This is a genomic window from Micromonospora sagamiensis (assembly GCF_014680085.1).
Classification (GTDB): domain Bacteria; phylum Actinomycetota; class Actinomycetes; order Mycobacteriales; family Micromonosporaceae; genus Micromonospora; species Micromonospora inyonensis.
This window is the reverse complement of record NZ_AP023438.1, coordinates 403,701-461,371: the sequence shown is the minus strand read 5'-3', so window position 1 is coordinate 461,371 and position 57,671 is coordinate 403,701. Positions and strand designations below refer to the sequence as shown.

General features: G+C 68.9%; 38 protein-coding genes, 1 tRNA gene and 3 pseudogenes (1 of these 42 only partly in view). 29 read left to right on the top strand and 13 right to left on the bottom strand.

Going from position 1 to position 57,671, the window contains the following annotated elements:
* Positions 1 to 60: the start of a fibronectin type III domain-containing protein gene (locus IGA62_RS01705; RefSeq protein WP_145821861.1), read on the bottom strand. Its footprint begins 2,514 nt before the window's first position; the window shows 60 of its 2,574 coding nt (coding positions 1-60); its start codon is at positions 58 to 60; its stop codon lies off the left edge, out of view.
* A gap of 232 nt (positions 61 to 292) precedes the next feature.
* A complete protein-coding gene (locus tag IGA62_RS30530; protein ID WP_244948703.1) occupies positions 293 to 2,551 on the bottom strand; it encodes a fibronectin type III domain-containing protein in 2,259 nt (752 codons plus the stop codon).
* A 264-nt stretch (positions 2,552 to 2,815) separates the two neighbouring features.
* On the opposite strand from IGA62_RS30530, the gene IGA62_RS01695 reads away from it, so the two are divergent.
* Positions 2,816 to 2,899 (top strand) — tRNA-Leu (locus IGA62_RS01695).
* 19 nt (positions 2,900 to 2,918) lie between these two features.
* Here the strand turns inward: IGA62_RS01695 and IGA62_RS01690 are convergent.
* Together IGA62_RS01690 and IGA62_RS01685 are read right to left on the bottom strand one after the other, a co-directional pair.
* Positions 2,919 to 4,316, bottom strand: coding sequence for a recombinase family protein (locus IGA62_RS01690; RefSeq protein ID WP_145816852.1), 1,398 nt, complete (start codon positions 4,314 to 4,316; stop codon positions 2,919 to 2,921).
* Between the two features lie 123 nt (positions 4,317 to 4,439).
* Complete coding sequence (locus IGA62_RS01685) at positions 4,440 to 4,949, bottom strand: hypothetical protein (RefSeq protein ID WP_145816854.1); 510 nt, start codon at positions 4,947 to 4,949, stop codon at positions 4,440 to 4,442.
* Between the two features lie 405 nt (positions 4,950 to 5,354).
* Between IGA62_RS01685 and IGA62_RS01680 the strand changes: the two genes are divergently transcribed.
* The 3 genes and pseudogenes from IGA62_RS01680 to IGA62_RS01675 form a co-directional block, all read left to right on the top strand.
* Positions 5,355 to 16,097 carry a LamG-like jellyroll fold domain-containing protein gene (locus IGA62_RS01680; protein ID WP_190289245.1) on the top strand — a complete coding sequence of 3,581 codons (10,743 nt, stop codon included), beginning with the start codon at positions 5,355 to 5,357 and terminating at the stop codon, positions 16,095 to 16,097.
* Positions 16,098 to 16,586: 489 nt separating this feature from the next.
* Positions 16,587 to 17,114 (top strand): SMI1/KNR4 family protein, encoded by a 528-nt coding sequence (locus IGA62_RS30850; protein WP_377465942.1) that lies wholly within the window; start codon positions 16,587 to 16,589, stop codon positions 17,112 to 17,114.
* Between the two features lie 34 nt (positions 17,115 to 17,148).
* Positions 17,149 to 17,402, top strand: a pseudogene (locus tag IGA62_RS01675) (IS5/IS1182 family transposase); the annotation flags it as partial.
* On the opposite strand, the gene IGA62_RS01670 reads toward IGA62_RS01675, so the two are convergent.
* Positions 17,390 to 18,267, bottom strand: a protein-coding gene (locus tag IGA62_RS01670; RefSeq protein ID WP_377465944.1) for an IS5 family transposase whose coding sequence is annotated in 2 segments (ribosomal slippage) — positions 17,390 to 17,916 and positions 17,916 to 18,267 — 879 coding nt in all. Because the reading frame shifts where the segments join, the coding sequence is not laid out codon by codon here. The pseudogene IGA62_RS01675 and the gene IGA62_RS01670 overlap by 13 nt on opposite strands.
* Before the next feature lie 683 nt (positions 18,268 to 18,950).
* Here IGA62_RS01670 and IGA62_RS01665 point away from each other — a divergent pair.
* The 12 genes and pseudogenes from IGA62_RS01665 (at position 18,951) to IGA62_RS01605 (ending at position 32,399) form a co-directional block, all read left to right on the top strand.
* Positions 18,951 to 19,796, top strand: a complete 846-nt coding sequence (locus IGA62_RS01665; RefSeq protein WP_232624852.1) for a polymorphic toxin-type HINT domain-containing protein — start codon at positions 18,951 to 18,953, stop codon at positions 19,794 to 19,796.
* Positions 19,797 to 19,933: 137 nt separating this feature from the next.
* A complete protein-coding gene (locus IGA62_RS01660; RefSeq protein ID WP_145821862.1) occupies positions 19,934 to 21,172 on the top strand; it encodes an IS701 family transposase in 1,239 nt (412 codons plus the stop codon).
* A gap of 76 nt (positions 21,173 to 21,248) precedes the next feature.
* Positions 21,249 to 21,749, top strand: coding sequence for a DUF4265 domain-containing protein (locus IGA62_RS01655; RefSeq protein ID WP_145816860.1), 501 nt, complete (start codon positions 21,249 to 21,251; stop codon positions 21,747 to 21,749).
* Between the two features lie 171 nt (positions 21,750 to 21,920).
* Positions 21,921 to 22,670, top strand: a complete 750-nt coding sequence (locus tag IGA62_RS01650; protein ID WP_232624851.1) for a polymorphic toxin-type HINT domain-containing protein — start codon at positions 21,921 to 21,923, stop codon at positions 22,668 to 22,670.
* Positions 22,671 to 23,104: 434 nt separating this feature from the next.
* Entirely contained in the window at positions 23,105 to 24,343 is a 1,239-nt protein-coding gene (locus IGA62_RS01645; RefSeq protein WP_186500139.1) for an IS701 family transposase, read from the top strand.
* Between the two features lie 717 nt (positions 24,344 to 25,060).
* Complete coding sequence (locus IGA62_RS01640) at positions 25,061 to 25,672, top strand: DUF416 family protein (protein ID WP_145816864.1); 612 nt, start codon at positions 25,061 to 25,063, stop codon at positions 25,670 to 25,672.
* 7 nt (positions 25,673 to 25,679) lie between these two features.
* Positions 25,680 to 26,296, top strand: a pseudogene (locus IGA62_RS01635) (FtsK/SpoIIIE domain-containing protein); the annotation flags it as partial.
* Positions 26,297 to 26,334: 38 nt separating this feature from the next.
* A complete protein-coding gene (locus tag IGA62_RS30845; RefSeq protein WP_377465060.1) occupies positions 26,335 to 26,829 on the top strand; it encodes a transposase in 495 nt (164 codons plus the stop codon).
* Between the two features lie 752 nt (positions 26,830 to 27,581).
* On the top strand, positions 27,582 to 28,619 hold the full coding sequence (locus tag IGA62_RS29550; protein ID WP_198501191.1) for a CPCC family cysteine-rich protein: 1,038 nt from the start codon (positions 27,582 to 27,584) through the stop codon (positions 28,617 to 28,619).
* A 62-nt stretch (positions 28,620 to 28,681) separates the two neighbouring features.
* Entirely contained in the window at positions 28,682 to 29,338 is a 657-nt protein-coding gene (locus IGA62_RS01615) for an HD domain-containing protein (RefSeq protein WP_232625027.1), read from the top strand.
* A gap of 167 nt (positions 29,339 to 29,505) precedes the next feature.
* Positions 29,506 to 30,549, top strand: coding sequence for an ATP-binding protein (locus IGA62_RS01610; RefSeq protein WP_198501248.1), 1,044 nt, complete (start codon positions 29,506 to 29,508; stop codon positions 30,547 to 30,549).
* A gap of 14 nt (positions 30,550 to 30,563) precedes the next feature.
* The gene (locus IGA62_RS01605) at positions 30,564 to 32,399 is read left to right on the top strand and encodes a vWA domain-containing protein (protein ID WP_145816868.1); all 1,836 of its coding nucleotides are present in this window, start codon (positions 30,564 to 30,566) and stop codon (positions 32,397 to 32,399) included.
* Between the two features lie 71 nt (positions 32,400 to 32,470).
* On the opposite strand, the gene IGA62_RS01600 is transcribed toward IGA62_RS01605, so the two are convergent.
* Both IGA62_RS01600 and IGA62_RS01595 read right to left on the bottom strand, forming a co-directional pair.
* Positions 32,471 to 33,349, bottom strand: a complete 879-nt coding sequence (locus IGA62_RS01600; protein ID WP_145816870.1) for an RNA polymerase sigma-70 factor — start codon at positions 33,347 to 33,349, stop codon at positions 32,471 to 32,473.
* Positions 33,346 to 33,936: a carboxymuconolactone decarboxylase family protein gene (locus IGA62_RS01595; protein ID WP_145816872.1), complete on the bottom strand. Its 591-nt coding sequence runs from the start codon at positions 33,934 to 33,936 to the stop codon at positions 33,346 to 33,348. Before IGA62_RS01595 ends, IGA62_RS01600 begins: the two co-directional genes overlap by 4 nt.
* Positions 33,937 to 34,279: 343 nt before the next feature.
* Between IGA62_RS01595 and IGA62_RS01590 the strand changes: the two genes are divergently transcribed.
* Positions 34,280 to 34,795 carry an NADAR family protein gene (locus IGA62_RS01590; protein WP_232624850.1) on the top strand — a complete coding sequence of 172 codons (516 nt, stop codon included), beginning with the start codon at positions 34,280 to 34,282 and terminating at the stop codon, positions 34,793 to 34,795.
* Between the two features lie 140 nt (positions 34,796 to 34,935).
* Positions 34,936 to 36,273, top strand: a complete 1,338-nt coding sequence (locus tag IGA62_RS01585; RefSeq protein ID WP_232624849.1) for a hypothetical protein — start codon at positions 34,936 to 34,938, stop codon at positions 36,271 to 36,273.
* 261 nt (positions 36,274 to 36,534) lie between these two features.
* Here IGA62_RS01585 and IGA62_RS01580 read toward each other — a convergent pair whose 3' ends face one another.
* The 4 genes from IGA62_RS01580 to IGA62_RS01565 form a co-directional block, all read right to left on the bottom strand.
* Positions 36,535 to 36,963 (bottom strand): hypothetical protein, encoded by a 429-nt coding sequence (locus tag IGA62_RS01580; RefSeq protein ID WP_145816876.1) that lies wholly within the window; start codon positions 36,961 to 36,963, stop codon positions 36,535 to 36,537.
* Positions 36,964 to 37,807: 844 nt separating this feature from the next.
* A complete protein-coding gene (locus tag IGA62_RS01575; RefSeq protein ID WP_145816878.1) occupies positions 37,808 to 38,836 on the bottom strand; it encodes an ABC transporter ATP-binding protein in 1,029 nt (342 codons plus the stop codon).
* On the bottom strand, positions 38,833 to 40,353 hold the full coding sequence (locus IGA62_RS01570) for an ABC transporter permease (protein ID WP_145816880.1): 1,521 nt from the start codon (positions 40,351 to 40,353) through the stop codon (positions 38,833 to 38,835). Before IGA62_RS01570 ends, IGA62_RS01575 begins: the two co-directional genes overlap by 4 nt.
* Positions 40,354 to 40,412: 59 nt before the next feature.
* The gene (locus tag IGA62_RS01565; RefSeq protein ID WP_145816882.1) at positions 40,413 to 41,459 is read right to left on the bottom strand and encodes an iron ABC transporter substrate-binding protein; all 1,047 of its coding nucleotides are present in this window, start codon (positions 41,457 to 41,459) and stop codon (positions 40,413 to 40,415) included.
* 109 nt (positions 41,460 to 41,568) lie between these two features.
* Between IGA62_RS01565 and IGA62_RS01560 the strand changes: the two genes are divergently transcribed.
* On the top strand, positions 41,569 to 44,172 hold the full coding sequence (locus IGA62_RS01560; protein ID WP_145816884.1) for an AMP-binding protein: 2,604 nt from the start codon (positions 41,569 to 41,571) through the stop codon (positions 44,170 to 44,172).
* A 408-nt stretch (positions 44,173 to 44,580) separates the two neighbouring features.
* Here IGA62_RS01560 and IGA62_RS01555 read toward each other — a convergent pair whose 3' ends face one another.
* Complete coding sequence (locus tag IGA62_RS01555; protein ID WP_232624848.1) at positions 44,581 to 45,171, bottom strand: dCMP deaminase; 591 nt, start codon at positions 45,169 to 45,171, stop codon at positions 44,581 to 44,583.
* Positions 45,172 to 45,570: 399 nt separating this feature from the next.
* Between IGA62_RS01555 and kdpF the strand changes: the two genes are divergently transcribed.
* From kdpF to IGA62_RS01525, 6 genes and pseudogenes are all read left to right on the top strand, one after another.
* Positions 45,571 to 45,660 carry a K(+)-transporting ATPase subunit F gene (gene kdpF / locus IGA62_RS01550; RefSeq protein ID WP_088643699.1) on the top strand — a complete coding sequence of 30 codons (90 nt, stop codon included), beginning with the start codon at positions 45,571 to 45,573 and terminating at the stop codon, positions 45,658 to 45,660.
* Entirely contained in the window at positions 45,660 to 47,315 is a 1,656-nt protein-coding gene (kdpA, locus tag IGA62_RS01545) for a potassium-transporting ATPase subunit KdpA (RefSeq protein ID WP_145816886.1), read from the top strand. Before kdpF ends, kdpA begins: the two co-directional genes overlap by 1 nt.
* Before the next feature lie 5 nt (positions 47,316 to 47,320).
* The gene (kdpB, locus tag IGA62_RS01540) at positions 47,321 to 49,528 is read left to right on the top strand and encodes a potassium-transporting ATPase subunit KdpB (protein ID WP_377465057.1); all 2,208 of its coding nucleotides are present in this window, start codon (positions 47,321 to 47,323) and stop codon (positions 49,526 to 49,528) included.
* 1 nt (position 49,529) lies between these two features.
* The gene (locus IGA62_RS01535; protein ID WP_145816888.1) at positions 49,530 to 50,411 is read left to right on the top strand and encodes a potassium-transporting ATPase subunit C; all 882 of its coding nucleotides are present in this window, start codon (positions 49,530 to 49,532) and stop codon (positions 50,409 to 50,411) included.
* Positions 50,412 to 50,545: 134 nt separating this feature from the next.
* Positions 50,546 to 53,098 (top strand): sensor histidine kinase, encoded by a 2,553-nt coding sequence (locus IGA62_RS01530; protein ID WP_145816890.1) that lies wholly within the window; start codon positions 50,546 to 50,548, stop codon positions 53,096 to 53,098.
* A pseudogene (locus IGA62_RS01525) lies at positions 53,095 to 53,509 on the top strand (winged helix-turn-helix domain-containing protein). Before IGA62_RS01530 ends, IGA62_RS01525 begins: the two are co-directional and overlap by 4 nt.
* A 452-nt stretch (positions 53,510 to 53,961) precedes the next feature.
* On the opposite strand, the gene IGA62_RS01520 reads toward IGA62_RS01525, so the two are convergent.
* Entirely contained in the window at positions 53,962 to 54,504 is a 543-nt protein-coding gene (locus tag IGA62_RS01520; RefSeq protein WP_145816892.1) for an EXLDI protein, read from the bottom strand.
* Positions 54,505 to 54,732: 228 nt separating this feature from the next.
* Here IGA62_RS01520 and IGA62_RS01515 point away from each other — a divergent pair, with 228 nt between their 5' ends.
* From IGA62_RS01515 to IGA62_RS01500, 4 genes are read left to right on the top strand one after another with little or no spacing between them, the layout of a single operon-like run.
* On the top strand, positions 54,733 to 55,062 hold the full coding sequence (locus IGA62_RS01515) for a PadR family transcriptional regulator (RefSeq protein ID WP_145816894.1): 330 nt from the start codon (positions 54,733 to 54,735) through the stop codon (positions 55,060 to 55,062).
* A 2-nt stretch (positions 55,063 to 55,064) separates the two neighbouring features.
* Positions 55,065 to 55,436 (top strand): DUF1048 domain-containing protein, encoded by a 372-nt coding sequence (locus IGA62_RS01510; protein WP_145816896.1) that lies wholly within the window; start codon positions 55,065 to 55,067, stop codon positions 55,434 to 55,436.
* On the top strand, positions 55,433 to 56,248 hold the full coding sequence (locus IGA62_RS01505) for an ABC transporter ATP-binding protein (protein WP_145816898.1): 816 nt from the start codon (positions 55,433 to 55,435) through the stop codon (positions 56,246 to 56,248). The genes IGA62_RS01510 and IGA62_RS01505 overlap by 4 nt, the downstream gene beginning before the upstream one ends.
* 10 nt (positions 56,249 to 56,258) lie before the next feature.
* Positions 56,259 to 57,020, top strand: a complete 762-nt coding sequence (locus IGA62_RS01500) for an ABC transporter permease (protein WP_145816900.1) — start codon at positions 56,259 to 56,261, stop codon at positions 57,018 to 57,020.
* Positions 57,021 to 57,671: the final 651 nt, after the last annotated feature.

Here is a 57,671-nt window from a genome sequence, read left to right as displayed (position 1 = left end):
CACGCCCATGGCCGCCAGCAGCGCGGCGACCGTGCCGACGGTGACCAGGCCGCCGCGCATCCGCGAGCGGCGTCTCGTGGTGTCGGATCCGGTGCTGGCGTCGTCGTCGGTGGTGGCCACAGCCGGCTGCCTCCCCCAGGTGATCGGACTCGCCCGCGCATCGGGCCAGGTGGCGCGCCGTTCCCCGGCGGCCCGCCCGTGAGCCGGCTGCCATCATATGGCCGGCGTCGATACCAGGGGAACCCGCACCGTCCGGTCTTGGACACCCTCCGTATGCAGGGACGATGTCCGATCAGCTCGGTGACGGGCCCGGCTCGCGGGTGGTGCAGACCTGGCCGGACGTGGCGTACGACTCGGTCGAGTAGACCGCCAGGACGGTGAAGCAGTAGTCCACCCGGGGGTTCAGACCGTTGACCGTCCAGCTCGTCCGTCCCGGGTCGAGGGTGGCCATCGCACCCAGCTGCAGACCGGCCCGGCCGCCCGCCACCACGAACGGCACCACCCCGCCGGACGGGTCCGTCCAGGACAGCGTGATGCTGGTGATGTCGTCCCGCAGCCGCAGGTCACCCGGGGGTTCGAAGGTCTGGGTCGGGGTGGGCGCAGTGGTCGTCGACGGCACCGCCGGATTGGGCGCCGTCCGGTCCTGCACCACGTTGACCACCAGCAACGCCGCGCCGGCCAGCACCGCCAGGACCACCACCACGGCGACCGCCACCAGCACCACCAGCAGCCGCCGGCCACGGTGTCGGCCCGGCTCCGCCGCCGGGTACGGCGAGGGCAGCGGGTCCGCTGTCGGTGGGGACGGCGGCGGGCCGAAGAACTCACCGGCCGGTTCGCCCGACACCGGGCCAGGTCGGTCGGTCCCCCCGGCCGGCGAGCGCCGGAACGGGTGGAACGGGTACCCGCCCGCCGCTGGGTCCGTGACCGGCGGTGGGGCAGGCGGGGGCGGGAGGGGCACCGGTGGAACGGGCGCCAACGGGACGGTGGCGTCCACCGGCAGGGGATTGCTGACCGTCGGCGCGGGTGGCGCCGGGGCCGGTCCGCCGGTCGGCGCGATGAGGTCCCAGGCGGGAGTGCTCAGCTGCTCGGTGGGAGCGGCGGTCGACGGCCCGCCCGGACGCGGCAGGGCGGGGGGCGCCCCCACCGGCGGCCCGTCGTACGAAGTGCCCGCCGGTGGATGTCCGTGCGGCGGTGCGCCTGTGGTCCGGGGCGGTGCGCCTGTGGTCGATGGCGGTGGCGGTGGGCCGACGGGCGGAACGCTGTGCGCCGGTGGGCCGGGAAGGGGAGCGGCGGGCAGCGGTGCGCCGGGCGGGACGCCGGTGCGCGGGGGCCCACCGGCGGGCGGCGCGCTGACCGGGGACACCAGGTGCGGCGGCCCGCTCGTCGGCGGCTCGCCCGCCGGGTCCAGGTGCGGCGGACCACTGACCGGCGCGTACGGGGCACCGCTCACCGGCGACGCGTACGGTGCACCGCTGGTCGGGAGGTTCGGCGGGCCGCTGACCGGTGAGATCCCCGCCGCCTGCCGTGGTACGGACACCTGCCCGCCGCCCGGCGCCCCGCCCACCGGCCGTGGTACCTCGTCCGACGTACTGATCTGCCGGACCTGCACCGTCGGCTCGTCCCACTCCCGGGCCGGCACGGGCCGGGGCGCTCCGTGCGCCGGCTCCGGCCGTGGTGGGCTGTCGGACGGAACAGCGGGTGCGTGCGGTGACGTCGTCGGGTGGCGCGGTGCCCCACCGGATGCCGGTCCACTGCCCGTCGCCGGGGAAGGGGCAGGTGGTCCGAGCGGAGCGGACGGCGCCACCGGGGGCCCGGTCGGCGCCGGCGGTGCGCTGCGGGGGCGCGGGACGGTCCGGCCGGTGGGATCCCCGGCGGGCGGTACGGGCGGCGCGGTCGGTGGGACGGGGTGCGCGGGAGGCGTGCCGGGCGTCGGCTCTCCCTGGTTCCGGGCAGGGATCGGCGTCGTCGGTAGCTCCGGTGGCCGAGGTGCGGGAAGAGTCGAAGGCGGGGGCGGCCACGCGACGCCGACCGGAGCCGGGACGGCGACGTCGGGTTGGCGGGGGGTGGGAACGGAGGGCAGGGCGACCGTCGGCTCCCCGCGGCCCGGTACCGGCGGAGTGGCCGTGGCCAGGCCCAGGTAGGCGCGCGCCGCGTGGACCGCCGGATGTTCGTCACCGAGTACACCGGGACCGTGGGTGGCGACCCGCTGGTAGTTGCGGCGAGCCTCGTGGCGGTTGCCGAGTTCCTCCGCGACGCAGGCGAGGTCGAACGCGATTGCGACCATCAACGAGTCGGCGTGCCCCCACCGGCGTTCCCCGGCCGCGAACGCCTCCTCCAGGACCCGCCGTGCCCCGGTCGGGTCGTCGGCCTCCCGGTGCAACCGGGCGAGGAGGTGGGCGGTACCCAGCAGGTCCGGGTGGTCCTCGCCCAGTTGTGGACGGGCCGCCTCGACGGTGTCCGCGAGAAGCTGGCGGGCACCGGCGAGGTCGCCCCCGGCGCGCAGGGCGAGCGCCCGGTTCCGGACGGCGGACAGTGGAGACGGCTGGGACACTCCGTCATGCTGCCGGTAGCCGGCCGTGCAACGCCACCCCGGGTGTGCGACGTCCTGTCCGGGATTCTCCGGTCACGTGGGATTCCCGTAGACGATCTCGGCGCTCAAGCTTCTGACCTGGGAAAATGCGTGCGCGGAGGGTCGGGGAGAAGGCGATGTGCATGATCGAGTCCGGCGGTGTAAAGTAATGCCCCGTGCGGCCCGCCGGGCAGCCAGAGGGCGGTCGAAGACCCCTCCGGCAGCCAGGGTAGGCTGGACGAGTAAGTCCGGGTGGCGGAATGGCAGACGCGCTAGCTTGAGGTGCTAGTGCCCGTATAGGGCGTGGGGGTTCAAGTCCCCCCTCGGACACATCATTACCACATGTCGATCATGGTTCGGCGGGCTGACCTGCGCGGACACTCCCTATGATCGGTGCGCAGTGCTCCTGGTAGCAGACGATGGTGATCTTGTTCCTGTGTAGGAGCGCGGCCAGGTCGTATGGGCTCTGGGCGTCGCTGGACAGGCGGGGGTGGCCGGCGAGTGTTTCGATGATGTGGTCTTCCCTGAGGTAGAGAACCTTGCGTCGGCGGTTGGTGGGCCGTTCTGTGCTGGTGTGGCCGTGTCGGCATCGGTAGCCCGGGCGCTGGTTGACCCAGTGGGATTCCATTCTTCGGCCGCATGCCCCGCAGCGCAGTAGGCCGGTGAACAGGTAGTGACGGGTGGTGCCGTCGTGGGTGGTCCGGTGGGAGTGGATGGCCTGGGTGGCGACGAAGTCCTGCTCGCTGATCAGTGCGGTGTGGACCCGTTGCTTGGAGACCACCCACTCTGCGGCGGGGTTCCGTCGGATGGGTTGCCGCTTGTGGCTGCTGCTGTTGTGGTCACTGTGGGCGGGTTGCCGGTTCCACACCTGTCGACCGGTGTAGCGGGGATTGGCGAGGATCGCCGCGACGGTTCGGAGGGTCCAACGGTCACCGCTGCGGTGGGGATTACGTTCGGGGTCGATGCCGGATGGGGAAGGTATGTCGGCGTCGTTGAGACCGCGGGCGATGCTGGCGAGGCTGTGGCCAGCTAGGCGTTGGGTGAACATCCACTGTACGTGTGCGGCGGTCCTCGGGTCGGGTTCGAGGCGCCGGAGCCGGCGACCCCATTGGGCGTGTGCCGGGTTGGGGTGAGAGCCGGCGTCGGCGAGCCGGTAGCCGTAGGGTGGCCTGCCGCCGAGGTAGCGTCCCTGCTCTCGTGTTTGGGCTCGCATCGCGGTGATGACCCGGAATCGGGCGCGCTGCACTTCGCGGTTTGACTGGGCGCCCAGCATCATGATCAGCGCTTGGTGGGTCGGGTTGTGGTGATCGACGGGCCCGTTCGTTTCGGGTAGCCACAGCTGCACGCTGTGCTGTTCGAGCAGGGGTGCCAGGTGCTGCAGTTGGTTGGCGGAGAATGCCCGTTCGTATTCGCCGACCACGATCGCGTCGAATCTGCGGCGCGGGTCGCCGAGCGCGGCCAGTAGTGCGGCGGCCTGTGGGCGCTGCCGCCAGCTGCGGCGGCGGGAGCAGCCGACATCGAAGTACTCGGCGACGATCGTTCCATGACCGGCGACGAGCTCGGTGGCGCAGTCCCGCTGCCAGTGCCGGGAGGTCACTCGGTCTTGGTGCTCGATGGTAGACATCCGGCCGTAGAACGCGAACCGCAGACCATGCCGGCGTTGGGTAGGTGGTGGACCGGCCTGCGGTTGGCTGTTGAGCCATCGCGTCAGGGGATCCTCGAGATCGTTGCTCTGGTTGTCCGACACACCGACATTCCTACGAAGGATCTTCGCGGTCGAGTCGGACGGGGAGTGTGGCGATTGGAATCTACGCGGTCCCGATTCGGAGTGGGCGGGCGCGGGCTCGGCTCGTCCGGATTGGGCGTCGGGTCAGGCCGCCCGGCTCACGAGGTCCCGTACGGCGGTCCGAGTCGCCTCGGTCGAGGCGGCCTCGACCAGGGTCACGTTCGGGTCGCCTGGATCGTGCCCGACCGCGAGGTGGCGCGCTTGCGGAAAGTTCGACCGTCCGCTGGCCATGGCAATAACGGCGACCTCGCCTACGGCGATGAATATTGTGCAGTTCTGGCTGGCCAGGCTGTTGTAGTAGGTGAGGGCGTTCGCCGGGTTCTGCGGCCCGGACACCGCCAGGTGCTGGATCTTGATCCGGGTGTCGCTTGAAGCCTCTCGCATCCCTGCCCAGACGGCGGCGGCTGGCTCGCCGGCTAGTCCTTTGTCGTCAGTGAGGAGGCATGCGGTGGTGTTGCGGTAGCGCCGCTCCCGGACCGGTTCAGTGTCCGACGATGGCCACAGGACCCAGATCGCCACGACGGCCGTGACAGCCACGACGGTCCCGACGCCGACAGCGACGAGCACGCGTTGCCGCCGCAGCCATTCACTCATGACAACCCCCGGTTCGCCTTCGCCTCACGGCTTGTTGTGGCGAGTCGCCAGAGCATAGCCACCTGTCGGCGTAGGAGGAGGTGCGGCCGAGCAATCCCATGACCGGAACCAACTAGTGGGATCGCTGTATGTAATCGGACGTGCTCACTGGCCCTGCCCCACAGTGGCGCCGTGTAGGGCCTTGCCAGTGCGACTCGCGCAATGCAGGCTTCCTTGACTTTGCAGCGCTGGCTACGGGGGAGGACTGCCATGCGCAGTTGGTTGCGGCGTGCCCACAAACGGCAGGCACGATCCAGACCACCGGCCGGACGATCCGCCCTACAGCGCACCGCCACGCGGTCAACCCGTCGGCTCGCTACGGCCCTGATTCTCGCGCTGGCCCTCGGGATCGGCGTACCACCCGGTGTGGTACCGGCGGACCAATCGTCGCCGTCGCTGTCCTGGCTGTGGAGCTGGCTCTCCACCCGGCCATCCTGGGCCTTCAACGACCCGTCGACCCCGGAGCAGGAGCGGGGCCGGGCCCCGCAGCAGGGCCACTACGTCAAGGCTCCCCAAGCGCCGGCCGGTGGCAAGGGCAGGCCGGCAAAGGGTGAACTGAAGCGCTACGAGCCGCACCGGCCGGGGTCGGGGACGGTGAACACCGGCGAGGCCGACACCGGCTTCGACCCCGAGGCCAGCGAACGGATCGCGTCGGCGGCGAGTGAGAAGTCGGACGTCTACCGCAACCCGGACGGCTCCTACACCCGGCGGGTGCACCGCACGCCGATCAACTACCAGGCTACTGACGGCACGTTCAAACCGATCGACAGCACCCTGCGTACCGGTGTCGACGGTCGGCCCCGGGTGGCGGGGAACTCCTTCGATCTGAGCTTCGCCGGCCGGCAGGTACCGCAGGTACCCGTGCCGAGCAGGTCGGCTCAGGCCGACGGCGACCGTTCCGCTTCCGCTGGCGAGGGTGACGTCGACCTCGTAAGGCTCTCCCTTGGCGGTGGTCGGGAACTGGCGTTCACGCTCTCCGGTGCGACCATCGGTACGCCGGTGGTGGACCGTGAGATCGCCCGGTATGCCAACGTCTTCCCGGACGTCGACCTCGAACTGGGCGCGATGGCGGACGGTGTCAAGGAGTTGTTGCTGCTGCGGTCGTCGCAGGCGCCGACGGAGTACCTCTACCCGCTGCGGCTGACCGGTCTGACCGCGCGGGTCGGTGGCGGTGGGGCGGTCGAGTTCGTGAGCGATGACGGCAAGGTCGTCGTGTCGATGCCGGTCGGCTACCTGGAGGACGCGGCGGTGGATGCCACCGGCGCGGGCGCCATGTCGCACGCGATGCGTTACGAGATCCTCGACGTTGAGGGGACGCCGACGCTGAAGATGTCGATCGACGGGACGTGGCTGCGCGACCCGGCCCGCCGGTTCCCGGTGGTCCTGGACCCGACCGCCACCATCGCCACCACCGAAGGCGACACCTATGTGCAGTCCGGCGCGACTGAGCCGGCCCGGTCCTCCGAAGACAACTTCGCGGTCGGCATCAACGACGTAGGTGGCAAAGCCAAGTCGCTGTTGCCGTTCCCGACCTTCGGCACCACCTTCGCGGGCAAGCGGCTCAGCGCCGCCGACCTCAACCTGTTCATGAGCTATCAAGGCGTCGGCGAAGGCTGCGTGGCCCGCCGCTTCGATGTGCACCGGGTCACCTCGAACTGGTGGGCCGCCACCGTCACGTACGGCACCTTCCCGTCGTACTCGGCCTCAATCGGTAACGCCTCGCCGTCGAGCACCGCCGCGTGCAACAACACTCTCAAAACCCGTAACGTCGGGACCTGGGTGTCGGTGCCGCTGAACGCGGCGGCAGTCAACGAGTGGGTGACCGGTGCGAGCAACTACGGCTTGGCGCTGACCGCGTCGGAGACCGACAGCGACGCCTGGAAGCGGTTCACCTCGACGAACCCGAACCTGACCTGTGCCAACAGCGTCTACGGCACGATCCAGTGCGACCCGTTCATCGACGTCACCTACAGCGACAACGTCGTGCCGCAGGTCACGACCCGCTATCCGGCCAACAACTACCCGGTCAGCACGCTCACCCCCGAACTGGCCGCGCAGGGCAACGACCCGGACAACTGGCCGGCCAAGGGGCTGCGCTTCAACTTCCTGATCTACAACGACCAGGGCACACAGATCACCACCTCCGGATGGGTGTCCAGCGGTGTCTGGAAGGTCCCCCCGGGGGTGCTCGCCTGGGGAAAGACCTACCTGTACGCGGTTCAGGTCAACGACTACTCGTCCACCGGGCCACCCGCCCCGGTCACGTACGCGTTTTCGACCCAGGTGCCGCAGCCGGCGGTGACCTCCTCGATGGCCCAGAACGGCGGCAAGGGCTACGAAGCCAGCGTCGGCAACTACACCACCTCGGACAGTGACGCCGAGGTCGCCACGGTCGGTCCCGCCCTGTCGATCACGCGGGACTACAACAGCCTGGACACCCGCGCCGACAGCGCGTTCGGCCGTGGCTGGTCGTCGCTGCTGGACATGCGCGCCCGGGAGGACCGGGACGCCGCCGGGGTGCTGCAGACCGCGACGATCCGCTACCCCGACGGGCAGGAGGTGGCGTTCGGCCGCAACAACGACGGCACCTGGGTGGCACCGTCCGGCCGGTTCTCCGTCTTCAAGGCGATCACCGGCGGCTACTCGCTGACCGACAAGGACGCCACCGGGTACGAGTTCACCCAGTCGGCCGGCGGCGGTGTCTTCCACCTGACGAAGGTCACCGACGCGTCCGGTCGGGCGCTGACCCTGCGCTACGACACCAACGGGCGTGTCGACCAGCTCCGGTCGGTGGCGTCGAACCGTACCCTGACGATCGGTTGGTCCACCCCGGCGGGCGCCGCGCACCCGCATGTCGCAACGGTCACCACCGACCCGGTCACCCCAGGTGCCCCGGGCACCGCGCTGACCTGGTCGTACGAATACGACACGGATCTGCTCGAACGGGTCTGCCCACCGGGCACCAGCACCGAATGCGCCAGCTACGAATACACCGCGACGGCGCAGCACGCCAGCACCGTGCTGAACTCCTCGCCGTACTCGTTCTGGCGACTGAACGAGCCCTCCGGCGCGACGGTCGCGCAGAGCGGTGTGCTGTCCAACGACGGCGGTGACGCCGGTGTCCTGCAGAACGTCGCCCTGGGCGGACCTGCGGCCCACCCGGGATCCACCTCCACCTCCGCCACGTTCAACGGCACCGACTCCCGGGTGAAGCTGCCGGCGAAGGCCATCGCCGACGCCTCGTACCAGTCGCTCAGCATGTGGTTCCGGACCAGCACCCCCACCGGCGTGCTGTTCAGCTACCAGAAGGACGCGGTCGATCCAGGCGCCACCACCACCGGCGGGTACGCTCCGGCGCTCTACGTCGGCTCTGACGGTCGGCTGCGCGGCCAGTTCTGGACCGGCAACGCGGCCTCGACGCTCGCCTCGCCGGCCCCGGTCACCGACGGCCAGTGGCACCACGTCGCGCTGGCCGGCAACGGCGGCAGCCAGCGGCTCTACCTCGACGGCGTCGAGGTCGGCGTGCTCAACGGGGCGATCACCCTGGCCAACCTCGGCGCCACGAACAGCTACATCGGCGCAGGCTTCCTCGGGGGTGCGTGGCCGGCGCAGCCGCACACCACCCCGACCGCCACCTTCTTCAACGGCTCGATCGCCGACGTCGCGTTCTACAACCACGCGCTGACCGGCTCCACCGTCACCTCCCTCTACCAGTCCGGTCATGCCGAAACGCCGGTGATCTCGGAGGTCAGCAGCAACGCCGGCAGGGTCCGCGCACAGGTCGAGTACGACACGGTCAGTGGCCGGGTCAGCAAGGTCACCGACGAGAACGGCGGCGTCTGGCAGATCGCCGCCCCCACCACCTCCGGCTCCAGCCAGGTGTACGTCTCCACCGTCCTCGGCTCCCGTCCGCGCGACTACTACCGGCTCGGCGACATCGACGGTCCGGCGGAGGCGGTCAACAAGGTGGTGGGCAACCGCGCCTACTACAACAACGTCACCTTCAACACCGCGCAGCCGAACACCACCAGCCCGTTCGCGGACACCTTCGGGGCCGGTTTCAACGGCACGACGTCGTTCGTCCGGATGCAGGGCTGGGGCGTGGTGCCGTTCGAGGGGCCGCACACCATCGAGATGTGGTTCAAGGTGCCGGCCAACCACACGCAGAGCGGGGTGCTCTACAGCTACCAGGAGTCAGCCGTCAACGGCGGCACCCCGACCACCGGGGCCTACGTGCCGGCGCTCTACGTCGGTGCCGACGGCTACCTGCGGGGCGCCATGTACACGGGAACCGCCACCCCGATCACCTCGACGACCAAGGTAAACGACGGCAACTGGCACCACGTCGTGCTCTCCGCCGGCTACCAGGACCGGCAGCGGCTCTACCTCGACAACAAACTGGTCGGCACCAAGGTCGGCTCACTCTCGCCCACAATCTCGGAACTGGGCTACATCGGTGCCGGCACCACCCGCAACTGGCCCGGCTCGTCCCGCGACGTCAGCTACTTCACCGGCAACATCGCCGAGTTCGCCTACTACAACGAAGCACTGTCGGAGGCGGCTGTCGACGCCCACTACAAGGCTTCTCGCAGCGCCCTGCCGCCACCGGCCGGGGTCACCGGCCCGGTGCTCACCCCGGTCACCACGGCCACCGTGACCGACCCGACCGGCAAACCGATCAAGCAGATGTTCGACCTGGTCAACGGCAACCGGCTGATCGCACAGACGGACGCGCTGGGCAACACCACCACGTACGGCTTCGACGTCGGCGGGTTCGTCTCGGTGGAGTACGACCCGCTGGGCCGAAAAACCGAGTCCGGTCAGGACGTACGCGGCAACACGATCCGGTCGACCACCTGCCGGCATCACAACAACGAGGTGGGCGACGAGTGCCAGACGTCGTACTACCGGTACTGGCCGGACGCCACCACCGTCAACCTCACCCCGGACGCCCGCAACGACCAGTTGATCGAGATGGTCGACGCCCGGGGAACCAGCGAGACCGATCCCTGGTACCGGACCCGCTTCACCTACGACACGGCCGGCAACCGGACCAGCATGATCTCACCGCCGGTGCCCGACCATCCCAACGGTCGGACCACGACGATGACCTACACGACCGCCACCACAGCGGCCGTCGGCGGGGGAGTCACCCCGCCGGGTCTGCCGCTGACCACCACCTCGCCGCGCGGTTCCCAGCAACGCACCGACTACAACGCGGCCGGCGACGCGGTCCGGGTCACCGACCCGGCCGGGCTGGTCACCGAGTTCGCCTACGACGGGCTGGGCCGGGCGACCACCAAGAAGGTGATCTCGACCGCCTACCCGGCCGGACAGGTCACCAGCTACGCGTACGACGCGGACGGCGAAGTGACCGAGACGGTCGAACCGCCGGTGACGAACCGGGTCACCGGGGCGGTACACACCGCCCGGACGACCGACGTCTTCGACGCCGACGGCCTGGTGACCGAGCGGACCGTGGCCGACACCACCGGCGGGGACAGCCCCCGGGTGGCCAGAAGTTCCTACGACCAGTACGGCCGGATGATCAAAAGCGTCGACCCCGGCGACGCGGTCACCGTCTTCGAGTACGACGTGTACGGCAACCAGACGAAGGCCGTCTCCTGCGACAGCGACCCGCCCCCGGGCCAGCCCTGCCCGACCGGCGACGTGCTGCGCATCATCGAGGACCTCTACGACGCCGAGGGTCACCTGTTGACCAGCCACCTGACCGGTGCCGACGGCACCCGGACCAGGCTGACCTTCAACACCTACTACGCAGACGGCAGCCTCGCGTCCGAGACCGACGCGATGAACTGGACCACCAACTACGTCTACAACGCGGACGGCACCCTGCGGAAAGTGACCCGCACCGACGGGGTGAAGACCCACGTCGTCGAGGAGAACCTCTACGACCGGGCCGGCAACCTGTCCTCCCGTACCGAGAACAACGGCGCGACCAACACCCAGTACACGCACGACGGGGCCGGCCGCCTGCAGTCCTCGCGGGTGGTCGTGAACGACATCCCCCGTACCACCCGATACACCTACGACGCCGACGACCGGGTCGTGGCGACCCGAAACACGTCCGGCGACAACGAGACCGTGCTGCGTACCGTCGAGAACACCTACGACCCGATGGGTCGGATGACCTCGGAGAGCGTCAGCACCAACGCGGCCTCCCGGCCCACCGGCTGGTGGAAGCTCGACGAGACCAGCCAAGCGGGGGAGATCTTCACCGCCCACGACTCGTCGCCGTCCCAACAGGACGCCTCCGGCTACCTCGGCGCGTCCCTCGGCGGAGGGTTCGGCACCTTCACCACCGGCAGCCTCGACACCGGCGGCCCGGTGCTCAACACCACCCAGTCGTACTCGGTCTCCGCGTGGGTGCGGATGAGCAACCTGAACTCCTCGTACACCGCGGTCGGCCAGGGCGGCAACAACCACGGAGCCTTCTTCCTGCAGTACCAGAAGACGGCGAACAGGTGGGCCTTCGTCTCGCCGTCGTCGGACTCGACCACGCCGGCGTCGTCCGCGACGGCGACGACGAACCTCACCCCGGTCACCAACACCTGGGTCCACCTGGTCGGAGTCTTCGACGCCAGCACCAAGGCGATGTCGCTCTACGCCAACAGCGTCACCGGTGTCTCCGCCACGAACGCCACCCCGTTCAACTCGGTCACGTCGCTGAGCATCGGCGGCGTGCACTACGGCAACGGCGGCGGCGGCACCTTCGCCGGCAACATCGACAACGTTCAGGTCTACCAGCGGGCCATCTCGGCCACCGAAGTGGCCACCCTGTACGGCAGCGGCAACGGCCGGACCAGCAACACCACGCTGAGCACCAACCAGTTGACCACCAACTACACCGTCGACGACCGGGGTCTGACCACCGCGGTGGTGGACCCGAAGGGCAACCGCACCGACTTCGAATACGACGAGGCCGGCCAACTCGTCCAGCAACTCGACCCGGCGGTGAGCACCGAGGTCTTCGGCGGCACCCCGCTGCCGATCCGACCGATCTCCAAGCTCGGCTACAACACCTTCGGCGAGGAGGTCGAGTCCCAGGACCCACTCGGCAACATCACCCAGGTCCGGGTCGACGCGCTGGGCCGCCCGTGGAAGACGATCCAGCCCGACTACACCCCGCCGGGCGGCACCCCGATCGTCGGCGCGCACACCGTCACCACCTACGACAAGCTCGGCCAGGTCGTCGCCACCACCGACCAGCGCGGCAAGACGACGACCTACGAGTACGACTCGTTCGGCAACCCGGTCACAGTGACCGACCCCACCGGCAAGATCTCCACCGCCACCTACAGCCCCGTCGGTGACCTGCTGGAAACCGTCGACCCGACCGGCGCGAAGTCGACCTCGACCTACGACTACCTCGGCCGGCAGGTCACCGTCAGCCAGGTGGTCCGGCAGCCGACCCCGCTGGTCAACACCACCAGCTACGACTACGGCACCGGGGCCTACGGCAACACGGCGGCGGCCGGACCGTGGCTCCAGAAGATCACCTCGCAGGACGGCGTGACCACCTCGTACACCAACAACGTGCTGGGCGAGCAGGTCACGATCCGCGACGGCGCGAACAACCCCACCTCGATCGACTACGACGGTCTCGGCCGGGTGTCGCGCATCGTGACCGCCGACGACACCCGACGGCTGTTCAGCTACGACGGCGCGGACCGGACCGTGCAGGTCGAGACCCGTAATCCCAGCAACGTGGTGATGACCACCGAGAAAGCCGCGTACGACGACAACGGCAACCTGGTCGCCTCCACTGACGCCCGCCAGACCACGACCACCTTCGGCTACGACGCGCTCAACAACCTGACCAGCGAGGTCCAGCCGATCAACGCCACCACGGCGATCACCACTTCGTTCGGCTACGACGCGGCCGGGAACCGGACCCGGTTCACCGACGGACGCAACAACGCCTTCTGGACCACGTACAACAGCTGGGGCCTGCCGGAGTCGCAGATCGAGCCGGCGACGACCGCCCATCCCAACCTGGCCGACCGCACCTACACGGTGACCTACGACCAGGCCGCGCGGGCGGTCGCCCAACTCGCACCCGGCGGCGTGCGGATCGACAACGAGTACGACGACCTCAACCGGCTGACCGGCCAGACCGGTGCCGGCGCGGAAGCCGCGACGACCGCCCGCTCGTTCGGCTACGACGACGCCGGACGGCTGACCTCCTTCTCCGCCCCGAACGGCACCAACTCGGTCAGCTACGACGACCGGGGTCTGCCGCTGACGATCGACAGCCCCGGAAACGCCACGTCGTTCGGCTACACCCGGGACGGCCGGATGGCGTCACGCACCGACGCTGCCGGCACGACCAGCTACACCTACGACGTCGCCGGCCGGCTGCGGACGGCAGCCAACCCGACCACGGGGATCAACCTCACTATCGGCTACAACACCATGTCGCTGCCGTCGACCATCACCTACGGCACGGACAACAACGTCCGTACCCTCATCTACGACCGGCTGCAGCGCCTGACCACGGACACCTTGCGTACGGCGAACGGCACGACGACTCTCGGGTCGATCACCTACGGATACGACCCGAACGGCAACATGAACTCGAAGGTGACCACCGGATTCGCCGGAGCGTCATCGAACACCTACGGATACGACCTCGCCAACCGGCTGACCTCCTGGACCCGCGGCAGCACGGTCACCGCATACGCGTACGACGGCTCAGGCAACCGAACCCAGGCCGGCGCGAAGACGTTCACCTACGACGCCCGGAACCGGCTCACCGCCCAGACCGGGGTCGGCTCGTACGTCTACACCCCACGCGGCACGCTGCGTCAGACGACATCCGGCAGCGTGACCTACGAGACGGCCGCAGACGCGTTCGGTCAGGTCGTCTCGCAGCAGGCGGCCGGCGGTACCAGCACCTACTCCTACGACGCGCTGGGCCGGGCCGTTCAGCCGCAGTTCCGCTACACCGGGCTGGGCAACACCCTGGCTCAGGACGGCACAGCCACCTACACCCGCGGCCCGGATGGCGAGCTGCTCGGCCAAGGCAGTGGTGCCGGCGCTGGTTCGGTGTACGCCTGGACCGATCTGCACCGGGACGTGGTCGGCCAGTTCACCGCCACCGGTACGACGTTGACCGGCTCGACCAGCTACGACCCCCTCGGCACGGTCCTGGCCACCTCAGGGCTGGTCGGTAACCTCGGCTACCAGTCGGAGTGGACCGACACCCAGACCGGCCGGGTGAACATGCACGCCCGCTGGTACAACCCGGACACGGGCCAGTTCGACACCCGGGACACCGCGTCGAACAGTCCGGTGCCGGATTCGGTGGCGGCTAACCGGTTCCAGTACGGCGACGCGAACCCGATGACGACCATCGACCCGACCGGTCACTGGGGTCTGAAGAGCTTCCTCAAGAAGACCGCCAGGGTCGTCACGAACCCGGTCGCCACGTACCGCGCGGTGGCCAGCAAGGCGTCGTCGGCGTTCAACTACGCGGCATCGGGTCGGGCCTGGAGCGACGTCAAGGCCAAGGCGAAGAAGGTCGTGACCAAGGCCAAGAAGGCCGCCACGGTGATCAAGGACTCCACCGTCCGGTGGGCGAAGAAGAAGGTCAACAAGGTCAAGGACGCCTACAAGTCCGCGAAGAAGTGCGTCTCCGGTGGCGTCGGTAAATGCGTCAAGGAGACCGCCAAGAAGGCCGTCAAGAAAGTCGCGACCACCGTCAAGTCAACGGTGGAGACAATCAAGAAGGACCCCTGGAAGTTCGTGGCCACCGCAGCGGTCGGGCTCGCGGCAGCGGTGGCGGTCGGAGCGCTGTGTGCCACCGGCGTGGGTTGTCTGATCCTCGCCGGTGCGGTCGCGGGTGCGATGTCGGCCGGGGCCGGCTACATGGTCGACGTCAGTCGCGGGGACGAGGAGTTCTCGTGGAGTGGCCTGGCCGGCACGATGGTGGAGGGCGGCCTGGACGGGGCGCTGTCGGGTGGCCTGAGCCGGTTCGGTGGCGGTAGCCGACTGCTCGGCGGGGCCAGCCGGGCGGCCCGGGGGGGCCCGAGCCCGGCGGCGGCGCCGTCTCGGCAGGTGTCGGCCGGTGGTGGTCAGGGTGGCGGGGCGTCGGCGGCGCGGTCCGGTCCTGCGGGCGGCGGTGGTGGGTCGGCGCCGTCGGCTCGTCCGCCTCGGGCTGAGGAGGTGTCGGCGGGTTCCTGCTCCACGGGTAAGCCCCGGCACAGTTTCGACCCGGCGACGCTGGTGTTGCTGGCCGACGGCACGGCCCGTCCGATCGGGGATATCCAGCCCGGTGACGAGGTGGTGGCGACCGATCCGGAGACGGGGGAGACCAGCGCCGAGCCGGTGACCCAGTTGCACGTCAACATCGACCGGGAGCTGACGAACCTCACCGTGCGGGGCAGCGGTGCGGAGCGGGCGGTGACGCTGGAGACCACGGCGCACCATCCGTTCTGGGACGCGACCGACCGGCAGTGGGTGGATGCCGGGAAGCTTCAGGTCGGACATCGGCTGCTGGTCCACGACGACAAGCGGCTGGAGGGCGACGGCACCGGTGCCGGTGCCGGTGGCGGCGGACCCGGACGCGAGGTCACGGTCGTCGCGGTCGACAACTTCACCGGCTCCGAGGTCATGCGCGACCTCACCGTCGCCACCCACCACACGTACTATGTGATAGCCGGCAACACCCCGGTACTCGTCCACAACAACAACAAGAAGAAGTGCGGACCGGATAATCAAACCTTCGACACTCGGTCCGAGGCTCGCGCGGCTGCCTACGCCAGGGCTGGCGTGCCCCTAGGCAGGGAGCCCGATCTCCGTTGGGAGGTCGGGGGTGACCGGACCCGCCGAGGACAGGAAGGGTACCGGTTCGAGGATAACCCGGGCACGCACGGCAACTACGAGCAGCACGAAATGGACAGGGTAGGATCACGTTTGATCGTGGAGCACACCAATGATCCGAATGCTCCTTACTCCCACTTCCATGCTGGGCAGCCCAAGAGTGATCCGAGCCAGTTGGGAGTGGACTTTGGCTGGGGTGGTGGCAAAGAATATGAGCGCTACAGCGCAATCGGTGGGTCGCACCACATGTACTATCGGGAGTAAGAGCTGATACAACCGAGAATGAAGGGCGGGTAAGTGACAAGAAGTCGCTTGAGGGCGGCCGGTTTCCAGGTGCTCGAAGCATCTGAGATAGCGGAAGGGCTGCCATCCGAGCAGGCAGCCTGGAAGCCGGTCATCAGTTCATTGGCCCGCCCCGAATGGTCGGTCGCACTTGCCGCGAACGATGCGGTGGAACAGGTGGAGCGACAGTGGCGCCGATTGGTGCACGAGCGTGGCCTAGCGAGAGGCGATGGTACCCTGCTGATCAGCCTCACGAGGCAGGACGGCGACGGAGGATGGGCGCTGGTTCGACTGCCAGATGGACCCCTGGTGCTCGATGCCCTCGGTCCGAATCCGGGCGAGCCGGAGTTTGTCGCAATGTCCCTGGCCGGGGATGTCGTATGTGGGGTGACGGCAGAGGAGTGCGAGTTGTGGGTGGTCTGCGCACGCCTTGACTGAGCGGGCCCCTGGACGCTGCGGGAATGGTGAGTGATGTTCGATCCCGACTCCCTTCGAAAAACGGTAGAGCCTCCCGATTATGTGCCGATAGCGGTGGATTGGGTTGCGGTCGAATCTCGCCTAGGGTTTGCCTTGCCGTCGGATTATAAATGGCTTGTAAGTAATTACGGTCTCGGATCTTTCGGCGGGTTCTTCTATCTATTCGTTCCTGGCGCTCCCCGGGAGGGTCTCAACCTGGAATCTCAGTATAGGCGCACCACCTGGGCGCTTGAGTATTTGATTGAAAGGGGCTACTCGCTCCCGCGAAGGCCGCGCGAGCTGATTTCGTTCGGTCGCTCTGAGAACGGTGATGCGGCTTATTGGGTGACTAGCCGTAGCGATGATCCGGATCGGTGGACGGTTGCTTTAGGCGAGCCGAGGGGCCCTTTGTGGGAGGAGTTTGACGGAGGGGTGGCTGAGTGGTTAGAAACCGTTCTTTCTCGTCGTATCAGAATGAAGATCTTCCCCAAAGACTTCCCTCGACGCACCGTTCGCTTCGCCTCGCTAAGGAACGTCTCGTAACTTGGCGCGGCGGTCCATGGTGGATCATGTCGGGGTGCAGGTGGTCTCGGCGGCTCGTTCGGTGTGGATCTTCCCGTTCGCCGGGCTGCCACCGTTCAGTTCCGCAGGCTGGTCCAGTTGGTCGCCGAGCGTGGCGGTGACGTGATCGCTGACGGTCGGCCCGGCCGGCAGTGGTCTCTCGACATCGCCGACTGGATGCTGCAGGTGGCCGCGTACTGGCGCACGGACCTGACTATGCGGCAGATCGGCCCCGCTAGGCCCTGTGTCGAAGTCGGTTACAGCCACTCGTTGATCGCGGCGATGTGCACGGTGGCTTCGTAGCGCACGGCGAGCTTGTCGAAGCGGGTCGCTACGGCGCGGTTACGTTTGAGCCTGTTGATGCCGCACTCCACGGCGTGGCGCTGCTGGTAGATCGCCGGGTCGAATGCTGGTGGCCGGCCGCCCTTCGACCCCTTCTTACGTCGGTTGGCGTCCTGGTCGGCCTTGCTCGGGATCGTCGCGGCGATCCCGCGTCGGCGCAGGTAAGCCCGGTTGGCCTTCGACGTGTACGCCTTGTCGGCGAGGACCCGGTCCGGTCGGGTCCTCGGCCGGCCGACGCCGAGGCGTGGGACGCGGATGCCGGTCAGGACCGGGATGAACTGCGGGCTGTCACCACGCTGCCCGGCGGTCAACACAAGGGCGAGGGGCTTCTGTCCCTGCTCGCAGGCCAGGTGCAGCTTCGTGGTCAACCCACCCCGCGACCGGCCGAGAGCATGATCGGCGGGCTCGACGGTGATACCACCAGGCGGTTCGGCCTGCAGATCCCCCTTTTCCTCGCCCCGGCAGCATGCTGATGGGCGCGGGCGCTGGTCGAGTCCACGGACACGTCCCAGCAGATCCGCCCGGCCGCGTCAGCGACAGCTTGCAGCGCGGTGAGCACCTTCTTCCAGGTGCCGTCGCGCTGCCACCGGCGGAACAGGGCATACACCGCCGACCACGACCCGTACTGCGGTGGCACATCCCGCCACGGAGCGCCCACCCGGATCCGCCACCGGATCCCGTCGATCAACTGCCGCCTACTCCACAACGACGGACGACCCGACCGCTTCGGTGCCGGCAGCAACGGCTGCAACACCGCCCACTGCACGTCGGTCAGGTCGTGCCGCCTCGTCACCGCTAGGGTGTCCACGAGGTCTCCGGTATTCGGGTTCTGCTTGGTCGCTGAACCATCTACCGGAGACCTCGTCACATCTCGACCACCGACACGCCAAGATCCTCAAGCCAGCAGCTCAAGCCCTGGCACCGACTTCGACACAGGGCCTAGGGACCTGCGACTCAGGTAGCCACGTCAACGGTTGGTCGGTGGAGGCGGGCTGCCAGACCTCGGCCTCGAGCCGGTGCGCTGTCATCCCCCGCACCACCCGGTACACCCACGACGCCGACGACTGGGTGGTGGCGACCTGGAACACGTCCGGCGATAACGAGACCGTGCTGTGTACGGTCGTGGTCGATGTCAGTCGGGGGGATGAGGAGTTCTCGTGGAGTGGCCTGGCCGGCACGATGGTGGAGGGCGGCCTGGACGGGGCGCTGTCGGGTGGCTTGAGCCGGTTCGGTGGCGGTAGCCGACTGCTTGGTGGGGCCAACCGGGCGGTTCGGGGTGGTCCGAGTCCGGCGGCGGCGTCTCGGCAGGTGTCGGCCGGTGGTGGTCAGGGTGGTGGGGCGTCGGCGGTGCGGTCCGGTCCTGCGGGCGGCGGTGGTGGGTCGGCGCCGTCGGGTCGGCCGCCTCGGGCGGAGGAGGTGTCGGCGGGTTCCTGCTCCACGGGTAAGCCCCGGCACAGTTTCGACCCGGCGACGTTGGTGTTGCTGGCCGACGGCACGGCCCGTCCGATCGGGGATATCCAGCCCGGTGACGAGGTGGTGGCGACCGATCCGGAGACGGGGGAGACCAGCGCCGAGCCGGTGACCCGGCTGCACGTCAACATCGACCGGGAGCTGACGAACCTCACCGTGCGGGGCAGCGGTGCGGAGCGGGCGGTGACGCTGGAGACCACGGCGCACCATCCGTTCTGGGACGCGACCGACCGGCAGTGGGTGGATGCCGGGAAGCTTCAGGTCGGACATCGGCTGCTGGTCCACGACGACAAGCGGCTGGAGGGCGACGGCACCGGTGCCGGTGCCGGCGGACCCGGACGCGAGGTCACGGTCGTCGCGGTCGACAACTTCACCGGCTCCGAGGTCATGCGCGACCTCACCGTCGCCACCCACCACACGTACTATGTGATAGCCGGCAACACCCCGGTACTCGTACACAACATCAATCAACCTCGCTCGGACATCTGTGGACCTAATGGCGAGCCTATCCACGATATTCCGCAGGGTTCGAGTGGAGGTGTGGGTGCCGGTGAGGAAATTCCCAGGTCCATGCTTGCCGGTTACAACATTGGGGTTCAGGCGGACCGTACCAAGCCAACGCCGATGTGCTCATATTGCCGGCACAACACAGCTGAAGCTGTTGATCACGTCGAGGCAAGGAACTATGGTGGTGATCTCAGCGACGAGAACACCACGCCGATCTGCCGGTCGTGCAACAGTTCCAAGCGAGATCGCATGACCCCGTATAATCCGCCGGCAGGGTATACCGGAATTTGGCCGCCGCCGCACTGGCCGGCTAGTACTCCAGCCGGGGATGTTGACCTTGGCTGAGCTGCGGCTTGGTGTGGTGGGTGAACGAGTGCAGCCACCGTCGATCATGGGCGGTTGTGTGGACTGACCATGACGCGGCGGTGGCTGCGGGATACAGGGTAGACGCCCGGCGGTGGCGGGTGTTGTTCGACGGCCTGATGCTGACGGTCGGGCATCGTTTCCGCAGGCCGGAGCCTCGCCGTCGGGTGCGTGACTTCGTTCGGGGCCTGTTGGCGCCGTTACCGCGCAAGAACTGCTGGACGATCGCCGAGCATGCCGGGGACAGTGGCCCGGACGGGATGCAGGACCTGCTGACCCGGGTGCGTTGGGACGACGCCGCGGTCCGCGCTGATGTCCGCGCGTTCGTGGTCGAGCATCTCGGTGACCCCGAGGCGGTGCTGGTCATCGACGAGACGGGGGACCTGAAGAAGGGCCGGCACACCGTCGGTGTCCAGCGGCAGTACTCAGGCACGGCCGGCAAGATCGAGAACTGTCAGCTCGCCGTGCACCTCGTCTACGCCACCGACACCGCTCACGCAATGGTCGACACGGCCCTCTACCTGCCGAAGTCCTGGTGCGACGACCCCGAACGCCGGACGCGGGCAGGTGTCCCCGAGCAGGTGCGGTTCGCCACGAAGCCGCAGCTGGCAGCCCGGATGATCACCGCCGCGGTCACCGCCGGGCTGCCCTGCCGGTGGGTGGCCGGCGACGAGGCCTACGGCAACGATCCACGCCTGGCCGCCGGGCTGCGTCAGCTGCGCCTGGGCTACGTCCTGGCCGTGGCCCGTTCTCACCAGGTCACCACCAGGCTCGGCGTCTACCGCGTCGACGCACTGGCCGCGGGTCTTCCCACCACCGCCTGGCAGCGCATCTCCGCCGGCAGGGGCGCGAAAGGCCACCGCTGGTACGACTGGTCCTACACCGCCCTACCGGCCGCCACCGACACGCACGGCGGACACCACTGGCTCCTGATCCGCCGTAACCGCCGCACCGGTGAGCTGGCCTTCTACCGCTGCTGGTCACCCCAACCAGTCCCACTCAACCGCCTGGTCGCGGTAGCCGGCCGCCGCTGGAAGATCGAAGAAGCCTTCCAGGCCGCGAAGACCGGACTCGGCCTGGACCAGCACCAACACCGCCGCTGGCGGTCCTGGCACCGCTGGACCACCCTGGTGATCCTGGCCCACGCCTTCCTCGCCGCCGCGACCGCCAACCACCACCATCAACCAGTCGGGCTGATCCCACTGACCGTCAACGAACTACGCCACCTGTTCCACGTCCTGATCATCGAACCCACCCGCCGCCGAGCGGACCCACTGCTCTGGTCGATCCGCCGACGCCGTCACCAAGCCCAAGCCATGACCAGCCACTACGCCCGACAAGCCCTCACCGAACCGTGATCACAATCCCCGGCTGGAGTACTAGGATGCTCCAGGAGTGGTATCTGCTAAATTCTGGGCGCAAGTAGGAGTATCTGTGACAGGTGCGGTGTACATCAATCATCTCGATCCTCTTGGTAAGAATGCTCCTTATCAAATCGCAATGGTCGACCTGACTTATGCGGGGCTTCCTGGCCAAGTGGAGCAGCTTTGGCTCAATAGCCTGGATGATCGTCGATTTCGCATCGCATGCATACCGTTCTGCGCCTACGGGCTGGCCTATCTGGACGAGGTCGTACTCGACCCTGATGGTATGTTCGTCCAGAACCTTGTTGCGTTTTCCGGCAATCGTGTCCTACGCGCACTCGTGCACGAAGGTGGAGGAGATTCGGCAGACGAGGTCTGTGGATCGATAAAATCGGTGGCAGCAGACCTCGGTTTGGGTGTGGAGATGCATGGCGAACGATTTTTGGCCTTCGACATTCCGCGCCATGTGGATGTTCGACAGCTCGTTGACGTTATGGCGTCTTGGGCCAATCGGGGGGCTCTGAATTTCGAGTGGAGTGACGTTCGAAGCTTTGTCTATTCGCGTGGATAGCGAGGACATCCGCGGTCGGAATCCGCGCCGGTGGTGAACCCGGTCGAGCCACGGCACCGGTACCTGGGGGAGTCGGTGTCCGGGCCCGATCGAGCAGCATCGCGAAGAACTGTTCATCCGTGACCGCGCTCACCGGCTCCACAATCGGCTGCTTTCGACCCGGCGACGTTGGTGTTGCTGGCCGACGGCACGGCCCGTCCGATCGGGGATATCCAGCTCGGTGACGAGGTGGTGGCGACCGATCCGGAGACGGGGGAGACCAGCGCCGAGCCGGTGACCCGGCTGCACGTCAACGTTGACCGGGAGTTGACGAACCTCACTGTGCGGGAGGGCGGTGCTGAGCGGGCGGTGACGCTGGAGACCACGGCGCATCATCCGTTCTGGGACGCCACGGACCGGCAGTGGTTCGACGCCGGGAAGCTCCAGGTCGGACATCGGCTGCTGGTCCACGACGACAAGCGGCTGGAGGGCGACGGCACCGGTGCCGGTGCCGGCGGCGGCGGACCCGGGCGCGAGGTCACGGTCGTCGCGGTCGACAACTTCACCGGCTCCGAGGTCATGCACGACCTCACCGTCGCCACCCACCACACGTACCATGCGCTGGCGGGGCCTTCCCCGGTCCTGGTTCTCAACTATGGCGGCAAGATCCACCAGGATAAGTACTCTGGCGGTGGAAGTACCCGATACGGTGGACTCGATGCAAATCACAGGCCCGCGAGTGTTTCCGCATCACTGAATGCCTCGGTGCTTGACTCGGTAAGTGCCGCAAGTAGCAGAATCAGAGCCCCTGGAGGACCCGGGAATGGTGATGACTTCAATATTGGTCGAGGGCACCTTCTTGGGTGGGTCTGGTTCCCGAAAGTCGAATCTTGTCACCATCACACAGGATCCGGTGAACTCGCCGATCATGAGAGACCTTGAGCAGCCAATCTACAACGCAGTTCGCGGTGGGCAGAACCTGCAGTTCACTGCTTCTGCGGTTTCCATGCTGATAACCCGATGCCGATCGGCGTCAGGATGACGGCTTGCGGCAGCGGAGGCTCTAGGTTGGTCCAGGATATCCCTAACCCTGCCGGGCTTTTGGGCATGGTGAATGATGTTTAATCCCGACTCTTTCCGGCAAGTGGTAGAACCTCCCAGCTCTGTGCCGGTTGCAGTGGACTGGGCTGGGGTTGAATCTCGGCTAGTACTCCAGCCGGGGATGTTGACCTTGGCTGAGCTGCGGGTTGGTGTGGTGGGTGAACGAGTGCAGCCACCGTCGATCATGGGCGGTTGTGTGGACTGACCATGACGCGGCGGTGGCTGCGAGATACAGGGTAGACGCCCAACGGTGGCGGGTGTTGTTCGACGGCCTGATGTTGACGGTCGGGCATCGTTTCCGCAGGCCCGAGCCTCGCCGTCGGGTGTGTGACTTCGTTCGGGGCCTACTGGCGCCGTTACCGTCGAAGAACTGCTGGACGATCGCCGAGCATGCCGGAGACACCAGCCCGGACGGGATGCAGGACCTGTTGATCCGGGTGAAGTGGGACGACGCCGCCGTTCGCGCTGATGTCCGCGAGTTCGTCGACCAGCACCTCGGTGATACCGAGGCGGTGCTGGTCATCGACGAGACGGGGGACCTGAAGAAGGGCCGGCACACCGTCGGTGTCCAGCGGCAGTACTCAGGCACGGCCGGCAAGATCGAGAACTGTCAGCTCGCCGTGCACCTCGTCTACGCCACCGACACCGCTCACGCAATGGTCGACACGGCCCTCTACCTGCCGAAGTCTTGGTGCGACGACCCCGAACGCCGGACGCGGGCAGGTGTCCCCGAGCAGGTGCGGTTCGCCACGAAGCCGCAGCTGGCAGCCCGGATGATCACCGCCGCGGTCACCGCCGGGTTGCCGTGTCGCTGGGTGGCCGGCGACGAGGCCTACGGCAACGATCCACGCCTCGCCGCCCGGCTGCGTCAGCTGCGCCTGGGCTACGTTCTGGCCGTGGCCCGGTCCCATCAGGTCACCACCGGCCTCGGCGTCTACCGCGTCGACGCACTGGCCACCGGTCTTCCTCCCACCGTCTGGCAGCGCATCTCCGCCGGCAGGGGCGCGAAAGGTCACCGCTGGTACGACTGGTCCTACACCGCCCTACCGGCCGCCACCGACACGCACGGCGGACACCACTGGCTCCTGATCCGCCGTAACCGCCGCACCGGTGAGCTGGCCTTCTACCGCTGCTGGTCACCGGAACCCGTCCCACTGCACCGCCTGGTCGCGGTAGCCGGCCGCCGCTGGAAGATCGAAGAAGCCTTCCAGGCCGCGAAGACCGGACTCGGCCTGGACCAGCACCAACACCGCCGCTGGCGGTCCTGGCACCGCTGGACCACCCTGGTGATCCTGGCCCACGCCTTCCTCGCCGCCGCGACCGCCAACCACCACCATCAACCAGTCGGGCTGATCCCACTGACCGTCAACGAACTACGCCACCTGTTCCACGTCCTGATCATCGAACCCACCCGCCGCCGAGCGGACCCACTGCTCTGGTCGATCCGCCGACGCCGTCACCAAGCCCAAGCCATGACCAGCCACTACGCCCGACAAGCCCTCACTGAACCGTGATCACGATCCCCGGCTGGAGTACTAGGTAACGCCTTGCCGTCAGATTACAAGTGGCTCATAAAAAATTATGGACCCGGATCGTTTGGTGGATTTTTTTATCTATTCTGCCCTGGGTTCTCGCGAGATGGCCTCGATCTCGAATATCAGCATATGCGCACGACATGGGCGCTTGCGTATTTGAAAGAAAGGGGCCACTCCCTCCCTCGTGGGCCGCACGAGCTGATTTCATTTGGTCGCTCTGAAAATGGTGATGTCGCCTACTGGGTGACCAGTCGTAGTGGGAACCCGGATCGGTGGACCGTTGCTTTGGGTGAGCCGAGGGGTTCATTGTGGGAGGGGTTCGATGGAGGGACTGTTGAGTGGCTGGAGGCCGTTCTCTCTCGTCGTACTAGAATGAAGATCTTCCCCAAAGACTTCCCTCGACGCGCCGTTCGCTTCATCTCGCTCACCTAATGGATCTGCCTGAGAAGGCGTTTGGCATGTCTGTCAGTCGGGTGTGTTGAAGATGCGGCGTTGTTGCCGGGTGGCGGGTCCGCCTCAGGCGAGGCGGCCGAGCATGCCGCCGATGGCGCCCCAGCGAATCATGTCTTCCAAGGTGGCGGGGCGGTTTTGTAGTCGCGGGCTAGGCGGCGGTGGGTGGTGAGCCAGGTCAGAAGGTTATCGGATCTCGTCCGATGGGATGAGCGTCGTTATTCGTACCTTCAGAAAGGAGAACTGATGGTAGTCCCGGTGCGCTTCGACTCTCGGCGGCTACGCGAAGACCTTGCCAACCTTGCCCCGTGGCAACGTGCCGCCTTTGTAGTTAGCTGTGTTGAGGTGCTGATACCCGCATACTTGAAATTCAGTGGGTTGGAGGAGGTCGGCGATCCGGTCCTGGTCCGGACCTCGGTGGACGCGGTCTGGTCGGGGCTGCAGGGGGACGATATGAGCAGCGCCGTATCAGAGCTTCCTTCGCCGGCCTCAATAGAGGAACTGTTGCCGGCTGAAGAAGACTGGAATGAGTGGGCGCCGCAGGCGGAAGATGCCATTGTCTCGCTCGTCTATCTCTTGGAACTTTTGCGCGACGATAATGTTGACCTCGCTGTCTACGTTGCTGAGCGAGCGTATGCGGCAGCGGACGAGTTCGAAGCACGGGAACAGGATCTAGAGGTTCTTGGAAGTGATGATGGTGAGGTGCTGTTGCAGGCTTCGTCGATCCAAGCCGAACTGCAGCGGCAGGTGGATGCCCTAGATGCCTTGCAGGATCCTGCGGCCGACTCCTCTATAATTGCCGGTTTGCGGGCCGCTGCGATGCAAGTGCCTGTTGGCGGCTTGACGGGAGCCGGCTAAATAGGACCTGCTGCGTTATCTGCTGGCCGACGCCGAGATCCGGCCCGCGATACGCGCCGGCTGGCGGATCCAATACATGTGGCGGCGTACCGCCGTGCGGGTGGGCCTGGCGCAGACCGAACGTGTCCGTCCGCCGTTGTGGTCATCTCGGCCGCAGACGGTGGCGGTGCGGCGGGAGTTGGTTCCGGCGGTCCGGGTGCAGGTGCGGCGGTGGGGTGTCGAGGTGGACGCGGCCACGGTCGGCCGGCTCGGCCTGGTCGAGTTCCAGAACGCTGCTGGGCATCTCGTTGGCGCGTGGCGGGTGCCGCAGGTGCGGGTGGCGCAGGTCCGCCCGGGCCTGGTCCGGCTGCGGGCGCTGCTGGTCTGCCCGCTCACCCGAACGGCCGTTTGAACGGGCAGACCATGACCGTCGACCACCTGGAGACGTGGTCGGCGGGTGTCGACGCTGATGGGCAGCCGGTCGCCATCCGCTCGTCCCGGGTGTCCGGGGTGGTGGTCGCGGGGCTGGCCGGCATCGGCAAGACCTCGCTGCTGAACGCTCGGTTCTGTCAGCTCACGCCGTCGTCGGCGGTGCAGTTCGTGTTGATCGATGGCAAGGGCAGCCCGGACTACGACGGCCTGTTCCGTTGGGGGAATCGCATAGATTTCCGCGTTTGACCTGGGTGTGGTCCGTTGGACAGGACGTAGCTCCTGTCCAGAAAGGACCGCGTCATGGCAGACAAGAAGAACTGCTCCGCTTCCGCGGCCGACGGCGGCGGTGGGTCGCGCAGCAGCTGGTGGAGCGGGCCAAGGTCGACGCCGTGTCGCTCGTCGGGCCGGGTGGGTTTTTGGCCGGGATCACCTGCACCGTCCTGGAATCAGCGCTTGATGCGGAGCTGGATGCTCACCTCGACGAGGTCGGCGTCGACGAGGCGACCGTTCGGCGGGCCAACATCCGTAACGGGCACGGGGCGAAGACGGTGCAGACCGAGGTCGGGCCGTGTGGATCCAGGTGCTACGGGACCGGGCCGGTTCGTTCACCCCGAGGATCGTGCCGAAGCACGCCCGCCGCCTTGACGGGTTCAAGGAGGCGATCCTGTCGCTTACACAAAAGGCGTGACCACCGGGGAGATCTCCGCCCGCAGTCCCCACGAGCAGTGGGTTACGCTCTGTGTTGAGCTATCCTTAATCGCATGAGCACCCATTTTTGTATCCGGGTGCTACGCGTGGGGGTTCATCTCCCCCCTCGGACACAAATTTGCGGCACCGATGCCGTGTCCTGTGTACTGGTGGTCAAGTGCACTTGACCACGCGAATCTGATCTCGGTTACTACCTCTGCCGGCTTGCTGTCGGGCGAGGGTGGTGGTCCTTGTGGCTGAGCCTTCAATGGCTTCCGTCGTCCCCCCGGTCCTGCTTCCAGGACAGGCGAGAGGCGTTCGGACCGGCTCCGCCGCTCCGCTGCGTCGAGCGCCCTTACCGATGCCGGCCCTCCCGCAGCAGCGCACCGAAGCGAGGATGTATCGCCTGGCCTCGGTCGACAGCAGTGGTCGGATCCGTGATCGGGCGATCATCGGCGCACTGGATTGGAAGCCTGGCGCGCGGCTGGACATCCGTCAGGTCCGCTGAGAGCGCAGGTGGGACGACGGGCTGGCCGACTTGGTCCTCGCACGGCGAGGCCAGTCTCGTGCTGGCGGTCGCTGGCGGCGGGATCTCACTGGCCGGTCGTAGCGCCGGTGGTTCGGCCGCTCAGGGCCAGGCGGACCAAGACGCAGCACGCTAAGGGTGGTGTCCTCTGTCGGCTGGTGTGCGACAGTCGTCTGCCAGCGGATCTGCGACACCTCAGCGCGTTGATCGCGGCAGATTCGGATGTAGAAAGCCCTGTTCTTCTTGGTGCTCTGGGTACCTGGCCGGTCTGCGAGAATGCGCGGCATGGAGGCTCAGGATCTGGAGCGTGCCGTCCGGATGATGGGCGAGGTCCTCGAACCGCTTTCGGCCCACGACTGGTCGGTCGCCGCTGGCACCCTGACTTGGACGTGTCGGGAGACGCTCGTCCACATCGGCCATGATTTGCTCGCATACGCGGCTCAAGTGGCGGGCCGGGTAAAGGATGCGTACCTGCCGTTGGATCTGGTGATCCGCGACGATGCGCCGGTGTCAGACGTGTTGGCGGCCGTCGAGGCGTGCGGCGGGCTGCTCGTCGCGGCGCTGCGGGTCGCAGGGCCGGATACGCGGGCGTGGCACTTCGGGTCCTGCGATGTCAGCGGGTTCGCAGCGCTCGGCGTCGCCGAGGTCGTGCTCCACACGTACGACATCACCCAGGGCCTGAAGGTGAACTGGTGGCCGCCCGGGAAGTTCAGTACACGCATTCTGGCTCGGCTGGCTCCGGACGCAGTGACCCGGCAGCGGCAGAAGACGGGAAAACGGGCGCACTCTACGCAGGTTCTGCTCCGGCACGCTGGACGCCTCGGCGATGTGGGCCCGTGGCGATGGCGCATCGTGCCGGAGGAGCAACAGGTAGTTAGGGAAGACGCCGGGGGCGACGGTGCTCGTCGCATCCATTCGGCAGCCGATCCAAACGTCCAAGACCGCCCCGCCGTAATCCACAAGCCGACGGAGGACAGCTCCGTAGCCACACGATCCATCAGTGCGGACGCTGACGAACTCCTGGGTCGCCGCCGGGTGGAATGGCTACACCGATACGCCTCGCTGAAGAACGTCGTCGCGGCGGTCGGTGATGGTCCCTACACCTGTCCCTGCTGCGGCCATGCCACGTTGTCGGAGCGAGGGCGCTACGAGATCTGCGATGAGTGCTGGTGGGAGGATGATGGCCAGGACAACCACGACAGCGCAGTCGGCCGGGGCGGGCCGAACGGCAGTTTGAGCCTCGACGAGGCCCGGGTCCAGTACATCCGAAAGGGCCGGGGCCGGACGCCACAGCCGCATCTCCCGCCGAGCGAGTCCACGTAACGCCAGGCTCCAGCCGCTTTATGCGGTCAACTCTCATCGGCATGACGCTCCGCAAGGTGAGCATGCTGATCGCGTTCTACCATGCGTCTGCCGAAACCCCGCACGCCGACCACGACGGAGCATCCATGCCATTGACGCTGCGTCATGCCCTGCGCGAACCTGGTGTCCCGCCGCTGCGACAGCTACCAGCCCAGGTCGCCGACCTCCTCGTCGAGTTGAACGCGCCACCTCGGTTGGCCGCGCATCTGCGCGCCGTGCACGACGTCGCCGCCCAGCTCACGGCCTGGCTTGCCGTTCACTACCCGACCCTGGTCATCGACCGCGAGGCCGTTCTCTTCGGCGCGGCCACCCACGACATCGGCAAGACCGTTCACGTCGAGGAACTGTCCGGACCAGGCTCCCGGCACGAGCCCGCCGGGCAACAGCTCCTGCTCGACGCCGGCATCGAGCCTTCCCTGACACGCTTCGCCGCGACACATGCCAGCTGGCGGACGACCACCGTCGAGCTCGAAGATCTACTCGTCAGCCTCGCCGACAAGATCTGGAAAGCCAAGCGCGTCCCCGACCTCGAACAACTCGTCGTCGACCGGCTCGCCGCCACTTCTGGACAGGAGCCCTGGCAGGCTTTCCTCAACCTCGACGACCACCTCGACAAGATTGCGGCGGACGCGGACCAGCGGCTCGCTTTCCAGAACGGCTATCCCACCGCCACCGGCTGAGACGGGCCGAGCCGGGTCCGGGAGCTCTGCACCGATCGTTCGCGGTAGATCAGTAGGCCAGTTGCTGCGCTGGCTCGGTTGTTCCTGTTCGCGTCGGCGCGCGGCGGATATGGGATGCGGTTGATCCTGGTGGTGGGCAGGATGGGCGGGTGCACTCTGCGATCTCGGTGACGCCGGCCCAGCTGCCGGATCTGCTACTGCATGTGGCGGTGGTCCGGCCGGTGTTCGTGTGGGGCGCTCCGGGTATCGGCAAGAGTTCGCTGGTGCGCCAGTTCGCCGCCTCGCTCGGGTTGGACTGCGTGACCCTGGTCGGCACCCAACTCGCGGCGGAGGACCTGATCGGAGTGCCGGAGTTGCGGGACGGCCGCAGCCGCTTCGCGCCGCCGGAGTCAATCGCCCGCGACGAACCGTACTGCCTGTTCCTTGACGAGTTGAACGCGTCGACGCCGGAGGTGCAGAAGGCGTTCTACTCGCTGATCCTGGACCGCCGCATTGGGGCCTACGAGTTGCCGGCGGGATCGATCGTGATCGGTGCCGGTAACCGGGCTACGGACAACGCGCTGGCCCGGCCAATGGCCTCAGCCTTGGTCAACCGGCTGGTCCATGTGCACCTGCGTGCCAGTGTTGACGACTGGCTGGCGTGGGCGCAGGGCGCCGGTATCCACCGCTGGGTGGTCGACTACCTGTCTGAGCGGCCGGACCAGTTGTGGGTGAACCCACCCAAGGTGGAGGAGGCGTTCTCCACCCCGCGCAGCTGGCACATGCTCTCCGACGCGCTGTCGTCCTATGGCGACGACATCGACGAACACACCCTGCGACTGTTGGCCGCCGGCACGCTGAGCCCTGCCCACGCGGCCGGGTTCTGCGGTTACCTGAAGATCGTGCGGCATCGTTACGGACTCGACGCCGTCGTACGTGGGGACGCGGCTTGGCCTGCCGGTGTCGGGGACCGGGACCTGCTGTACTTCCTGGCGGAGGCGTTCCGGGCCAGGCTGGTCAAGGAGTTGCCAGCCAGCAAGGAGCATGCCTCGCCGGCCTTGCGGCAGTTCGCGCACCGAACCAAGGCGCTGCTGGTCCAGTTGGCGGAGATCTCGTTGGAGTGTGCCCAGATGGTCATCGCCGCAGGGGAGGACGGCGCACCAGTGCTGCCGACGTGGTTCCTGGTCGAGGTGAGCCGGGACCTGCCCCGGCTGGTCGCCGCCCGAACCTGACGCAGGACAACGCGATGGGAAGCAGGAAGCGGGCGCCGGCCGACCCGAACGTGGCTGCGTTCGACGCTGCGTGGCGGAAGCTGACCGGTCACCCGATGTTCGCCCCGTTGCTGAGCACCCAGGTCGGGCCGTGGCAGCGTGCCGGGGCGCGGGCGGTGCTGGTGGATGACAGCCAACTCGTGGCGGCAAAGGCGATCGCGGTGGTCGACGCGCATGGGGCGATCCGGGCCAGCAAAGCGCACCGGCTGGACGAGGACCAGTGGTCGTGGGCGCTTGCGCACTGCCTGCTGCACCTCGGCTTCGGTCACCTGGCCCCCGATCGCTACGCCACCGACCCGGCGTACGCCGACGCGGCCTGCCTCGCCGTCGCACGGTTCCAGCGGGCCGTCAAACTCGGCACCGAACCGTTGCTGCTGCCGGCTGAGCTGCCCGCCACCGACGAGTCGGTGCTGTTGCGGCAGTGGCGGCACGCCGGCGTGCCGGCCGAATACGCGGGCTGCGGTACCGGCGGCCACGCACCAGACCTGATCCCACCACCACCATCTCCAGGCACCGGCGGGGCGGGGATCGGTGTGCCGGACTGGCAGGCGCAATTCGCGGTGGGGCTGTCCGCAGCGGCGACGGCGGCGGTGGATGTCGCCGGCGGGGCACGCAGGTCGCTGACCGACCGGGCCAGCCACCGTCAACCTTGGGAGTTGGCGATGAGCTGGTTCGTCTCCTCCTACCCGCTGCTCGGAGCGCTGGCGTCACGATTCACCCTGGTCGCCGACGCCAAGCTGGCGCAGCGCTGGAACATCACGATCGCCGCAGTATCCCCGGCCGCCGGGGAAATCTACCTGAACCCGCTGCGGAACCTGTCCAGCATGCAATGGCGGTTCGTGTTGGCGCACGAGATGCTGCACGCCGCGCTGCGCCACGGCGACCGGATCGGTGGACGCGACGCCTACCTGTGGAACGTCGCGGCGGACTACGTCATCAACGGCTGGCTAATCGAGATGGATGTCGGCGAACCACCGGACGGGCTGCTCCACGACCCGCAGCTGGCCGGCATGTCCGCCGAGGCGGTCTACGACCAGATTGCCAAGGACCTACGCCGCCTACGCAAACTCGCCACACTGCGCGGCACCGGCCTCGGTGACGTGCTCGGTGAACCCCTGCCATGCAACGGCACACCCGGACACCGGGTCGACCTGGACGACTTCTACCGGCGGGCGCTGCTGACCGGCTACGCCTACCACCAGCAGGAAGGTCGGGGACATCTGCCAGCTGGACTCGTCGACGAGATCCGGGTCCTGGAACAGCCGCCACTGCCATGGGATGCCAAGCTGGCCCGCTGGTTCGACGAGTACGTACCCTCACCGCAGCGCGCCCGTTCCTACGCCCGCCCGTCACGACGGCAGGCCAGCACACCGAACATCCCGCGACCGGGCTGGCGATGGCCCGACGAACCGGTACCCCGATGCACCTTCGGGGTCGTGCTGGACACCTCCGGGTCCATGAACCACGAACTGCTCGGCAAGGCACTCGGCGCCATCGCCTCGTACGCCATCGCCCGTGACGTGCCCGCCGCCCGCGTGGTCTTCTGCGACGCACACCCCTACGACGCCGGATATCTGCCGGTGGAACAGATCGCCGGCCGGGTACGGGTCCGCGGGCGCGGCGGCACCGTGCTCCAGCCCGGCATACACCTGCTGGAAACCGCCCCCGACTTCCCAACCGCCGCACCGATCCTGCTCATCACCGACGGATACTGCGACGTCGTACGCATCCGCCGCGAACACGCCTTCCTCATCCCGGAAGCCGCCCGGCTACCCTTCACACCCCGCGGCCCCGTCTTCCGACTACGGTAACGACGACGCATCGATGACACGTACCGACACAGCCCGGATCGCGGCAGATGCGAGCATGCGTAAGCCGGGACTCACCGTCGAAGCTCGGCCACCTCGCCCAGCCGCTCGAGCTTGTGCGGGTTGCGGATCGCGTAGATTTGGGTGATCCGGCCGTCCTCGATGACGAACGACACGGCCGTGTCGTTCTCGCCGCTGGGGTCGATGCGCGCCGCGATGCCGCCGTTGAGGTCGACGATGAAAGCCTTGGCGCCGGGCGCGACCTCGGCGAAGCGGGCCATCACCGGGGCGAGCTTCTCGGCCCCGCGGACCGGCTTCGGGATTGTCGGGGCCAGGCCGCCGCCGTCGCCCACGACGAGCACGTCGGGAGCCAGCACCTTGAGCAGTCCGGGCACGTCGCCGGTGGTCAGCGCGTCGAGGAACCGCTCGACCACCTGCTCCTGCTCGGTGCGGCTTACCGACATCCGCGGCCGGCGCGCCGCCACGTGCTTGCGGGCCCGCGTCGCAATCTGGCGCACCGCCGCCGGCGACTTGTCCAGCGCCTCGGCGATCTCGTCGTACGGCACGTCGAAGACCTCGCGGAGCACGAAGACCGCGCGTTCCGTCGGTAGCAGCGTCTCGAGTACCGTCAGCATGGCGATCGACACACTCTCTGCGAGCTCGACGTCCTCGGCGACGTCCGGGCTGGTCAGCAGGGGCTCGGGTAGCCACTCGCCCACATACTCCTCGCGCTGCCGCGCGAGCGTGCGCAGTCGGTTGAGGCAGAGCCGGGTCACGATCCGCACGAGGTACGCCCGGGGGCCCCGGACCTCCCAGCGCTCGGCGTCGGCCAAGGCTGCCCACCGCAGCCAGGTCTCCTGCACCACGTCCTCGGCGTCGGCGACCGAGCCGAGCATCTCGTAGGCGACGGTGAACAGCAGGCTGCGGTGGGCGACGAAGGGGTCCTCGCTCATGACGCGGACGCTACTCCCGGTCGCTCGGCCAGCGGCCTTAAGCCGCACGCGGCGGCGAAGCCGTCGGACTCGATGCCAAGCGCCACGTTGCCACGCGTGCTCATGTTCGCGAATGCGATCACCGAGGTGAGTTCGACCACGGCGGGAGGTCCCAGCTCGGCGTGCAGCCGGCCCACCAGCTCGTCGGTCACGGTCGGCGGTGTCTGGCTCATCGCCTCGGCGTACTCCAGGACATCCCGCTCCAGCGGAGTGAAGACGTCCGCCTCCCGCCACCGCGGGATCTCGCGCGCCTTATCCACGTCAAGCCCCTTGTTGCGTGTCTCGAAGTAGTTGAAGTCCAGGCACCACGTGCAGCCGACTAGCGACGCGACCGCCATGTGGGCGAACGACTTCAGGTTCTCGTCGCAGGCGTCCCACTTCTGCAGCTTGCCGCCGAGGCCGAAGCTGGCGAACAGCACTTTGGGGTTGTGCCAGTAGACGCCCACCGCCGTCGGCACCTTGCCCAGTTTCTTCTCGATCATCCGCTTGATCAGCGCTCCCTTGACGCCGGTGATCTCGGCCGGGGGGATGCGGGTCGTGTGCTCCATGTCTCCTCCTGTGTCGGCGGCTTTGCCGGCGGGTTGGTAGGTCGTCACGCCATGGAGACACCGGCCGGGCCGCGGATGTGACATCGAGCGGGAGAAACGGTCGGTAGTCTGTTCGTCGTAGACGGCGTCGGTGTACTCCAACGTCGTCTAGGCCTTTTCGGGATCGAGGAGATCGCGGTCTTGACCTTGGCGTCCAAGCGCACGGTGACCAGACGTCCGCGGCTGGCTTGAGTGCCGCGGCCGGGGCGCAGTAGAACGACCTGCCGTACGGGGGAGCGGAACGCGGCAGATCCGGATGGTGGCCAGCGAACTCGGTTGCCGCTCTGTCGATGCCTGTGACACGGTGCAGATCCCCGACCCCCGCTCCGAGGCCCAGATGACGATCTACTTCTACGGTGCCGACGAGGTTCCGTACGGTTGCTTCTCCAACTTCTCCGGCCACGGCTTCGACCTCGACGGCCACTGGTGGACGACCTCCGAGCACTATTTCCAGGCCCAGAAGTTCCCCGGCAGCCGCCACGCCGAACTCATCCGGCGGACGGCGACCCCGTTGCGGGCCGCCGAGCTGGGCCGCGACCGGTCCCGGCCGCTGCGCCGCGACTGGGAACGGGTCAAAGACGACGTGATGCGCCGGGCCGTGACGGTCAAGTTCACCGCCCACGCCGACATCCGCGCCATCCTGTTGGATACCGGCGACGAGGAGATCGTCGAGGACACCAGCACTGACCACTACTGGGGACGCGGCCGGAGTGGCACCGGCAAGAACATGCTCGGACGGATCTTGATGCGCACCCGCACCCAGCTACGCGCCGACCTCACCCAGAACGCCAACACCCAGGGCCGCCGACAGCGGCGATAGCACTGAGCACAACCATCGCGAACGCGCTGTCCGCGGCATTGCCGGACTGCCGTGCGGTTCAGCGGGGACGAGGCCGTGGTTGAGTTGCCCGGTTCGTTGATGATGCAGGGGTGAATCTGCGCCGTCCAGTCAGCTCCCGCGTGATCGCGGCGGTTTTCGGGGTGCCGCTGGCGGGATTCCTCGGTCATCTGGTGATCCTGCAGTTCACTGTCCGCGCCTCGGTGTCCGGGCGGCTCTGCACCGGCGTGATCTCGCTGACCGCCCTGTTCATGGCGGCCAAATTTCTCTCGTACGCGTTGCAGCGGTTTCAGGTTGATGTCGACCGGGACGGCTGGAGGGTGCGGATCGGTCGGTACCGACGTGACCTGCGATGGGCCGAGATCTCAGCGGTAGTGATCGAGAACCGGGAGCGGGGTGGCCGCCGGATGGTTCCCGCGCTCTACCTGGTACCAGGCCCGGGCGTCAGCCTGGACGTTCCGAGTGACCTGCGGGCCACCGTGGACGGGCGACCAGCGGTGCGGCTGTTCGACCTGGACGAGCCGAAAATCGAGGAGAGGCAGTTCGTCCGCGACCTGGCGAGTCTGGCCGGTGACCGCCTCGAGGTTCGGGTCCACCGCCTCCACATGATGCTGCCGAGCGAGGACGCCCGGCAACGGCGCAACGGCGGGAAAGTCCTCCCCGCCTTCCCGCCTGGCGCGGAGGGCGTGCGGACGCAGCGCTGGTTGAACCGGCGGCGCTTTCTGCTCTTCGTCGGCTGGTACCTGTTCGCCGTCGTCCCCGCGCTGCTGCTCACCGGCTTCACGGCCCGGCTGCACGAGCTGCTCGGCGCCGCGGTCGCGGTACTGGGCCTGCTCGCGGTCGTCGCCGCGTACGCCCAGTTCGTCACGCTGTTCAGCGATGCCACCGACCTCGTCGACGCCGAGGTGGCGATCGCCGGCACGGAACTCGTTCGGGTGATCGGCGACCGCACTTACCGCGAAGACATGCACGGCGGCACAGTCGTGGTGCTGCCGCCGGGGGCGAAACGCGGCTACGGCAGGGCGTGGCTGCTCGGGGTCCCGTACGTCGTGGCGCTACTCGGCGATCCGCGGACTGGACGGCTTCGCGACCACGACGACCTGCGCGCCCTGTCGGCAGTGCTGCGCGAGTCGCCACATGAGACCGATCGGGCCGCTGCCCGGGACATCGACAGCCTCGCCCTGCAGTCCCAGGTCGGCGACTCGACGGAGCCAGACGGCGCCGACAACGCCCGCCTGTGGGTTTCGCTGACCAAAGCCGGCCGCATCCTGGCCTGGGCCGTCGTCGTGGGTTCCGTCCTGCTGACCGGAGGCTGGATGTTGGAGAGCACCCACTACCTGGGCGACGCGGTCCTCCTGATCTGTGGTGTGCCTCTGGCCGCCATGTGGGCGCTATACACGCTGTACCGGATACTCGAGCTGCTCGGCGCCGCGTGGGACGCGGTCCGGAAGAACCACTGACCAGCTACAAACGCCCCACCGCCGCAGTACCTCGGCGGGGAGGAGTGTCTCTTTTGTAGTCATGATCACGCTGGCGGGCGTTGTCCCCGCAACCGCCCGCCAGCTCGCCACGCCAGGGCGGCAGCCAGCGACGCGGCCACCCGGCGCTGCGCCCTATCAGCGGCAGAAGAGTGCGTTCCCGGCGAACCGAGTTCAGGCGTGAACGGCCGGAATCCGTCCGTCACGAAGCGCAAGGGGAGGCTCTGCAGGTGGTGTGTTCGCTCAGCTGAGCCGAGCAGCGGCGGTGGCGCGTACCTCGGGAGTTTCCATCGGGTCGTCGCGGAGATAGCTCAGCTGTTTGCGGGTCGAATCGTCGAGTGGGACGTGTTCGGCCGCGAACTGTCGTACGTCGCTCTCGCAGTCCCACAAGCCCTCGGTGAGCAGCGAATCCGTGTTACCTGGGTCGAGTGCTGTAACGGCGCGCAGGTACGCGGCCCGCTCGAAGGTGTGTGGGCTGAACCAGGCGCGGCGGAGCCGGGGTACCGCCGTTTGCGCGGCCGGTCCGCCAATACGGGCGATGCCCTCGGCGAGGTCATCGTATCCACAGCGGTCTTCGGTCCTGCGGTCCAGCCAGTCCCAGCCGGCGAGCAGTGCCGGAAGGTCGGAGTCGCCGCCGTGCTTGGCCATCACCAAGCAGGCGGTCCACATCATCGGATGGATCGGGGGTGCGGCCCAGGCTCGCCGATCGAGCCTCTATGACGGTGACCGGGCGGGACGCAAAGGGGGAGTTTCCCGCCCGGCCACGAGGGTCACGCACACCCGTAGTCCTCGCGGCGGGCGGTGTCGGGGAGCGGTACCACCTAGCCGGAGGGCGTGATCCTCACCTGACCGGCGTCGTCCATCCGTCCACTGTTGCATCGCCAACCTGCTGTTCTGTCGCGCTCACCGCGAGGTAGGCGGGAACTGCTTTCGAGGGCCTCGTGGTCGAGTGCCCGGCCCGAACGTCGGTGGGTTCCGATCCAAGACCAGGTGACGCCGCTATCGTCACTGCGGCCAGTTCGGCCGAGGGCTGGTCCCCGCGCTGCCGCCAGCGACGTCCGGGCTCGTCATCGAGGCGACCGGCCGACGTTCCGTCCCATGACCCGGCCCCGTCGGCAGTAGCCGAGCGGGGGCGGGTTGTTGTGCTGGCTGTTTACGGCAGTGTCCAAGGTTGGCGGGCCAGGGCCAGCCGTACACGCGCGACGCTCCCGCCTCTTTGAGCAGCCGGGCGGTGGCGTCCAAGGAGTGACCATTGGTGAAGACATCGTCGCCCTTCCGCCGAAGTGGCTGGATTGGGCTGGTTCCGCGCGGGAGGCACTTCCGGCATGGCGGGGAGCTGGACAGAGCCGTGGCCGCGTCCGGGTTGGCAACGGAAGCTAGCCCGCCAGTGGTGGGCGAGTCACCGCAGCGTGCTCCGGTGCCATTCGTGCTCGGCGCGATCGGTTCCCTGTGGCCGGCGATGTCGCTGGGTCGGCTCCAAGGAGTCCGTTCGGGCGGGTGGGGCAGGGCGGGTTCGCTATCTGGCGTACGCGCGGACCTGTCCCCGGACCGTGACCGCGACCTCGGTGCCGGTGGGCAGACCGGTGCCCTCGTCGAGGGTCCGCGCGGTCAGCATGGTGCCGTCGTCGAGGCGCAGCGTGGTGAGCGCGTCGTGCCCGTGGAAGTCCTGCCGCACCACTGTGGCCGGGGCGCCACCGGACGGGGCGATCCGGATCTGCTCCGGGCGGACGAGGACGGTCGCCGGGCCCCCGGCCGCGGGCCCGCGCAGCGGCAGTCGGCCCAGCGGGGTGACGGCCACGTCGTCGTCGACCGTGGCCGGGAGCAGCACGGCGTCGCCCACGAAACGGCCGACCCACGGGTCGGCCGGGTCTCGGTAGACCTCGGCGGGCGTCCCGCACTGCACGATCACCCCGGCGTCCATGACCGCGACCGTGTCCGCCATCGACAGCGCCTCGCCCTGGTCGTGGGTGACCAGCACGGCGGTGGCGCCGTCGGCGTGCAGCGCCTGCCGGACGTCGACCCGCAGTTCGGCGCGCAGCTTCGCGTCCAGGGCGCTGAACGGCTCGTCGAGCAGCACCAGCGGCGGCCGGGGCGCCAGCGCGCGGGCCACCGCGACCCGCTGCTGCTGGCCGCCGGAGAGCTGGTGCGGCATCCGCGTGCCGTACCCGGCGAGGCCGACCAGGTCGAGCACCTCCTCGACCCGACCGGAACGGCGGGCCGCCCGGTCCAGCCCGTAGCCGACGTTGTCGGCGACGGACAGGTGCGGGAACAGCGCGCCCTCCTGCGGGACGACGGCGACGCGGCGGCGATGCGGCGGGACATGCACCCCGTTTCCGGTGAGCGCCCGGCCGGCGACGGTGACGGTGCCGCGGTCGGCCCGCTCGAAGCCGGCGACGCAGCGCAGCAGGGTGGTCTTGCCGCAGCCGGACGGGCCGAGCACCGCCAGCAGCGTGCCACGGCGGACGTCGAGGTCGACGCCGGCGAGGGCGGGCACCGTCCCGTACGACTTGGCCAGGCCGGCCACCGTCAGCATGCTCTCGGTCATCGGGTGCCTCCGGGGTCGGTGAGTCCGGTGCGGGCCGCGAGCAGCCAGGTGGGCACGGCGGCGAGCGCGACGAGGATGGCCGCGTACGGGGCCGCGGCGGCGTACGCGGCGGTGGAGGTGTGGGTCCACAGCTCGGTGGCCAGGGTGTCCATCCCGGTGGGCCGCAGCAGCAGGGTGGCCGGGAGCTCCTTCATACAGGTGAGGAACGTCAGTGCCGCCCCGGCGCCGATGCCGGGCAGGGCCAGGGGCAGGGTGACGGTGCGGAACACCGCGAACGGTCCCCGGCCGAGTGACCGGGCGGCCTCCTCCACGGCGGGCGGGCTCTGCGCGACGGCGGACGCGACCGCGCCGACGGCGAGGGGCAGGAACAGCGTCGCGTACGCCAGCGCCAGCAGCCACCGGCTCTGGTAGAGCGGGTACGCCACGTTGACGGCGAAGAAGACCAGGGACAGGCCGATCACCACGCCGGGCAGGGCGTGCGCGACGTAGGTGAGCCGTTCCAGCAGGGTGGTCACCGGGCCGGGGGCGCGGGCGGCGAGCAGCCCCAGCGGCAGGGCCAGCAACATGGTGAACGCCGCTCCGGCGAGCGACACGGACAGCGATCCGCCGGCGGCCGCCGCGATCTCGGCGAGCGAGCCGGGGCGGGACACTCCGGCGGCGAGCCAGCGGGCCAGCCCGACAGCCGGGACGCCGAGAGCCAGCGCCTCGACCGCGAGCAGGGCGGCCACGGCCGGCCACCGCCACCGGCCCAGCACGAGCCGCACGGGTGGCCGGACGGCGGTGCTGGCGTACCGGGCGTCGCGGGTACGGGTGGTCAGCTCGGCGCCGATCAGCAGCACCGTGAGGACCACCAGGACGGTGGAGAGCACGAGCGCGCCGGTACGGTCGAAGCCGAGGTTGAACGCGGTGAAGATGGCCCGGGTGAAGGTGTCGACCTGGACGAGGGAGACCGCACCGAAGTCGGAGAGCACGTACAGGGCGACCAGCAGCGCGCCCGCGGCGACGGCCGGACGGATCTGGCGCAGGGTCACCCCGAACAGGGTCGCCCAGGGGCCGCGACCCAGCGACCGGGACACCTCCTCCTGCCCCGGGTCGGCGCGGGTGAGCGCGGCGACGGCCGGTAGGAAGACGTACGGGTAGGAGCAGACGGTGAGCAGCAGCGCCGCCGCCCAGAAGCCGGCGAACCCGTCCACGGTGGCGATCCAGGCGAACCCGGCGACGTACGTCGGCACGGCCAGCGGCAGCGCCGCGACGACGCCGAACGCGCGGCGACCGGGCAGGTCGGTGCGGGCGACGAGGAACGCGGCCCCGACGCCAAGGACCGTGCAGGCGACGGTGACCACGGCGGCCAGCGCCAGACTGCGACCGGCGAGCACGGCGAGCCGTTCCGTGAGCAGCTCGGCCGTGATCCGGTCCCAGCCCGCCTCGCCGGCGCGTACGCCCAGGTAGACCAGGGGGAGCAGGGCGACCGCGACGGCGGCGGCCGACGCGGCGGTCAGGCCGGGCCGGGGCAGCACGCGGAGCGGTGACCGTCGGGCCTGGGTGGCTGCCCGACGGTCACCGGTGAGGGCCCCGCTCAGGCCAGCCCCGTTTCCTTGATCATGGTGACCGTGGCGTCGAGCGTGTCGAGGTCGTTCAGATCGATCTTCGGCGCCTCGAGCGTGGTCAGCTCCGGCAGGCCGGGTGCGGCCGGGACGCCGGCGGCCAGCGGGTACTCGAACGTCTGGGTCGCGAAGTGGGTCTGCGCCTCGGTGCCGAGCAGGTAGTCGACCAGGGCGCGGGCGTCCGGGTCGGAGCCGGCCCGCTTGAGCAGGCCGATGCCGGCGGCGTTGACCAGCCCGCCGGTGTCCCCGTTCGGGAAGAAGTGCAGCTGCGCCTTGAGCGTCTTCGGGGTGCCGCCGCGCTCCTTGGCCAGCTCGAAGACGTAGTAGTGGTTGACCAGGCCCGCCGCGAGCTTGCCCGCGTCGATGTCGGCGACGATTTGCACGTTGTTCTCGCGGATCTGCGGCTCGTTGGCCTTGAGCCCGGTCAGGAACTCCTTCGCCTTGGCGTCGCCGTGCTGCACCCGCAGGGCGGTGACGAACGCCTGGAACGAGCCGTTGGTGGGGGCCACCCCGATCTTGCCCTTCCACCGGGGATCGGTCAGCTCGAACACCGAGGTGGGCAGCTGGTCCTGGGGCACCTGGTCGGCGTTGTAGGCGAGCACCCGGGACCGGCCGCTGACGCCGACCCACTGCCCGCCCGCGGCACGGTACGCCGCCGGCACCCGGTCCAGCACCTCCTGCGGCAGGGTGGCGAACTGGCCGGCCTTGGTGACGGCGCCGAGCGCGCCGGCGTCCTGCGCGAAGAAGACGTCGGCCGGGCTACGGTCGCCCTCCTCCAGCAGCTGGGCCGCCATCTGCGCCGTGGTGCCGTACCGGACGTCCACGTCGATCCCGGACGACTTCTCGAACTTCTCCAGCACCGGCTTGACCAGGGTCTCGCTGCGCCCGCTGTAGATGGTCAGCCGCTTGTCGCCCGGCTTGCCCGGGTCGCTCTCGTCGCCGCCGCCGCACGCGGTCAGCGAGAGAACGCCGGCCAGGGTGGCGGTCAGGATGACACTCAGACGCTTTTGCACAGGCAAGGCTTACCTTAGCTAGAGACTTTGGCGCAAGTCCTTCTCGTGCGGCCGACGGGTGACGTGACCGACCTGACCTTTCGATGTGAGGTGAGCCTGCCCTAACCTGTGCGCCATGCGCGTGCTCCCTGCGGTCGAGCCGGTGCCGTTCGCCGGCGCCCTGGCTCGCCACGGCGACCGTCCCGCCGTGATCACCGCGGACGGCCGGCTCAGCTACCGGGACCTGGCCGCCCGGGTCGACGAACTGGCCGCCCGCCTCGGCCCGCATCGGCGGCTGGTCCTGCTCGCCGGCGCGAACCGCCTCGACGAGCTGGTCGCGTACCTCGCCGCCCTCGCGGGCGGACACCCGCTGCTGCTGGCCCCCGGCGACAACGCCGCGGCGACCGAGGCACTGATCCGGTCGTACGACCCGGACGTCGTGCTGCGCCGCGCCGGCGGGTCGATGGTGCTCGACGAGCGCCGTCCCGGGAGCCGGCACGAGCTGCATCCCGAGCTGGCTCTGCTGCTGAGCACCTCCGGCTCGACCGGCTCGCCGAAGCTGGTCCGACTGTCCCGGACGAACCTTCAGGCCAACGCCGAGGCCATCGCCGGTTACCTGGGCATCCGCGACACCGACCGGGCGGCCACCACACTGCCGCTGCACTACTGCTACGGGCTGTCGGTGGTCAACAGCCACCTGCTGCGGGGGGCCGCGCTGGTGCTGACCGACCTGTCGGTCGCCGACGGCGGGTTCTGGGAGCTGTTCCGGGCGGCCCGGGGTACCGCCCTGGCCGGCGTGCCGTACACGTTCGAACTGCTGGACCGGGTGGGCTTCACCGAGATGCGCCTGCCCCACCTGCGCTACGTCACGCAGGCCGGCGGGCGGCTCGACCCCGAGCGGGTGACCCGGTACGCGGCGCTCGGCCGCCGGCGCGGCTGGGACCTGTACGTCATGTACGGCCAGACGGAGGCGACCGCCCGGATGGCGTACCTGCCACCGCATCTGGCCGTCACCCGCCCCGAGGCGATCGGCGTTCCGGTGCCCGGCGGCTCGTTCCGGCTGCATCCGCTGCCCGACCGGCCCGAGCCGGACACCGGGGAGCTCGTCTACACCGGACCGAACGTGATGCTCGGCTACGCGGAGGACCCCGCCGACCTGGCCCTCGGCCGTACCGTCGACGAGCTGCGCACCGGCGACGTGGCCCGCCGCGCCCCGGACGGCCTGTGGGAGATCGTGGGACGCGTCGGCGGGTTCGCCAAGGTCTTCGGGCTGCGTGTCGACCTGGCGCGGGTGGAGGAGCGGCTGCGCGCGGCCGGCGTGTCGGCGTACTGCGCGGGCACCGACCGGGAACTGGTCGTGGGGGCCGAGGCCCCGGCCGAGCCGGATCAGGTCCGGCGGCTCGCCGCCGTGGCGGCCGGACTGCCAGCGAGGGCGGTGCGGGTACACGTGCTGGCCGAACTGCCCCGGCTCGGCAACGGCAAGCCCGACCGGCTCGCCCTGCTCGGGCTCCCCGCCGAACCGCCCGCCGCGGCCGGGCCCGACCTGTGCCGGCTGTACGAGCGGGTGCTCGACGTCGCCGACGTCACCCCGGAGGACAGCTTCGTCTCCCTCGGCGGCGACTCCCTGTCGTACGTGGAGATGTCCGTCCGGCTGGAGGAGGCCCTGGGTGGGCTGCCCGCCGACTGGCACACCACTCCGATCCGGGACCTGCGCCGGCCGACGCCGGACGCGCCGCGCCGCCGCGCCGCCACGCTGGAGACGAGCGTGGCACTGCGGGCGGTGGCCATCGTCGTGATCGTCGGCTCGCACATCCCGCTGTTCACCGTCAAGGGTGGCGCACACCTGCTGCTCGCGGTCGCCGGGTTCAACTTCGCCCGGTTCCAGTTGGCCGACGCGCCCCGCCGGGACCGGCTACGCGCCGCCGGGCGCGGGATCGGCCGGGTGGTGCTGCCTTCGGCGCTCTGGATCGCCGCGGCCGGCGCGGTCACCGGCGACTACACGGTCACCAACGTCCTGCTGCTCAAGAGCGTCCTCGGACCGCACGACGGGGCTACCCAGTGGCACTTCTGGTTCGTCGAGGCGCTGGTGTACGTCCTGCTTGCCACGGCCGCGCTGCTGGCCGTGCCCGCGGTGGACCGGCTGGAGCGGCGCCTGCCGTTCGCGCTGCCGCTCGCCCTCGCCGCGTTCGGCCTGGTCACCCGGTACGACCTGCTGGGGCTGGCCGGGCGCGGCCACGTTCCGTCCGCCGTCGTGGTGTTCTGGCTGTTCGCCCTCGGCTGGGCCGCCGCCCGTGCCGGCACCACCGGACGGCGCGCCGTGGTCACCGCGGCCGCCCTGCTCACGGTGCCCGGGTTCTTCGGGCAGCCGGCGCGGGAGGCGCTGGTCGTGGCCGGGTTCGCGCTGCTGGTCTGGGTGCCGCGGCTGCCGAGCCGGCGGGCCGTCAACCGGGCGGCGGCGCTGCTGGCCGGCAGTTCCCTCTACATCTACCTCACCCACTGGCAGGTGATGCCGCTGGTCGCCCCCTGGTCGCGGTGGGCGGCGCTGGTCGCGTCCCTGGCCATCGGGATCGGCTGCGCGGCGCTCGCCCGGGTGGCGGCCCGACGGCTGCCGGCGGCCGTACGCCGCGCCAAGGCGCACGCCGCCCCGCAGGCCGCGCAGGCGGTCCCGCGCACCAGGCGCGGATTGCAGCGATCCCGAGCCCGCCGCGCGAACGATCGAGGCGCTGAAGCTGCGGCTTGACGTGAGAGAACCCAGGTTGAGCCCTCACTTCATGTCGCTTCTGGGCGCTTGTTACCCGCTCCGTGCTGTTACCGCACGGCTGCAGCCCGAAGGTGTGCCAGATCCGCGACACCGTCGACTGGGGCACCCCCGGTCGCCCCGCCATCGACCGGCTCGATCAGTGCGTGGGTTTAGCGGCGGTCTCCATTGCGTCCTCTGATCTGGTGTCTCGTCGGGGTTGGGCTACCCGCCAGCACCCAGTGGTTTGCACGACGGGCAGGCGGTCGTCGTTAGGCACCAGCGCATCTGTCCGGGCGGACGGCGACGCCGGTCTGCGCGTCGTGGTCCGCGCCGCGAACGGCAGGCAGCGCGCAGGCAAACTCGTTGGGAGCGCGAGACTCGCGTAGGGGGGTCCGTCGGCGCTCGGGGCTACCCGCCGATGCCGGGGAGGTGCGCGTTGATCGCTCTGACCTGGTCGGCGAGTTCGGGTATCTCGATGACCTCTGCGCCTGCCGTTTGTAGGAGTTCGATGCCGTGGCAGGTGACGAAGAGGGGTGGCTCGCGGAGGGCGAGGACGACTCGGGTGATCCCGGCGGCGATGATCAGCTCTGCGCAGGGGCGTGGACGGGACTTCCGGACGCTGCACGGTTCGAGTGATGTGTAGATCGTCGAGCCGGAGAGGTCGACGCTGGTGTCGGCGAGTTTGGCGAGGGCGGATTCCTCGGCGTGGACGTGGGGGTCGGTCTCCCGGGAGAAGCCTCGGCTGACCTCGTGTCCATGGCATGGCACCGACGGCGTACGCGGGAGGCGCGTGGTGACTGTCGATCCGGATCCGTGGGCCTCGGCGGGCCGTCCGCCGACACCGGCCGGCGTCAGTGTCGCGGTCGCCTGGGCGAGGACTGGACGCACCTGTGCACCGTCCGCCGCCCCGATGCCACGGCCACGGTGCCGGAGCCGTCGCAGCCGCCATGGCCCGCCCGCGGCTGGGGTGATCTGCCCGACCAGTACGGTCGTCGCCACGCGGACGAGCGGATCAGCGCGGGTTCGTTCCGCGGCTCGTCGGCGCTGCTGTCGGGCCTGCCGCCGATCCTGCCCTCCCGGGGTGCCCGGGGCGATGGTTCGCTGCGGCCCACCGCCGGCCGTGTCGGCCTTCTCGTCCCGCACCGCCGGTGACCCGTCTCACCTGATCAGCGCCCGGCGTCAAAAGCGCGTCAAGAAACCGCCGGACGGCGTCATGGTTGCGTCAACGACCCTGGCCAGCGCTGCCTGAGGCGCTTTGATTGCCCGGCGCGGCCTGATGGCGGTCGTGACGAACTCATTCCGGTAAGGGGAGTCAGCCGTGTCTGACGTGGTGTTCGTGGTGTTGACGGTGGCGCTGTTCGTAGCGCTCGCCCTATTGGTGCGGGCGGTGGAGAAGCTGTGAACGCTGTCAACGCCGTGGGCCTGGTGCTGGCGATCGGCCTGGGAGTCTTCCTGGTCGTCGCACTGCTGTTTCCGGAGCGGTTCTGATGACCATGACAACAGCGGGCGTCATCTTCGTCCTGTCCCTGGTGGCGGCGCTGGTCGCCGTTCACAAACCGTTCGGTGACTACATGTTCCGCGTGGTCTCCGGTGAGCGGCAGTCCCGCGTAGAGCGGGGGATCTACCGGCTGGTCGGGGTGAACCCGGCGGCGGAGCAGTCCTGGGGGGTGTACGCCCGTAGCGTGCTGGCGTTCTCCGCCGTGTCGGTGCTGTTCCTGTACGCGTTCCAGCGGGTGCAGGACAGGTTGTGGCTGTCGCTGGGCTTCGACCCGGTGGTGCCGCACGGTGCGTGGAACACGGCGGTGTCGTTCGTGACCAACACGAACTGGCAGTGGTACTCGGGCGAGTCGACCATGGGTCACCTGGTGCAAATGTCCGGGCTGGCGGTGCAGAACTTCGTTTCCGCCGCCGTCGGCATCGCCGTGGCGGTCGCGCTCGTGCGCGGCTTTGCCCGCAGCCGGACCGGCGAGCTGGGCAACTTCTGGGTCGACCTGACCCGCATCTTGCTGCGTATCCTGCTGCCGATCGCGGTGCTCGGCGCGATCGCGCTGATGATCGGTGGAGCGGTGCAGAACCTTTCGGCCGGCACCGACATCACCACCTTGACCGGCGGCACGCAGAGGATCACCGGCGGGCCGGTGGCCAGCCAGGAGGTCATCAAGGAGTTGGGCACGAACGGTGGTGGCTTCTACAACGCCAACAGCGCCCACCCGTTCGAGAACCCGACGGCCTGGACGAACTGGCTGGAGATCTTCCTGATCCTGCTGATCCCGTTCAGCCTGCCCCGGGTCTTCGGCCGCATGGTGGGGCAGAACCGGCAGGGCTACGCGATCGCCGCCGTCATGGCGATCCTCGCGCTGGCCAGCATCACCCTGACCAACGTGTTCGAGTTGACCGGCAACGGCACCGTCCCCCAGGCCGTCGGCGCAGCCCTTGAAGGTAAGGAGGTCCGGTTCGACGTCTCCAACTCGGCCACCTTCGCCGCTGCCACCACGCTCACCTCGACCGGCGCGGTGAACTCGTTCCACGACTCGTACACGTCGCTCGGCGGGATGATGGCGTTGGTCAACATGATGCTCGGCGAGGTAGCCCCAGGAGGCGTCGGCGCCGGGCTCTACGGCCTGCTGATCCTCGCGGTGATCACCGTGTTCGTCGCCGGCCTGATGGTCGGCCGGACCCCGGAGTATCTGGGCAAGAAGATTGGCTCGCGGGAGATCAAGTTCGCCTCGCTGTACTTTCTGATCACTCCGGCCCTGGTGCTGACGGGCACGGCGGCCGCGTTCGCCACGGGCAACAACTCGACGGCGCTGAACGTCGGTCCGCACGGCCTGTCCGAGGTGCTCTACGCGTTCACCTCGGCGAGCAACAACAACGGTTCCGCGTTCGCCGGTATCACGGTCAACACCCCGTGGTGGGACACCGCCCTGGGGTTGTGCATGCTGCTGGGCCGGTTCCTGCCGATCATCTTCGTGCTCGCCCTGGCCGGCTCACTGGCCCGCCAACAACCGACCCCAGCGTCGGAGGGCACCCTGCCGACCCACCGGCCGCTGTTCGTCGGGATGGTCGTCGGCGTCACGGTGATCCTCGTCGCGCTGACCTTCCTGCCCGCCCTTGCCCTCGGCCCCCTAGCAGAGGGGCTGTGACCAGCATGAGAGAGAAGGACATGACCACCTCCACGCCGGCGCCGCATGGCACCGCCGACGAGGCGACCGCCGGCACGCCGGCCACCCAGGGCAATCGGGTCGGCGGTGGCCTGCTCGATCCGGGACAGTTGATCAGATCCATGCCCGACGCCCTGCGCAAGCTCGACCCGCGCACCCTGTGGCGCAACCCGATCATGTTGATCGTCGAGATCGGGGCGCTCTACACCACCGTGCTCGCGGTCACCGACGCGTCGGTGTTCGCCTGGGCGATCACCGCCTGGCTCTGGCTCACCGTGCTCTTCGCCAACCTCGCCGAGGCGGTGGCCGAGGGGCGCGGCAAGGCCCAGGCCGCGACCCTGCGCCAGGCCAAGAAGGACACCATCGCCACCCGATTGGTGGGCTGGACGCCCGGTGCGGCAGCCACCCGGTACCGGGACGAGGCCGTCCCGGCACCCGAGCTGCGCCAGGGTGACGTCGTCCTGGTCGAGGCCGGCGACATCGTCCCCGGCGACGGCGACGTCGTCGAGGGCATCGCCAGCGTCGACGAGTCCGCCATCACCGGCGAGTCCGCACCAGTGATCCGCGAGTCCGGCGGCGACCGCAGCGCGGTCACCGGCGGCACCCGGGTGCTCTCCGACCGGATCGTCGTGAAGATCACCCAGAAGCCGGGGGAGAGTTTCATCGACCGGATGATCGCCCTCGTGGAGGGGGCGAACCGGCAGAAGACCCCGAACGAGATCGCACTGAACATCCTGCTCGCCGCGCTCACCATCATCTTCCTGCTGGCCGTGGTCACCCTCCAGCCCTTCGCCATCTTCTCCAAGAGTTACCAGGCCGCCGCACCCGACACCGGGGCGATCACCGACGGCGGGGTGACCGGGATCGTGCTGGTGTCGCTGCTGGTCTGCCTGATCCCCACCACCATCGGGGCGCTGCTGTCGGCGATCGGCATCGCCGGCATGGACCGCCTCGTCCAGCGCAACGTGCTGGCCATGAGCGGCAGGGCCGTCGAAGCGGCCGGTGACGTCAACACCCTGCTGCTGGACAAGACCGGCACCATCACGCTGGGCAACCGGCAGGCCGCCGAGTTCCTGCCGGTCGAGGGCGTGCCGACGGAGACCGTCGCCGACGCCGCCCAGCTCTCCAGCCTCGCCGACGAGACCCCGGAGGGCCGATCGGTCGTGGTGCTGGCCAAGAACCAGTTCGGCCTGCGGGAACGCGAGCCGGGCCTGATCCCGCACGCCACATTCGTGCCGTTCACCGCGCAGACCCGGATGAGCGGCGTCGACCTCGGCGCCGAGAGCCTCGACGCCGGTGCGCGCCGCATCCGCAAGGGGGCCGCCGCCCCGGTGACGAAGTGGGTACGCGACAACGGCGGCCACCCCACCGAGCAGGTCGGTCAGATCGTGGACGAGATCAGCGGCATCGGCGGCACCCCCCTCGTGGTGGCCGAGCAGGTCGACGGCGAGCCAGCCCGCGCGCTCGGCGTGATCCACCTCAAGGACGTGGTCAAGGCCGGCATGCGGGAGCGGTTCGACGAGATGCGCCGGATGGGCATCCGCACAGTGATGATCACCGGTGACAACCCGCGTACCGCGAAGGCGATCGCCGACGAGGCCGGCGTGGACGACTTCCTCGCCGAGGCCACCCCGGAGGACAAGCTCGCCCTGATCCGCAAGGAGCAGGAGGGCGGCCGGCTGGTCGCGATGACCGGCGACGGCACCAACGACGCCCCCGCGCTCGCCCAGGCCGACGTCGGCGTGGCGATGAACACCGGTACGTCGGCCGCGAAGGAGGCCGGCAACATGGTCGACCTGGACTCCGATCCGACCAAGCTGATCGAGATCGTGGAGATCGGCAAGCAACTGCTGATCACCCGGGGCGCGCTGACCACCTTCAGCATCGCCAACGACATGGCCAAGTACTTCGCGATCATCCCGGCGATGTTCGCCGGCATCTACCCCTCACTGGACACGCTGAACATCATGCGGCTGTCCAGCCCTGAGTCGGCCATCCTCTCGGCGGTGATCTTCAACGCCCTGGTGATCGTCGCGTTGATTCCGCTGGCCCTGCGCGGCGTGCGGTACCGGCCCGCGGCGGCGTCGAAGCTGCTCAGCCGCAACCTGCTCGTCTACGGCCTGGGCGGCATCATCGTGCCGTTCGTCGGCATCAAGCTCATCGACCTGCTCATCCAGTTCGTTCCGGGGATCTGACATGCGACTTCCAGGTTGGCTCACCCAACACCTCGCCGCGCTGCGCGCGCTGCTCGTCTTTACCGTGCTGCTCGGTCTGGCCTACCCGCTCGCCCTGGTCGCCATCGGGCAGTTGCCCGGCCTGTCCGGCAGATCCGACGGCTCCCTGCTCACCGTCGGCGGCAAGACCGTCGGCAGCACGTTGATCGGCCAGTCCTTCACCGACGCGGACGGCAACCCCGTCCCGCGCTACTTCCAGTCCCGCCCGTCGGCTGCCGGCGACGGCTACGATCCCACCGCCACCGCCGCCAGCAACCTCGGCCCGGAGAGCGTCGTCGACACCCTCTCCACCGACCCGGAGAAAGCCTCCGAGAGCCTGCTCACGGCGGTCTGCGCCCGCAGCAGGGCCGTCGGCGAGCTGAACGGCGTGGACGGGCGTCGGCCGTACTGCACCACCGACGGGGTCGGCGCGGTGCTGGCCGTGTTCCGCGCGGACGGGCTGACCGGCCCGGTCACCCGGGTGGTCAGCGTCAACCAGGTCGCCCCGGCCGCCCCGTTCGTCACCTCCTGGCAGGGTGTGCCGGTCGAGCTGGCCAGGCCGGACGAGGACTACGTCGCCGCCGGTGGGCTGATCGTCCCGGTCCGTGGCGACGCCCCGGCCGAGCCGGCGGTACCGGCCGACGCGGTCACCGCCAGCGGCAGCGGCCTGGACCCGCACATCAGCCCCGCGTACGCCGAGATCCAGGTGGCCCGGGTGGCGCGCGAACGCGGCGCGGACCCGGCGGCGGTCCGTCGGCTGGTCGAGGAGCACACGACTGGCCGGGCGCTCGGCTTCATGGGGGAACCGGCCGTCAACGTCCTAGAGCTCAACCTCGCCCTCGATGAGCGGTTCCCCGCCCGCTGACGCGTCACCTCGGGCAGGGCCGTCCTGGACCTGCCCTGCCCGAACCGCCGTTGACCGCGCCGGTCGGCTCCGCTGGATCGGGCGATGCCCGACACGGCTCACGAGCGGCCCCCGCACCAGAGAGGATCCTCGGTATGCCACGAGGAGAACTTCGCATCTATCTGGGAGCCGCTCCCGGCGTCGGCAAGACGTACGCGATGCTGGAGGAGGCCCAGCGTCGCACGGAACGTGGCACCGACGTGGTGATCGGCTTCGTCGAGACCCACGGCCGCAAGCACACCGCCGCCATGATCGGCGACCTGGAGCAGGTGCCTCGCCGGTCGATGACCTACCGGGGCGTCGACTTCACCGAGATGGATCTCGACGCGCTGCTGGCCCGTCGGCCCGAGGTGGCGGTGGTCGACGAACTGGCCCACACCAACGTCCCCGGCTCCCGGCACGAGAAGCGCTGGCAGGACGTGCAGGAGCTGATCGACGCCGGCATCAGCGTGCTGACCACGGTCAACGTCCAGCACCTGGAGTCGATCAACGACGTCGTCGCGCAGATCACCGGCACCACCCAGCGCGAGACCGTGCCGGACCAGGTGGTCCGCGCGGCCGAGCAGGTCGAGCTGGTGGACATGACCCCGGAGGCGCTGCGCCGCCGGATGGCGCACGGCAACATCTACCGTCCGGACAAGATCGACGCGGCGCTCGGCAACTATTTCCGGGTCGGCAACCTTACGGCCCTGCGTGAGCTGGCTCTGCTCTGGTTGGCAGACAAGGTCGACGACCAGCTCGACGCGTACCGGGCCCAGCAGGGGATCTCTGACACCTGGGAGGCCCGGGAACGGGTGGTGGTCGCGCTGACCGGTGGGCCGGAGGGCGAGACGCTGGTCCGACGGGCCGCCCGGATCGCCGCCCGCAGCAAAGGCGCCGACCTGCTCGCTGTGCACGTCGCCCGCAGCGACGGGCTCGCCGGGGCGGACCCCGCCCAGCTCGCCCGGCAGCGGGTGCTGGTGGAGAGCCTCGGAGGGACGTACCACCAGGTGCTCGGCACCGACGTCCCGGCGGCGCTGCTCGATTTCGCCCGAGGGGTCAACGCCACCCAGCTCGTCCTCGGTGCCAGCCGGCGGGGACGCCTCGCCCAGGTGTTCTCCCGGGGTGTCGGGGTCACCACCACGGCGCTCTCCGGGGCGATCGACGTACACCTGGTCACCCACACCGAAGCGGGGCGCGGCCGACGGACGGCCGGGGTCCCCGCGGCGCTGTCCCGTCGACGACGGCTGCTGGGGTTCGCGCTGGCCGGGCTGGGCATGCCGCTGCTCACCCTGCTGCTGTGGGCGCTGCCGGATCTCACCCTCACCAACGACATCCTGCTGTTCCTCGCCGGTGTCGTGGGCGTGGCGCTGGTCGGCGGCCTGTGGCCGGCGCTGGTGGCCGCACTCGGCGGCTCCCTGCTGCTGAACTGGTTCTTCACCCCGCCCTACAACACCCTGACCATCGCCGAGGCGGACAACCTCCTGGCCCTCGGGGTCTTCGTCGGCGTCGCTCTCGCGGTCAGCTGGGTGGTCGACGTGGCCGCCCGCCGGACCCGGGAGGCCGCGCGGGCGTCCGCCGACGCGCAGACGCTCGCCACTGTGGCCGGCGGGGTGCTGCGCGGGCAACGCCCGCTGCCCGCGCTGCTGGACCGGCTCCGGGAAACCTTCGGGCTGCGCGCGGTCAGCGTCCTGGAGCTGACTGCCGAGGCCGAGGGACGTCCCGGCCGGGCACGCGAGGCGGGCGCCTGGCGGATCGTGGCCAGCGTGGGGGAGGCCCCGGCCACGAGCCCCGGTGCGGGGGAGACGGCGGTACCGGTCGACGAGCGGCTGACCGTCGTGCTCTCCGGCCGCCGGCTGGAGGCCGCCGACCGCCGGGTCGTCGAGGCGTTCGCCGCCCAAGCCGCCGTGGCCCTGCGGCAGGAACGCCTCGCCGAGGAAGCGGCCACCGCCCGACCCCTCGCCGAGGCCGACCGGATGCGCGCGGCGCTGCTCGCCGCGGTCAGCCACGACCTGCGTACGCCGCTCGCCTCGGCGAAGGCCGCGGTGAGCAGCCTGCGCAGCCAAGACGTCGCGTTCGACGCCGAGGACTCCGACGAACTGCTGGCCACCGCCGACGAGTCGCTGGACCGGCTCGGTCGGCTGGTGGAGAACCTGCTCGACATGAGCCGGCTACAGGCCGGCGTACTGGGCGTCCGCGCCACCGCGATAGGGCTGGAGGACGCCGTACCCCGGGCGCTGGACGAACTCGGACCGTCGGCGGCCGACGTGACGACCGACATCCCCGCCGACCTGCCGGCCGCGCTGGCAGACCCGGGACTGCTGGAACGGGTGCTGGTCAACATCGTCGCCAACGCGCTGCGGCACAGCCCACCCGGCCGGCCGCCCGCCATCACCGCGAGCACCCACGCCGGCCAGGTCGAGCTGCGGGTCATCGATACCGGCCCCGGCATCCCCGAGGACCAGTGGGAGCACGTGTTCCTACCATTCCAGCGGCTCGGCGACCGGGACAACCAGACCGGCGTCGGACTCGGCCTCGCGCTGTCCCGGGGGCTGGCCGAGGCGATGGATGGCAGCATCACCCCCGAGACCACCCCCGGCGGCGGACTGACCATGGTGCTGCGGCTCCCCGCCGCCGCGCAGACGAGGTCGGAAGAGGTACCAGAATGACCCGAATCCTCGTTGTCGACGACGAACCGCAGATCCTGCGCGCCCTGCGGATCAACCTGCGGGCCCGCAGCTACGACGTCGAGGTCGCCGAGACCGGCACGGCCGCACTGAAGGTCGCCGTTGCCCACCCGCCGGACCTGGTGGTGCTAGACCTCGGGCTGCCCGACCTCGACGGGGTCGAGGTGATCCGGGGCCTGCGTGGGTGGAATGCTCGAAAAGCTGCTGCGCCACCCCGGCAAGCTGATCAGCCAACGCCAGCTGCTGCACGACGTGTGGGGCCCGGGATACCAGCACGAGACCAACTACCTGCGTCAGTACATGGCCCAGCTGCGGCGCAAGCTCGAGGACGACCCCGCCCGCCCTCGGCACCTCATCACCGAACCGGGCATGGGCTACCGCTACCGGCCCTGACGTCCTCACCCACGGCGTCGTCGGCGGCCCTGCCTGGCGGCGGGCCAGCTTCACCGCCGTCCGCAGCACGTCAGCTCGGCTGAGGACCGGTCGCCGGCGCCACATCCGCCACGGCACCGGCTGGCCGGTCATGTCCGTGCCGTGACACGCGCCGTCGTGCCGGATCCCGGTAAGGCACCGGCAGGCAGTCGAGAGCCTGGAGGATGACGTGCACGGCACCACCTCCGCCCCACCACGCCGCCGAAGGTCGGCCACCGCCCGGGTTGAGCAAGCTTGCCCGTGGACAGCATGCGACGTCGCAGCGAGGACCGCTGTGCTTGTCGGCTTGGACGTGCGGCCGTCGCGTCTTCGGTGGGGCGACCCCCGCCGGTAGACGCGAGCGTGGCTGGTCGCCGCCTGTCAGCCGCGAAAAGGGCGTCAAGCAACGGCCGGGCGGCGTCATGGTCGTTGAATCAGATGTCGAGGTCCTCCACGACGGGCTCGTCCTTGATAGTCCGTAGCGCGACCGTGTAGAGCTCCGCGGGCAGCAGCGCCTCGAGTTCCTCGACGGTGTCGACGACCGAGAACGTGGCCTGGGCTGGTGTTCGCATCCATGCCTGGTCCGGCGACCAGTCACCGATCCAACCCCGCCAGCCGGTGGCCCATTTCTTGCCGCGCTCCGCGTTGGGTCCGACCGGGGTGTGCAGCTCTGACCGGGCGTGGTGGACGGCGAAGCGGCCCTTGCTGGTTTGGAACAGCGAGTATCTCTCTTCGCCCTCCCCGCTTGACGAGGTCCACTCGCCCAGCGCGGTTCCGAGGAAGCGCTTGACTACGGTGCGCCCGACGCCCACCTTCACGGTGATCTCATCGAATCCGGCCTGCTTGGCCTCCTCGACCTGGACCAGTCGACGTAGTGCCGTGACGATCGCGGCCGACAGGTTGCTGCCCGTCAGTTCCTGGGCGCGCACAAGCAGCGGCAGGTCGTCGTCGGCGATGTAGATCGTCTTGTTCGGCATGGTTCTTCACCTCTGGACAGCAGTCTAATCAGACGTGTAAGACTACGCACATGCATACGTACACGGTCGAGATGGCGTGCATGGTCGAGGCGGGTGGCCTCGCCGTGACCTCAGCTCGATGGCCGACCCGGCCTCCGACTCCACTATTCCCTGTTGCTAAGTACCGGTACTCAGCGCTACTATCTACTGGTAGCTAGCAACGCTGAGTACCTCGCAGGAAGGCTGTCAATGGGCAGGCAGATGACGGAGATGCTCAAGGGCACGCTGGAGGGCATCGTGCTCGCGGTTCTGGCCATGCGGCCGGCGTACGGCTACGAGATCACGACGTGGCTGCGGGGGCAGGGCTTCTCCGACATCGCCGAGGGCACCGTCTACGCCCTGTTGGTCAGGGTCGAGCAGAAGCGCCTCGTCGACGTGGAGAAGGTCCCGTCCGAAAAGGGGCCGCCGCGCAAGGTGTACTCCCTAAACGCGCAGGGGCGGGAATACCTCGAAGAGTTCTGGAAGACCTGGAGCTTCCTCGCGCAACGACTGGAACAGCTCCACGAAGGAGGCAAATAGTCATGTCGAATGCGGAAAAGGGCGGCTTTCTCGCGAAGGTGATCGGCCCCAAGCGCCGATGGCGGGAGTACAAGGCGCGAGTGAAACAGCTTCCCCCGAACTACCGGACGGCGGTCGAGGCTATCGAGCGATACCTGATGCATTTCGGGCCGGTGACCGCCGACAGCACCGCCGCGCTGTTTGAGGATGTCGCCGACCTCTTCGAGCGGGCCGCGGCGGACGGAACACCGATCCGCGAGATCGTCGGGGAGGACCCGGTGGAGTTCGTGGACGAGTTGGTCCGGAACTACTCGAAGGGCGGATACGTCGACCGGGAGCGGGCGCGGCTGACACAGGCGATCGAGGGCATCGAGCGGGCGGAGGAGTCAAGGTGAGGAACACGCAGGTTCCGGGGTCAGCGATCCAGGTGCGGGGTCTGGAAAAGTCGTACAAGCAGTTGCACGTGCTGCGTGGCGTGGACTTCGACGTGGCGCCGGGCAGCATTTTCGCGCTGCTCGGCTCGAACGGGGCAGGCAAGACCACCGTGGTGAAAATCCTGTCCACGCTGCTCAGAGCGGACGTGGGGACCGCCGGGGTGAACGGTTTCGATGTCGCCACGCAGGCGGCGCGGGTGCGGGAGTCCATCAGCCTCACCGGACAGTTCGCGGCCGTCGACGAGGTCCTCTCCGGGCGGGAGAACCTCGTCTTGGTCGCCCGGCTGCGGCACCTCAAGAACCCGGGCATCGTCGCGGACGACCTGCTCGAACGTTTCTCGCTGACCGACGCCAGCGGGCGGAAGGTGTCGACGTACTCGGGGGGCATGCGCCGCCGGCTAGACATCGCGATGAGCCTCATCGGCAACCCGCCGGTGATCTTCCTCGACGAGCCGACTACCGGGCTCGACCCGCAGGCCCGCATCGAGGTGTGGCAGGCCGTCAAGGAACTCGCCGCGCAGGGCACGACGGTGCTGCTCACCACGCAGTACTTGGACGAGGCCGAACAGCTCGCCGACCGGATCGCGATCCTCCACGAGGGCCGGATCATCGTGAACGGCACCCTTGCCGAGCTCAAGCAGCTGCTCCCGCCCGCCAAGGTCGAGTACGTCGAGAAGCAGCCGACCCTCGAGGACGTCTTCTTCGCCATCGTCGGCGCCACGGGCAAGAGCGGCGGCACTGCCAAGGATCACAACGTCGGCGCGGACAAGTAGAGGTACGACGATGAGCAAACACTTCCTCGGCGACACCGCCGTCCTGCTGGGCCGATCCCTGACCCATGTCACCCGCAGCGTGGACACGATCATCACCACCGCGATCACGCCGATCGCCATGATGCTGCTGTTCGTCTACGTACTCGGCGGCGCGATCAACACAGGAACCGACTCGTACGTGAACTATTTGCTACCCGGCATCCTGCTGATCACGATCGCGTCGGGTATCGCCTACACCGCGTTCCGGCTCTTCCTGGACATGAAGAGCGGCATTTTCGAACGATTCCAGTCCATGCCGATCGCACGGTCGTCCGTACTGTGGGCACACGTGCTGACCTCGCTGGTCGCCAACCTGATCTCGCTCGTGGTCGTCGTGGTCGTCGCGCTGATCATGGGCTTCCGCTCGGGAGCGGGAGTGCTGGCATGGCTCGCGGTCGCCGGCATCCTGATCCTGTTCACCCTCGCGCTGACGTGGCTCGCCGTCATCCCCGGTCTCACCGCGAAGTCCGTGGACGGCGCGAGCGGGTTCTCCTACCCGCTCATCTTCCTGCCGTTCATCAGCTCGGCATTTGTGCCCACCGACACCATGCCCGGCCCGGTGCGCGCCTTCGCCGAGTACCAGCCGGTGACGGCCATCGTCAACGCCATCCGCGATCTGTTCACGCAGCAGCCGGTCGGCACCGACATCTGGATCGCCCTCGCCTGGTGCCTCGGCATCCTCGTCGTCACCTACGTCTCCGCTATGGCCATCTACCGCCGCAAAGTCGGCTGACAGCAGCGCGACCTGCCGACGAGCACCATGTCCCGCCGCACACGCCGCTCTGACCGGATCCTTCCTTGCCGCTTGTAGATAAGGCCCAGCCTGTCGCTGAACGTCGGCCACCACGGTGTCCTGGTCAGTTCCCACAACCGCCCAGGCCCGGCGGTGGCCGCTCGACTGCCACGACGGCCCGCCGTGCGAGCCCCGTCGAGCCGCCGCACAGCATTCGATCGCACCCCCGGTACAGGTATGTCGGCCCGGCGCGATCCACGCCTTTCGCCGCGACGCGGCCCGCGTAGGGACTGCCCCCGGCCCGGTGACACACTCCCGAATCATCCTTACGGCAGGGGAGTAAGTCATACCCAGCCGGGCGACCGAGGAGTTCCCCGGCTGGGAGGATCTAACGTGGAAGTCAGATTTGCGTGAGTCTTAGGGTTGCGCCGATCGTGATCGGTGGTGGGGGAGTGGTTCGTGTCCCCCTCGGACACTCCCGCGTAGCATTCGTGCGACGTTTTGCGGACCGGTGGTTGAGCGACTTCAACCACCCTCCTTGACTCTCTGTAAGCCCTCAACGGCCCCGCTCGCGGGGCGGTGGGCATCGTGAGCACCCGCGCTGTCTCCGCCGTGATCCCGGCTGTGGTTCTGCCGGGTCAGCTGAGCGCC

Bases quoted from the DNA above. Each gene is read 5' to 3' on its own strand.
- IGA62_RS01685 (WP_145816854.1), bottom strand. From the start codon at position 4,949: ATGAGTGAATGGCTGCGGCGGCAACGCGTGCTCGTCGCTGTCGGCGTC.
- IGA62_RS30850 (WP_377465942.1), top strand. From the start codon at position 16,587: ATGTTCGATCCCGACTCCCTTCGAAAAACGGTAGAGCCTCCCGATTAT.
- IGA62_RS01660 (WP_145821862.1), top strand. From the start codon at position 19,934: ATGCTGACGGTCGGGCATCGTTTCCGCAGGCCGGAGCCTCGCCGTCGG.
- IGA62_RS01645 (WP_186500139.1), top strand. From the start codon at position 23,105: ATGTTGACGGTCGGGCATCGTTTCCGCAGGCCCGAGCCTCGCCGTCGG.
- IGA62_RS01640 (WP_145816864.1), top strand. From the start codon at position 25,061: ATGGTAGTCCCGGTGCGCTTCGACTCTCGGCGGCTACGCGAAGACCTT.
- IGA62_RS29550 (WP_198501191.1), top strand. From the start codon at position 27,582: ATGGAGGCTCAGGATCTGGAGCGTGCCGTCCGGATGATGGGCGAGGTC.
- IGA62_RS01615 (WP_232625027.1), top strand. From the start codon at position 28,682: ATGCTGATCGCGTTCTACCATGCGTCTGCCGAAACCCCGCACGCCGAC.
- IGA62_RS01605 (WP_145816868.1), top strand. From the start codon at position 30,564: ATGGGAAGCAGGAAGCGGGCGCCGGCCGACCCGAACGTGGCTGCGTTC.
- IGA62_RS01600 (WP_145816870.1), bottom strand. From the start codon at position 33,349: ATGAGCGAGGACCCCTTCGTCGCCCACCGCAGCCTGCTGTTCACCGTC.
- IGA62_RS01595 (WP_145816872.1), bottom strand. From the start codon at position 33,936: ATGGAGCACACGACCCGCATCCCCCCGGCCGAGATCACCGGCGTCAAG.
- IGA62_RS01580 (WP_145816876.1), bottom strand. From the start codon at position 36,963: ATGATGTGGACCGCCTGCTTGGTGATGGCCAAGCACGGCGGCGACTCC.
- IGA62_RS01575 (WP_145816878.1), bottom strand. From the start codon at position 38,836: ATGACCGAGAGCATGCTGACGGTGGCCGGCCTGGCCAAGTCGTACGGG.
- IGA62_RS01560 (WP_145816884.1), top strand. From the start codon at position 41,569: ATGCGCGTGCTCCCTGCGGTCGAGCCGGTGCCGTTCGCCGGCGCCCTG.
- kdpA (WP_145816886.1), top strand. From the start codon at position 45,660: ATGACCATGACAACAGCGGGCGTCATCTTCGTCCTGTCCCTGGTGGCG.
- kdpB (WP_377465057.1), top strand. From the start codon at position 47,321: ATGAGAGAGAAGGACATGACCACCTCCACGCCGGCGCCGCATGGCACC.
- IGA62_RS01535 (WP_145816888.1), top strand. From the start codon at position 49,530: ATGCGACTTCCAGGTTGGCTCACCCAACACCTCGCCGCGCTGCGCGCG.
- IGA62_RS01530 (WP_145816890.1), top strand. From the start codon at position 50,546: ATGCCACGAGGAGAACTTCGCATCTATCTGGGAGCCGCTCCCGGCGTC.
- IGA62_RS01520 (WP_145816892.1), bottom strand. From the start codon at position 54,504: ATGCCGAACAAGACGATCTACATCGCCGACGACGACCTGCCGCTGCTT.
- IGA62_RS01515 (WP_145816894.1), top strand. From the start codon at position 54,733: ATGGGCAGGCAGATGACGGAGATGCTCAAGGGCACGCTGGAGGGCATC.
- IGA62_RS01510 (WP_145816896.1), top strand. From the start codon at position 55,065: ATGTCGAATGCGGAAAAGGGCGGCTTTCTCGCGAAGGTGATCGGCCCC.
- IGA62_RS01500 (WP_145816900.1), top strand. From the start codon at position 56,259: ATGAGCAAACACTTCCTCGGCGACACCGCCGTCCTGCTGGGCCGATCC.